This window comes from Pyrococcus sp. (assembly GCF_030153625.1).
GTDB classification, from domain to species: domain Archaea; phylum Methanobacteriota_B; class Thermococci; order Thermococcales; family Thermococcaceae; genus Pyrococcus; species Pyrococcus furiosus.
The window spans coordinates 1-49,945 of the sequence record NZ_JASKLM010000006.1 but is presented as its reverse complement, the minus strand read 5'-3'; the positions used below and the strand labels follow the sequence as shown (position 1 = coordinate 49,945).

Below are 49,945 nucleotides of genomic sequence, written 5' to 3'. Positions count from 1 at the left end.
TTCTCGGTTTGGTTGTCCGCCTGGTGATGTGACTGAGTGGCTTCAAGAGGTGATGCCCCAGTTATCCTGACAGTATCTACCGCTTATCCTAACAGTATCAAAGCACTAAAAGAAAGTTTTTTAAAGGTTTTCTAACACACTTTGAGCGGGCTTTAATGGGTCCTGACATTAAGGTTAAAATAGATGAGAAAGTTGAACCAAAAAGAGCTATTCTCTTTGGGCTTCAGCACGTCCTTGCAATGTTTGGAGCAACAGTTACAGTTCCACTAGTAGTTGGAACCACAGTAGGGCTTTCGACAAGAGAGATAGCAACCATGATCCAGGCCGTTTTGTTGGCAATGGGAATTGCAACGATTCTCCAAACCACAATTGGTTCGAGGTATCCAATAGTCCAAGGTTCAAGCTTTGCATTTATCCCAGGTTTGATAAGCATAGGGAAGAGCCTTGGAATGGCCGCTACCCAGGGAGCCCTAATAGTTGGCGGAATAATAGAGGCTCTAGTTGGTGGGCTGGGAATAGTAGGGAAAATCAAAAAGCTCTTTACGCCCGTAGTTACAGGAGTTACAATAATGCTTATAGGATTCTCTCTGGCTCACGTATCGGTAAAGTATTTCTTTAACTACTTCGCCGACCCATCTGGAGCGAGCATTCCAAGAGCAACAATCGTTGCTCTTATAACCTTTGGAACAACTGTGTACGTTGCTCTAAAAAGCAGAGGTACATTAAGGGCAATGCCCGTTATAGTTGGAGCATTTGTGGGATATTTAGTCAGCATCCCCCTGGGATTAGCAGATTTTCAGCTAGTAAAAGAGCTTCCAGTTGTCAGTGTTCCAAAGATATTCCCGTGGGGAACTCCAGTATTTGATGTGGGGGCAATTATAACTCTGCTCTTTGCATTCATGGTCAGCATTATAGAGAGCGTTGGAGATTATCATGCAATCTCAGCTATTGCAGAGGCTCCCATAACTAATAAGCACATAAATAGGGGAATAATGAGTGAAGGAATTGCATGTTCAATTGCTGGAGTATTGGGAGCATGTGGAACAACAAGCTATTCAGAGAACATAGGACTAGTGGCTCTTACAAAAGTTGCGAGTAGATACGTTGTCCAGGTTGGTGGGATTATACTCATTGTAATCTCTCTGTTCCCAAAATTTGCGGGATTGTTAGCTGCAATGCCTGCCCCAGTGCTTGGAGGTCTTACCCTTGCCCTTTATGGAATGATTAGCGTTACAGGGCTAAGGTTAATTAAGGAGAAAGTAGAACTAAATGACAGGAACACAATAATAATAGCAACGGCCTTAATTGCAGGACTTGGTGCTCCACAGCTTCCACCAGAGTTCTTGGAACACTTCCCACAAATAATTGCAAGCATATTGGAGTCTGGAATGGCCGTTGGAGCTATAACGGCTATTGTGTTAGAGCAGGTGTTGAGGTGATAATATGATTGAGGATAAGAGATGGGGTGGAGTTTATTCCTTTGAGGATTCTCCCTATATTATGGAAATACTAACGGAACTTAGAGACAAAGACACCGACAGTATAAAGTTCAGAAAAGGCCTTGTCAAGCTTGGAAGATACATGGGGTATGAGATCACAAAGACAATGGACGTAGAAAAGGTTAAGGTTGAGACTCCATTGGAAGAAACCGAGGGAATAATAGTCAAAGATAGAAGGAATGTGGTAATAATAACAGTTCTGAGGGCGGCCATACCATTTATGGAAGGACTAATAAAAGTTTTTGAGCATGCAAGAGTTGGAATAGTCTCAGCTGCTAGAGGAAAACCTCCAAAGTTCGAAATCGAGATGAACTACATTAAGATTCCCCAGATAACTCCTGAGGATACCGTTATAGTGGCTGATCCGATGATAGCAACTGGCTCAACTTTACTAAGAGTTCTTGAGGAAGTTAAGAAATACGGAACTCCAAAGAGGACATTAGTTGTTGGAGTATTAGCTGCTCCAGAGGGAATTACAAGAATAAAAGAAAAATTCCCGGAGGTTGAAATTTTCGTCGCCAAGATAGACAGGGAATTAAATGATAAAGGTTATATTCTCCCAGGATTGGGGGATGCTGGAGACAGGGCTTTTGGAGAGCCAGTGAAAATCACTACCCTTCCTCAGGTTCACTATATAGAGTAACATCAACCCATGTTGAGTGGAAAGCTGAGGCCTTTCCATACTCTTCTACTTTTTTGTCTGTTGTTAGGAAGTTAACGTTCCAGCCAAGGAGTGAAGGCCAGAAAGCTTTGTACATGACAACAACTCCTCTTGGAACGTCCTCGGTTATCTTTGCCCTTGTTATTACCCTTCCATATTCATTGAAAACAATGACTTTATCCCCATCTTTTATTTTCCTCTCCTGGGCATCCTTGGGATTCATGTAAATTTTTTCATCTATTATCCCATAGGTATTGTGGTACTGGCTTGTTATTGTCATTCTATATGTGGGGCTTAGTAACCTTAGGGGGTATTTTCCTCTGAACTTCTTGTAAGTGGGGAAAGGAGACAGACCTCTCTTTACAGCTCTTTGGGAGTAAAACTCAATTTTTCCACTGGGAGTGGGCCAAACTCTTTCCTTTTGGGGAACTTTTACGAAGCCTTTCTCTTTTAGCTCTTCAAAACTAATACCATTAATTTCCAGGACTTTTTTAACGACTTCTTCGTCATTTTCGTATATATATGGGTTATTAATACCGAGTTCCTTTGCAAGCAATCTCGTTACTTCACTGTTGCTTTTCCCAGGGCCTTTGGCCACGGGCTCATTTAATAGCACATACCTATGATAATAGGAGTCAACTATGTCAAATCTTTCAAAGAATGTGTTGGCAGGTAAGACTACATCCGAGTATAAAGCGGTGTCTGTCATGAAGATGTCGTGGGTAACAACGAAAATATCTGCATTTTCAAGAGCCCTCCTTAATCTGTTCTGATTTGGATAACTAGCCAAAGGATTTGAATTATAGATGTAGAGGAATTTTATCTCTCCGCTCTCAATTGCTTCCGCGAGCTCCATTTGAGGTAGAGGATTCTCTGGCTCTGTTCTTAAGAACTTTCCTTCAGCATAGCTCTTATCTATTGTGACCATGTCATAAATGAAGCCAAACTTGTGGCCTACAAGAGCTGGAAGAAGGGAGACTGCTCTAACACCCTCTCCTCCAGCCAGTGATCTTTGGAATCCATATCCTATGTGAATTATCCCTCTCTTCTCCCAAAATTCCTGAGCAAATTCAAATATCTTCTCAACCTCAATTCCTGTTTCTTTACTTATGTAATCAAGGGATAATGTTTTTATGTAATTCTTGAATTCTTCAAATCCATACACGTTTTCTTTCACGAATTCTTTGTCGTACCATCCATTCTCTATCATAACTTTTGCGATACCCAGTGCAAATAAAACATCAGTGTCTGGCTTAATTTGGAAGAACTTAGAACTCCTCTTTGCAGTTTCAGTTCTAATAACATCAACCGTCCAAATTTCTACGTTGTTCCTCTTGGCAAGCATAAAGCCATGGAGATTAGTCCAAAATGCATTTATGCCCCAATAAACAATTAACTTATGATTGGGAATTTCTTCGGGATCAAGGCCAACAGCTGTTCCATAGACATCTTTCAATGCCTCTTGACCAGCTCTATCGCAAATTCCGCTTTCAATTGTCCTTGCATTTAAATAGTGAAATAACCTCAGTGGGAAGTTGTAGTTAACAACTCCTCTATCTCCAGCGTATCTGTATACAAGGATGCTCTCACTTCCGAATTTTTCTATTGTCTCTTTCAGCTTTTTGGCCACAAGTTTAATTGCTTCCTCCCAAGAAACTTCTGCAAAGTTGTTCTCTCCTCTTTTCCCTTTTCTAATCAGGGGAGTTTTTAACCTTTCAGGAGAGTGAAACCACTTTGGCAACAAGGCTCCTTTTGGGCATAGAAATCCTCTTGTTATTGGATGCTTCGGATTGCCTTTTACAGTTAGTTTACCGTTCTTAAACTCGCTTATAATTGCACATGTATCATAGCAGTCTCTCATGCAAGCTGAGAACATTTTTCTTCTCCCTCTCTAATCTCTGCCTTGATCTTCTAAAATGTATCGAACTACATATCTACCTTTTTCAAAGTCCTCTTCACTCTCTAACACTTCTACAGGCCTAATTTTAATTCCGAAATCTAGGGCTTCCCATTTAATGTCGTCAAAATAATCATAGAGCCCACACGTTTTACAGAAAGTACCCTTGAATTCAATAATAACTTCTTTTCCCTTTATTTCTTTGATTTCAGCCTGTGCTTCACTTCCATGTAATCTATTGAATTCCTTAATTACATAATTAAGTTTTTCTTTAACGCTCACTTTTAATCACCTCCTAGGTAGTCTAGAGTCTCTTCAACAAACTCCTCAAATGCTTCTTCACTAACCTCTTCAAGTCTTAAAGAGAACTTCTTTCCAAAGTGCCACCTAATAGCTAGGGGTCCTTTGTTGCTCTCAATTATTAACAGTCCAAAAGGCAAATCTCCTGCCCAATGATGCCTATAAAAGCTAACCTCAATTCCAAATTCTTTTAGGTTCTCCATTATTAGAGAGGGTATCTCGTGAATAGTGGCGTTAACTTCGGCAAACCCAATTATGGGCATTTTTAACCACCTTAGTTTCACTTTTATCATTAGATTATTCATATTTCGAACCTTTATAGGCCTTTCTGAAGCGTTAAAATTGAAAAAATTTTCATTAATTATATTCCAATTTCTTTATAAGACATTTCTCGAAATATTTGCTTGGAATAAATTATTTCAAAGAGGTGAGAAACTTGAGGCCACTAGACTTAACGGAAAAGAAGAAGAAAAAAGTTAGGATATATTTCGAAGGGAAGGAACTGGAAGCCTATGAAGGAGAAAAATTGCCCGTTGCACTATTGGCCAATGGAATATACTGGCTAACAACAAGCCTAGAAGGAAGAAAAAGGGGGGCATTTACCTTTGGTCCAGTCCCAATGATCATAAATGGAGTAAAGGGTGTCGATGCTAGGAAAACAAAGGTTAAAGATGGAATGAAAGTGCAAAGACAAACCTACGGTGATTTTCACGAAGAACCACTTCCACAGGATGGAGAAGTAAAACAAGTTGTGGTTGATGTTTTAGTAATTGGCGGTGGCCCCGCAGGGCTGGGAGCTGTTCTTGAGATGCAGGAACACCTAAACGTTGCACTAGTTGAGGAGAAAGGCTGGTTAGGTGGGGATATGTTTTTAAAGACTTCAACAGCGGAGGGCTTTGAAGAAAGCTCAAGAAAAGTCGTTGATAAGCTCGCTAAAGAAGTTAAAGCTAATGTATATCTTGGCACAGTTGCCCTGGGAGTTTTTGATAAAGGGGAATACTTTCTAGTTCCAGCAACTAAAGGAAATAATCTAATAGAATTTCTGGCTAAAAGGGTAGTTTTAGCTACTGGTGCGGTGGATAACATAATGCTCTTTGAAAACAACGACATGCCTGGGGTCTTTAGGCGTGATTTTGCGCTTGAGGTAATGAACGTTTGGGAAGTAGCTCCAGGTTGGAATGTAGCTGTTACTGGAAGTAAGGCGGAGGAAGTAATATATGAACTCGAGAGATGGGGAATTGATTACGTAGAGGTGCCCTCTGTAAAAAGGGTTGAAGGGAAAGAGAAGGTTGAGAAGGTTATTGACTTCAATGGAAATGAGTACAAGGTTGATGCAATAATATTTGCTGATGGTAAAAGGCCTGACATAAATCCCATTACCCAGGCAGGAGGAAAATTACACTTTAGGAGGGGATATTATAGGCCCGTTGTAAATGAATATAACCAGATTAGAGAGGGGGTATATGTAGCAGGCAGTGCAGTGACGATAAAGCCCCACTATACAAATTACCTGGAAGGAAGGCTAGTTGGAGCATATATTCTTAGGGAATTTGGAATAGATTCAGAACCATGCATATACAAAGAAAAGCTTAAGGAATTTGAACCTGAAGCTCTTCCTGTGCCAAAAATCCCAATAAACAAGCTGAACTTGGATGACGTCCAGATATGTGGATGTGATGTCTCCTTAAGAAAGGTATATGATGTAGTCGAAAAGGGCATAACAGATCTTCAAATAATTAAAAGGTTAACCCATCTAGCTATGGGCTTTTGCCAGGGACGTTTCTGCCTCTTCAATGGGGCAGCAGTTGTTTCCCAGGTTACGGGAATTAAGCTAGGTGAAATAGACCTACCTGTGGCAAGGCCCCCAATAAAAACCGTAAAGTTAGGAATTCTATCTAGGAGGTGAGAGGGATGATTCCAGAAAAAAGTGAAATTGTCGTGATTGGTGGGGGTATTGTTGGAGTTACGATAGCTCATGAGCTCGCTAAGAGAGGAGAAGAAGTTACCCTCGTTGAGAAGAGGTTCATTGGTTCTGGCTCAACTTTTAGATGTGGAACGGGAATTAGACAGCAATTTAACGATGAAGCAAACGTTCAAGTTATGAAGCGCTCTGTAGAGCTTTGGAAGAAGTACAGTGAAGAATATGGTTTTAAGTTCGAGCAAACAGGTTACCTCTTCTTATTGTATGATGATGAGGAAGTTGAGATATTTAAGCAAAACATAAAGATCCAGAACAAATTTGGAGTTCCTACTAGGTTGATAACCCCAGAAGAGGCGAAGGAGATAGTTCCACTCTTGGATATAAGCGAAGTAATCGCAGCTTCGTGGAATCCAACGGATGGAAAAGCAGATCCGTTTCACTCTACAACGGCCTTTGCACTTAAGGCAAAGGAGTATGGTGCAAAAATACTTGAATACACGGAGGTAAAGGGATTTATCATCGAAAATAATGAGATTAAGGGAGTAAAAACAAATAGAGGGGTAATAAAGACGGGGATTGTTGTAAACGCAACTAATGCATGGGCAAAGTTGATAAATGCTATGGCTGGTATTAAAACTTCCATTCCAATTGAGCCCTACAAGCATCAAGCAGTGATAACCCAACCGATTAAAAGAGGAACTATAAAGCCGATGGTCATATCTTTCAAGTATGGTCACGCTTATTTAACACAAACTGCGCATGGAGGGATTATAGGAGGAGTTGGTTATGAAGTGGGGCCAACATATGACTTGACTCCAACTTATGAGTTTCTAAGAGAAGTTAGCTACTATTTCTCAAAGATAATACCAGCTCTAAAGAATCTACTAATCCTAAGAACCTGGGCAGGTTATTACGCAAAAACTCCCGACAGTAACCCAGCTATCGGGAAAGTTGAAGGTGTAAGTGATTATTACATCGCTGCAGGATTTTCAGGGCATGGATTTATGATGGCTCCAGCGGTAGCTGAGATGGTTGCTGATTTAATCACAAAAGGTAAGACAGAACTTCCAGTAGAGTGGTACGATCCTCACAGATTTGAAAGGGGAGAATTAAGAACTGTTGCTCTTCAAATGGGTTGAAATCTTCTTTCTTTTAGTTTTTAGCTTCTTTTTTGATAGCAGGCTCATGAAAGATCATTAGTTATATTATCCTAGGAGTGATGCTGTGGAATAATTTCAATGTCAAAAAATTTTTAAGTATGTGTGTAATTTTTTGAGAGTGGGTGATAATGTGTCAGTACTGAATATAGCGATTAAAGAATTCGAGATAAGCATTAGAACAAAAAGATTCTACGTTATTTTAGGAATATTTTTAGTAATTGCAGTGGTATTCATAAGTCAGCTGAACTCAATAATGAACACACTTGGCTTTGAGTTCAAGACTCCATTTCAGCAACTCTTCCTCACGTCATTTTCCACTGCTTACGTTTATGGTGTAACGTTACTTTCCCTTCTCTTGGCTTCAACAGCTATAAATTCTGAGATAAAACAAGGCACAATTAAAGTTCTTGGAGCTAAGCCTATTTATAGGGACACGATAATCTTTGGAAAACTTCTGGGAGGGGCTATAACTATTGCTGTAACCGTGGGACTCTTTTATGTCTTTATGATAGGAATTGCGCTCGTATTTGGTGCTGGAGTAACTGGATATGATATCAGCAGGCTTCTCGCAATTTATCCAATTACAATACTCTATGGAGTGGCACTTTACGCATTAGGTATTCTTCTATCGGTAATAATGAGAAATCCAACTAATAGTCTGCTTGCTGGGATATTTGTTTTCATAATATTTGTCTTTGTAATCCCGATAGTTGCCTCAATAGTGGCCTTTGCTACAGCAGGAACGCCACCAAGCTTAATCGTTGAATACGAGAACAATACGCCTGTTTTTACTCAAAACAGAGAGTTTCAGGAGTGGATAAACAGGTATTATTCAACTTATTCTAAAATCATCATTTTATCTCTCCCCACAGATTTTGGGGAAGTATGTGGCTTTATATATGGTTCAAAAGCTGAAGAGGATATCTTAGGAAGTTTGACATTTTTAGGGGGAAGTGAAGAAAGTGTTAGCATAGTTGAGGATAGAAGCATTATCGAGGGAATAATTCTAGGCCTCCCCGACTTAATTCCGATAATAGTTACATTGTTTATTTCCCTATTCCTAAGCTACCTAAAGTTCATTAAGCTAGATCTGAGGTGATAGAAATGTACGTTATTGAGATTGAAAATTTAACAAAAAGTTATGGAAAGTTTAAGGCAGTAGATAGTCTTACCTTGAACGTGAAAGAGGGAATTGCCTTTGGATTTTTAGGTCCAAATGGAGCTGGCAAAACTACGACAATACTTAGCATGCTTGGGCTGATAGTTCCAAATAGCGGTTCCATAAAAATTTTTGGATATGATATATTTAAAGAACCCATAAAGGCCAAAGAGCGGCTTGGTTTTTTGCCTGAGAATGCAACGCTTTATGAAGAACTAACAGCATGGAGAAACCTCGAATTTTTTGCCAATTTTTACAAGATGTCTAGGCAAGAAAAAGAAAAGAGAATAGAGGAACTCTTAAAACTTGTCGGTCTGTGGGATGTGAGATTTAGAAGGGTTAAGACATTTTCCAAAGGAATGAAGCAGAGGCTCCTCTTAGCTCAGGCATTGATTAATGATCCAGATCTATTGATACTTGATGAACCTACGAGCGGCTTGGATCCTGAAGGAGCATATCTTGTAAAGAGTATAATAAGGGAACAGAAAAAAGCTGGGAAGACTATATTCTTCTCTTCACATGTGTTAAGCGAGGTTGAGGAGCTTGCAGATGAAGTGGGCATAATTGTAAAGGGAAAACTAAGAACTGTTGGAACCCTTGAAGAAATTAAAAAGCAGTTTATGGAGCTTGAAGGATATGAGATTAAGGTGGAAACTAAACAACCTATACCAGAGATCGTTCACCCAGAAATTATTAGGATTGAAAAATTGTCCGAAAACAAGGCAATAATATTTGCAAAATCCGACATTAGAGAAGATATTAGTGAGGAACTACAGAAGAGAAATATCACAATTTTAAGCCTTGAAGTAGAGGAGCCAAGTTTGGAGGACGTGTTCTTAAGAACAATTTATAAGAGGGGGGACGAAGAATGAAAAGGTTTTTTGCTTTTGCCATGGTGTTGCTTTTCCTACTCTCTGCACTTCCAGTATTTGGGGCACAAGAATACGTCAAGAAGGTTAGTGTTTTCTCTGGACATCTTAAAGAAGATCAGAAACTGCAGATTAATGAGTACCTAATTAGAATCGAGTTTGGGATTGACGGCAGTCCTTATGTAATTATTGAAGCCAACAACTCAATAAAAGAGATATTGAAAGCTGACTTTGGTGCAGAAGTTGAAACAGGAAATCTAATTGTCTCTTGTGGGAGTTATGATGCAGAAAAAGGATTATTTATTGTAGTTCTATGGAAAGCCATAGGAGAAGAATACAAGGTGGAAAAAGGTAGCTTTGTTAAAAACTTTGAGGTACTGGAAGTAAACTCTACAGAAATTACAATTGAGCGCGGTACATCAGTATTTTACATAAAAGCTAACGAGTCAGTTAAGGTAGACAAGTATATATTAGAGTTCACTGGAAAAAGCCTAGTGATTTATGAACTACCTCAAGTTACTGTTAAAGGGGAAAAAACATTCGAAATTAGTGTTTCTTTTCCCTACAAGGAAGTTGTCGCTAAACCAGGAGACGTTCTAAGTTTTCCAATAGTTATTGAAAATAGAGGAGATAACTCCACCGTAATCTCCTTAGAATTCTTAAGAATTCCCAAAGATTGGAGTGCAGAATTTCTTTATCAGGGAATTGCAGTAAGGAGCATTGAAATTCCAAAAAAGTCTGCTGTAACCTTAACACTGAATGTTCAAATTCCAGAGGAGTACAGTGGAAGAGAAATAATTGAGTTCAAGGTTAATTCAGAAGTTCACAGAGTAGTTATCGATGTAAAAGGAGAAACTAGAAAAGGAAAAGTCGAGGTTATTACTTCAATAATTTCCCAGGATGCAGAGGCTGGAGAGGAGATTAAATTCCCCCTTGTAATACAAAGTACGATCGAAGCCAATGTGAGTGTAGAGATAGGGGTCCCTGAAGGGTGGGATGCCCATAGCCTATATATGGGAAGCAGAGTTAGCATGATTCACCTAAGTGAAGAAGACTCGAAGACCCTTGAAATAAGTTTGGATGTTCCAAGAGGAGCCGATCTTGGGAGGTATGAAATTCCTGTAACGTTATCAATTAGCGGAAATGAATACTCAGAAACAAAAGTTGTAACGTTCTTTGTCAACATCTATAAGACATACAAGGGGGAAAATGCCACACTTAACATCCTAATCATAGATGAAGAAGGTAATCCAGTTCCCAAAGCAAAAGTCATTGTTGGGGATAAGGAGATGGGAACGGATTCAAGTGGAAAGGCAGAAATCTCGATTAAACCTGGGGAATATGAAATTTATGTGGAAAAAGAGGGGTATGAAAAAGCTTCGAAAAAAGTAGAAGTTGAAGATGGAGAAGTTAAGGACGTTAAGATAATCCTTTCGAGGAAACCTTACTATTTTGCAGTAGACACAGAATCTGACGTATATTCGATTCTTCTGGGAACTCCAAATCCTCCATTCCTGATAACAATTGAGAATCTTGGTAAAAATAGCGATGAGTACAGACTCTCAGTAAGGGGCCTTCCAGAAAATTGGAATGCAATGTTTACTCTAAGTCCAGATAGTAATCTTGAGGTGAACAAAGTTGAAGTAGACCCAGGACAATCAAAGAATGTCTACTTAAGCGTCTATCCTTCTTTGAATGCACTTCCAGGAGACTATAACTTGACTATTATAGTGGAGAGCATTAGCAGTGGAACAAAAGAGGAAATACCAATTACTGTTCACTTAATTGGCACTTATGAAATGTACGTCAACTTAATGAATTATCGCCTTAGCATAACTGCTGGAGAAGAGAAAACCACCGAAATAGAGGTCGTTAATTATGGAAACGCACCTGTAACCAATGTTAAGATAGAAGTTTCAGCGCCTCAAGGATGGAAAGTTGAAGTTGATCCAGATTCAGCGCCGATGGTGGCTCCAAAGGATCGCTTTACTTCAACTTTAAAAGTAAAGGTTCCAGAAGGAACACCTGCTGGAGAATACAGGGTTACCATTAAGGTCACCTCCGACCAACAGGAATGGCAAGACACTCTTAGAGTCGTTGTAAGGCAAAGATCAACCTCAGCTTACATTGGCCTAGCACTCTTGATAGTCGCATTCCTTGTAGTAATTATCATGATAAGAAGGGTTGGGAGGAGATAATCTATGGAGGCTGAACTTAACATAGCATTAAAGGAACTTTATACAGCAGTTAAAACGAAGAGATTCATAATCTTGCTCTCCGTTTATTTAATTTTTCTTGGCCTTGCAATTTATTTTTCAAAAGAATGGGTTGGGGAAGAGGTTGGTGTAGTTCATCAGAGCATTATGGGGGCTAGCGGATGGGTCTACATGACACCAATTTCCCAAATATTTATGACAAACTCCAATCTTTGGGTATTTTTTGGTGGCCTCCTGGGAATACTCTTGGGTGCAGATTCAATAAACAGAGAGATTAAGGAGGGAACAATTAAGGTTCTCCTTGGTCATCCAGTTTATAGGGATCAGGTAATAAATGGCAAGTTTTTGGGAAACGCCATAGCTCTCCTGATTGTAATATTTGTCGGGTTTATATTTACCCTAGCACTATCTCTAATCTTTGGAATTCCCGTAGAAGGATTTTCAGTTGCAAGGCTTTTCGTGCTTTCGGTGTTTATACTAACTTATACACTTGTCTTTTTGAGCTTTGGAATTATGATCTCAACACTAATAAAGAGTCCAGAGACTGCCCTTCTGATTTCAGTTGGTCTCGTGATATTCTTTGTTATAATATATCCAATAGTAGCAGGTAATATCGCAGAGTCCATAGTGGGAGATCCTCCCGAGTGTCATCCTATAATGGTAACGAGGACTGTGGAAATTAATGGGCAACAAGTTGTAACAACAGAAACAACAACTGAGCACTGCTATGATTTGTATAGGGAGTGGCAAGAAAAAAAGGATGCATGGGAAAGGAGAATTAGCTATCTGAATCCCGTGATGCATTTTGCTCAGCTAATGTTGTATACATTTGCTGGTGAGGAGGGCTACTATGAGTACCTTCCTTTGGTCGACAGCCTTAGCTATGGGATAAACAACTTGGCAATACTAATAATTGAACTTCTGTTTCCTTTTTCGATAGCGTACGTTAGATTTCTTACTCGGGATCTCAGATGAGCTTTTTCTCCTTTAGAACTTTTTCCATTCTATTCATTGCTTCTTCTAACTTTTCATATGCCGTTGCATAGCTTATTCTTATGTATCCTTCCCCAGCTCTTCCAAAGGCGCTTCCTGGGACAACAGCCACCTTTGCCTCCATCAGCATTAGTTCGCTGAACTCCTTGCTACTCAATCCAGTGTCCTTGATTCTTGGAAAGATGTAAAATGCTCCTTTAGGTTTAACTGTGGGCAGTCCCATTTCATTAAGTCTTTTCCACACTAGATTCCTTCTCCTCTCATATTCCTTTCTCATTTCCTCAACTGCCTTCCAGCTTCTCTCGTCTCTTAGTGCTTTGGCTGCTGCGTATTGTATAAAGGTTACTGGACACGTTGCGTTGTACATTTGGAACTTTACCATCTTTTCAATTACCCAGGAAGGCGCTACTACAAAGCCAAGTCTCCATCCGGTCATTGCAAACGTTTTTGAGAAGCCATTAACTGTTATTGTTCTCCCAAACATTCCATCCAAGGCTGCTATACTGTAATGCTTAGCTCCGTCATATATGAAGTGTTCATAAACTTCATCGCTTATTATCATTAGATCATGCTCATTTGCAAAGTCAGCTATTTCTTCGAGGTCTTTCTTTGTTAGAACGGCCCCTGTTGGATTGTTTGGAGTATTTATGATAATAGCTCTTGTTTTATTGGTAACATACTTTTTCAGATCATCGACATTTATCCTAAACTCGTTCTCCTCATACGTGGGAACTTCCACTGGCTTTCCACCTGCTAAGATTACTGCTGGGGCATAACTGACGAACATTGGACTTGGGATCAATACCTCTTCTCCATCCTTTAGGAAGGTTGCTAAGCTCATTAGAAAGGCTTGATTTGCCCCAACTAGTACCATTATTTCACTGTTTGGATCTGCTTCAATCCCATTCTGCTTCTTTAACTTCTCTGCTATAGCCTCTCTAAGTTCGGGCAATCCAACGTTGGGGCCATAATGCGTCAAACCCTTGTCAAGGCCTTCCTTTGCATACTCCTTTATATGAGTTGGAGTGTCAAAGTCTGGCTCTCCAATTCCTAATGAGATTACATCCTTCATACCTGCAGCCAAATCAAAGAGTTTCCTAATCTCAGAAAGATTGACTAAGTCAAGTTTATCACTAAGTGCCATGACATTTCACCGGGATAAAATATAATCCTGGGGGTTATAAACCTATATTTTATGATTTACAAGATTGTAAAACCACAATTTTGTCATTTTTCGACAATTGCGCTGGGGAAAGTTTATATATTGGTGAAAATAGGAGATATATTTGTAAACTCCCGGAGGTGGGCATGAATGGAGCAAAGAGATAAGTGGGCAACAAAAATTGGACTTATTTTAGCGATGGCAGGAAGTGCCATTGGTCTAGGAAATTTCGTTAGATTCCCGACCCAGGTTGCTGGGAACGGTGGAGGAGCATTCATGGTTCCTTACTTCTTGGCACTGTTCTTCCTTGGAATTCCAGTGATGTGGGTAGAGTGGGTGCAGGGAAGATATGGAGGTAAATATGGTCATGGAACATTGGGTCCAACCTTCTATCTAATGGCGAGAGAAACACTAAAACCAAAAGGTGCACTATTCTTCGGTCTCATTGGTGGAGCTCTAGCATTTGCAACAACAACTCTACTTAACAGCTATTACCTTCACCTAATTGGATGGTCGGCAGCTTACTCATGGTTTAGCATTAGTGGAGCTTATTTCAATGTGGAGAATACGGCAGAGTTCTTTGCTAGCTACCTCAGTAACCATGGACTGGTGTTCTTATTCTGGGGCATTACTGTGGTCTTACTAGCAATAGCAGTTGGCCAAGGTGTAAGCAAGGGAATTGAGAGATGGATCAAGGTAATGATGCCACTATTGTACATATTCGCAATCATTTTAGTTATCTATGTCTTTGCATTAGGATCACCCCTGGGAGATCCCAACTGGTCCACAATTAAGGGATTTGAGTTTATCTGGTCACCAAATTGGGGTTATCTAAAGGATCACCTATGGGAAGTCATGCTTGCAGCAAGTGGGCAGATATTCTTCACTCTCTCTCTTGGAGGAGGTATTATCCAGAACTATGCTTCATATCTCGGTCCGAAGGATGACGTTGCTCTCTCTGGATTGGCCACGGTTTCACTTAACGAGTTTGCAGAGGTTGTTCTCGGTGGTTCAATTGCCGTCCCCCTAGCAGTAGCTTATGCTCCAAAGATTGTACCAGAAGAAGTTCTTGCCCAAGGTAGCAGTGCAGCTTTGGCATGGATTTCAGAAAACTTTGGACTTGGATTCTCATACACAAGCCTTCCAAACATATTCGTCCAAATGGGAACTGCAGGTAGATTCTTCGGAGCTTTATGGTTCCTACTACTCTGGTTCGCAGGATTTACTTCGGCGATAGCCATGTACAACTATCTAACAGCTTTACTAGAGGAAGATCTAGGAGTATCAAGAAAGGTAGGAACTTGGATAGTGTTTGTCATATACTTCCTCCTTGGACTCCCTGTGGTATACATTGATGGTTATCTTGACCAGGTAGATGCATGGATAAGCTTCCAGTTAGCACTACTTGCACTGTTTGACATAATAGTTGGAGTATGGCTATTCAAACCTGACAACTTCTGGAGAGAGCTCCATGAGGGAGCGTACATCAACGTTCCAACAATCTATAAGTGGATTACCGTGATAATAGCTCCAATATTCATAGCTCTTCCACTGTTTGGAACATTTACGGATTTAGTCTCAAAAACTTTAGAAGCCCCAGCAAAGATCGCAATAGTGGCAATGCTACTTATTGGTGCAATCGAAACCTACTATGCAATTAAGAAGAAGTACGGAGAAGAACTAGCAAAGAATGAAGTTATCATCAAAGTGTGAGGTGAAGAAAATGTGGGCTGTTTACATGATCCTTGCATGGCTAATAATCTTCATTATGATGGGCTGGAGCATAAGTAAACTTATGAAGGCTGAACAGGCAAAAGCCTAAAGGCTTTTTAGTTTTCTCCTCCTTTTTTATTTGGGGGTGCATTTGTGAAGAGTCCAGAGATTCTTAAAGAAATCTCTGAAAATCTACTTAAAACTGCAGAAAAACTTGAAAAGGTCAAAGTTTTTGAAGAGAAAAGAAAGAGAAAGCTGATTTCTCTGCTAAAAGAAGCCTCAGAGAACTTTTTCAAGTTGAGTAGAGAAGTAGAGAATGACAACGTTCAAATGGCAGAATTTTTGAGAAAGAGATCTGTAGAGATAAAAAACAATACCAACGATAAGGCAATAGAGAAAATGGGGGAGAGAGAATACATTAAAGCTGTAGAGAAAATGAATTTATATTCTAAAACGGCATTTTATGACTTTAAACCAACGATGTTAAGAAAGCTCAAAAGAGCTTACAGATTTTTTATATTTGGAATGGCACTTTATTTTGTACTAGCCGGACTCTCTACAAGGCCCGAACTGGCAGTAACTGCATTAATCTTGGCAATTCCTGCAATTCTCTCAATGCTAAGCTTGCAAAGGAGAGGATATACAGGTTTAATGCTGGCTTATGCAGTTGCTCCAATACCGATAATTCAGAGTCCAATGCTAATTAGGATGTTTTATGGAGTTTTGAGCGATCCAGAAGCTATAAGAACAGCCGCTGAATATTTGGGCAAAAGTGAAACATTTATAATTGTTTATGCATATATTGTGATAATTCTCTCCATAATAGACTTCATTTTGTTGGCTTATGGCTTGTATGGGCTCACAAAGCATAGACATGCATTTCTCTAGCTTCTCTTTCTAATTTTAGCTATGAAAAATCCACTTGTTTTGTGAGTATCAGGATAAAACCTTCTCGCCTTTTTTATTTCTGGGCTGAGTTCAATTCCAAAGGGATTCACCAAAGCAGGTTCTCCATACTTCAAGGGGAGGAGTTCTATATCAAAGTTATCCAAGGCCCATTGAATTACGAATTCATTTTCTTCTGGCTCTAATGAACATGTAGAATATACTAAAATTCCCCCGGGTTTCAGAACTTCAAGAGCTTTTTCTATCATCTTCATTTGAAGGCCTTGGCAGAATTTTATATCTTCTAACGTTCTATTGTACTTTCTTTCGGGATTTTTGTGGATTGTTCCAGAACCGGTACAGGGGGCATCGAGAAGAATTTTGTCAAAGACCATGTTAAGCTCATCTATATACAGGGAAGACTTATGAATAAGGATTGTGTTTAAAACCCCTAACCTGGAGAGGTTAAGCCTTGTTTCTTTTAGCCTATCCTCATCCACATCAAAGGCAAAGATTAATCCCTTATTTTCCATTAGCTGGGCCATATAACTAGTTTTTCCTCCTGGAGCTGCGGCCATGTCTGCAACTATTTCTCCTGGTTTTGGATCCAGAGCAACTGGGGGATACATTGAGCTTGCTTCTTGAATGTAAATGAGGCCAGTTAGATATTCGGGGGTGGATGTTATTGAGAAGGGTTCACGAGTTAGGCAAAATCCCTCTCTTGCCCAGGGGACTCTTGTGAACTGAAATCCCTTCTTCATTAACCTCTTAGTTATCTCTGAAATAGTCCCCTTAAGTGTGTTGACTCTAAAACACCTGGGCAAAGGTTTCTCCATAGCTTCAGCTATTCTTATAGCTCTTTCACCCCAAAGTTGATAGTATCTTTCTGCAAAAGTTTTAGAATAACCTAAAGAAAAAAGTTTTTCTAACATTTTACCTTTCTAGCCTTTTTACACCTTCTTTTGTCCCTACAAGAACTATGTCCGCTATATCAGCAAAAATTCCATTTTCAACTACTCCTGGAATAGTGTTAAGTTCGATTTCCATGTCAAGAGGATCATCTATTCTTGGAAATTTTGCATCTATGATAAAGTTCCCATTTTCAGTAACAACTGGGCCATCCTTTTTAACCCCCATTCTGAGCTCAGCCTTTGCATTGAATATGCTTAGTTCTTCTAGGATTGCCTTCCATGCGACTGGGATAACTTCAATTGGAACTGGCATTTTCTGGCAAAGATAATCAACAAGCTTTGACTCATCAACTAGCACGATGAATGTTCCGGCTCTATACTCGATTATTTTCTCCATTGTGAGGGCAGCTCCTCTCCCTTTAATTAGGTTAAGGTTTGGATCTACTTCATCAGCTCCATCTACTGCGATATCTATTGCATCCACTTGATCCAATGAAAGAACTGGCACTCCACTTTCCATAGCAAGAATTTTTGCTTGATAGGAGGTAGGTACTCCATAAATATCTTCAAATTTTCCTTTTTCTATCATCTCTCCCAAATATCTTATAAAGTATGCCGTGGTGGATCCTGTTCCCAATCCAACAACCATGTCATCTTCTATAAACTCGAGTGCTGCTCTTGCCACGGCCTTTTTCATTTCTTCTACATTCATAATTCATCCCTTCGTTATGTTGTAGTAAAGAGCTTTGTCATAATAAGCTACTGGTTTATAATCAGTTATAAGGGTGTATGTAAGCCCTGTAAAGTATAGCCAGAAGAAGAAAAAGCTCCAGAATGTTTTTCTAAGTAGCACTCTTTCGTTTTTAAGTTCTTCAGGCAAGTCTGGAACTAGGGTAAGTAAAAGTTTTGGAGTAAGAATGTATATTATCCAGCCAATTATCCATCCCAGAGGAGCGTAAGCTCCCATAATTCCACTAATTATCCCCGCAATTGCAAATATTCCATATGCTATTAGCATCATCTTGTTTTCTGGATTCACTTTTCATCCCCCATTAGCGTTTTTTGTTGTGTCATTTCTCTTAAAAATTTTTATCCTTCCGATAATAGCTTCTTCTCTATGTCCTTTATCTTTTCCAAAGCTTCTTTGCTTAAGCTTCTTTCCAGCTCTTCTCTAGCTTTACTTGCAAGCTCAAACTTTGATTTAAATTTTCCTACCTCTATCCACTCTATCTTTCTATTCTCTACTATTACGTCTATATCACACAATCTTCTATACCCTACGTACTCCAATCCTTTGAGAAGGAATTTTATTCTCTTCGGATTTTCCCAGGTGAATAGCTTTAACTTATATACAGGAACTTTAAGGAGGGGTCGGGGATAATCCCAGTCCCATCCCTCCCCTACTATAAATCCTAGGTCTAAGTCTTCAACTGCAATTATTAGCCTTTCTATATTTTCTTGGTACTTTCTCGCTGTGTCATAAATCTTTATTATGACTTCATTCCATTCTGAGAGGGTCTCCATTAGAATTAATGGAATCTCAAGGATTATATTTTTGTAGACGTGGTGGAAATTGTATGGAATTAATACGGTAGCCTCCACGTCTTCTATTCTTATAGGCCTTGTAATGGGTTTTCTCGTTAGCATCAATATAGTTTCGTTGTAGGAGGAATTTATTATTGCCTCGATTGGATCTAAGAGTTTTCCATTAAATCTTTTCTCAATTATCTTACTTGCTCTAGAGGGATTTGGAGTTCTTATTAGAATAATTATCCCCTTACTCTCGGTATTTTCTGTGTAGTGAATTATATCCTGGAGAGCAACCCAAGGATATGTCTTAACTAATATTGCTTTTTGAGTGTTCAGAACAATGACGGTATCTAGCTCGTCACTTTTGGCAAGGGCCTCTGAAAGGGATAAGAAGGTTGCCTTTGTTTTTTCCAGTATTTTGCTTTCATCTCCTTTTACAAAAATAATCCCTGGACCAAATCTAAAGCCTCTCATTTTATAACCCCTTAAGAATTCTGTATCCTCTATCAAAATTTGTCCCAGGAGGATAATCTATTCTAACAACTTTTTTCTCTGGAATTATTATGAAATTCACAGAATGAATGCCATTTAGCCATTTGAGCCATTTGGGATTATGTCCATACAGCTTAAAATCTGCCTGTATTTCCTTAATATCTTCGGGATCATGTGAGAGTGCAAAAGTTAAGCCATACAATTTTATTACTGAGCCTGGTTTTACAAGAATAGAATTTGGAATAATTCTCTTTATTAACTCAACATCATCTTCGTTTCCTGGGACTATATACACTAAGGCTCCAGACTTTCTAAAGATGAAAGCTAGTTTTTTGAGAGCTTCCGCGTACTTCTCCTTAAGCAATGGTTTTCTTTCAAGCTTTATGTCGTCGACTAGATCTCCAGTATGGATTATCACATCAGGCTGAGTTTCTGCTATTAACTCTCCAAGAAACTTGTAAACACTTCTTGGGGTGTCACTTATGTGCATTATCTTTCTATTTCCTTTCTTTATCTCCTCAATTTTTCTGTTTTTCTTTTTTAATATGGAAAGCATCAATAAATTTTTTTGCTCATTCTTTTTATTTATTTTGGGTGAAAACATGAAGAAGAGGCTTCATTTGATAATAGCGGACTCTGAACTTGAACTGGTTCCTGAGAGTATAATTGATCATCCGGCCATTGTGAATTACGCTAAGAGAAGAAAAAAGAAGCCAGAGAAAATAATTCTTGATTCTACTTATCATCACGCAGCACTGAGACAGTTGGAGGATGGAGAAAGGAGGGGAAGGCCCGATATTGTTCATATATGCCTATTGAATGCTTTGGAGAGTATACTTAATAAGGAAGATAGGCTGAGAGTTTATGTCCACACAAGAAATGATGAAGTCATTTATGTAGATCCCTCTACTAGACTTCCAAGGAATTATAATAGGTTTATTGGCCTTATGGAGAGTTTGTTTGAGAAGAAAGCTGTCCCGGAAGATTTACAACTCCTAAAGTTGGAAAAGAAAACCTTGGTCGAGTTAATAAATGAGATCTCCCCTGACGCTGTGTTTATAATGCATGAAAATGGAGAGTTTATGATATCAAAACACTTTGGAAAACTGTTGGCTAGCTTTAGGAAACCTGTTGTTATAATTGGAGGTTTCCCTCATGGAGACTTCAGAAGCAAAGTGGATGGAGTAAAGATAAGCCTTTATAGAGAACCATTAATGGCTTGGACAATAGTAAATGAAGTTATAGTTTCATATGAATGGGAGGTTATAAAGTAGAAAAAAATTTATACTCTTTGCTAGAATGTATAAGTAAAAGATAAAGTGGGGGGGAAAGCCTGTGAATAGGAGTTTGTACTTAGTCTTTATAATTATAGGGTATACTTTAGGGATATGGACATTTACAGTGATTCCAAAAATATACATGACCATTGGCCTAAAGGGACTACTACTAATGCTAGCTTTTTCAGTAGTTATAGTTGCTGGAGTACTTGGGCAAATAAATTCAATCAAAGAAAAAACGTATAGAGTACATGAATTTATGATAAAGAGTGCTAGACTTCCAGCGGTTTCGGTAGTTTTAGCAGGTTTCCTGTTCTTTGTTTCTGCTGTAATAGCACATTATACAGGATTGGCAGTTGAAAAACTATTTGGCATTGGGGTTCCAGGATTTGGACTACTCATAGCTCTAATTGCAATGATTATATTAATTGGAGCAAGAGGGAGATCTCTTGATGCAATAGCTGTGTTCTCTATCCTTTTCATAATCTTGATTATAGTTTCTGTATTCCTCCTACGCTTAAAGGTTGACGAGGTTGTGGTAAAGGAGACTTCCAAAGAATTCGTAAGAACAACTTTGAATACAGTATTTTCATTTAGTGGAGAACTTAGCTTAAGGACAGTTGTTCTAACATTCCTAGCAACACTCATGATGTTTGGTCTAGGAGTTGGATTCTACTATATTATCGGAATGACAATTTCTGGATGGAAATTTGACATAAAAAAGGTGCTCGCAGTTGTAGTAATTTTGCAGGTAATTTTGTCTCTTTCCGCAGTATTGATACTTACATATTCAATTGGAGCTGCCCATCAAGCTTATTGGTCTGCATTTGAAAAAGGAAAAGCAATGGAAGCACTTGATGTATATGACAAATACTTCCTTCCCTTGTGGAGAGAATATACTTCTCCTGAAAGAATGAACTTCCTCAAACTTGTAGACACTGTATATGGAATACCTGCTATCCTGAGACAGCTTGGAATGGAAGGAGGAAGGTATATAATTGCATTCTTAATGCTCTCGTTATTCTTTGGTGGCTTCACAACTTTGTTAGTTCTAATGGAGATTGGCGGCCAAATAGTTTCGGATATGTTCCAAGTGACAAGGAAAAATGCTATTATAATAGTTTCTATCGTTACAGGGATATTGAGTATTCTGTTGTCTCTCTCCACTATAAAGGAAGTTCTAGTAACTCTAACAACTCTAATGCTTCCACTGTTTGCATTAATTGAGTCATTACCAGCCTTAAAAGCAACTAAAGGTTCTGGAAGAGTTGCAGAAGTTATATTTGAAATCTTAGTAGCAGTATTCTTTATTGCTGCTTTAGTGTCGGCTTTACAATCTGGAGGAGATGCAATATTGATGGGAGTAGTTCTGGGGCTCCTCCTACTGTCTCCTTTAGTGTTCAACAATTTCCTATTAAAGTCCACTAGATAATCAAAAAACTAATAAATGCCACTTTTCCATTTTTTTCGACAAAAGTAGAGGTGATGAAGATGGGAGATAAGACAAAAGTTCAAGTGAGTAAGCTCAAACCTGGAAGGTATATAATTATTGATGATGAGCCATGCAGAATAGTTAACATAACAGTATCTTCCCCCGGAAAACACGGATCAGCAAAGGCAAGAATTGAGGCTGTTGGAATATTTGATGGAAAAGTTAGAAGCATTGTCAAGCCAACAAGTGCCGAAGTTGAAGTTCCAATAATTGACAAGAAAACTGCTCAAGTTATTGCAGTTACCCCTGACACAGTACAAATTATGGACATGGAGACTTATGAAATGTTTGAAGTTCCATTAGATACGGGAGTTGACGAGGAGATAAAGGATAAAATAAAGGAAGGAATCAACGTCGAATACTGGGAAACTCTTGGTAGGATTAAGATTATGAGAATTAAAGGAGAAGAAGAGTGAATTTTTCTCCTTTCTCTTTTTCAAGGTTTTCTTAGCTTTGCTATGAAAAAGCTGTTGCAGTCATGTCTATGAGTCCAAGTTCTAAACGTTTTATCCCCGATTTCTAAAAATCCTTTATCTCCCCAGGAAAAGGGATAATCTACTATTTCAAACCCTCTTTCTAAGCCAAATATTACATTCTCCTCGTTTTCATCTATCCTAACCGAACATGTAGAATAAGTCATTTCTCCACCTTCTCTAAGATTTCTAAAAGCGTTTATTAGCATGTTCCTCTGAACACTAATTACCCTTTTTATTTTTTCTTCATTGAACCTCCATTTTACTTCTGGAAACTGTCTATAGGTTCCGGAAGAGGAACATGGAGCATCGAGAATTATCTTATCGAACTTCTCTTTGTCAATATAACTTTGTCCGTCCGCATGAACAAGCTTAACATTTTTAACTCCAAGCCTCTTCATTCTTTCCTTCATTCTAATTAGTCTTTCGTAGGAATAGTCCACTGCAACAATCTCTCCTTTGTTTTCCATTAAAGCAGCAACATGAAATGTTTTACTCCCAGGAGCAGCAGCCAAATCTAGCACCCTTTCTCCAGGCTCAGGACTCAACACATGGGCTACATATGCAGATGCCAAGTCTTGAATTACAAAATATCCCTTCTTGTACCATTCTAGCTTTGTTACAGGTTTTTCGTATTCTAGAACTTTGAGAACATCCTCAACGGGAGTGTATGCCACTCTTACTCCGTTATTTTCCAAATATTCCTTTACTTTTTCGATGTCGGTTTTTAAGGTATTGGCCCTTACATAATACCTTTGGGGTTTTAAATTGCTTAAGAGGAGTCTAACTGCCTCATCATAGCCGAGCAGATCTATCACATACTCTACATACCATCGGGGATGAGAGAACCTAACAGCCAACCACTCTATTCTATCTTTCTCTTTTAGTTTCTTTAAAGCACCCTCTACATTAAACTTCTCAACTTCTCTGAGAATAGCGTTTGCAAATTTGGCTCGAGTTAGGTCAAACTTTTCCTTAACAACTCGAACTGTAGAATCTGTTGCAATTGCTGGATTTACCTTTTTAAATTTCATCTCAAAAACTCCAATTCGAAGAAGATTTGCTAGATAAGGATCCAAGTCTTCAATTTTTGATCCCCTAAGGACAGAGTTTATAATAAAATCTATTTTGGCTCTCCACTTTTCAATCTCAAATACATAGGCATGAGCTATTCCTCTCGCTTTTTCTTTATCCTTACCTTCAACTTTTTTGAAAATTTTTTCCAGAGCATGCTTAGATGAGAACTCTTTTTCCTCTACTAACATTAGAGCATCTGCAACTATCTCATGTAGCGTAACTCGATAAAATAGCTCCATGTTCACTACGTCTTAAGAGTTATTTATAAAGTCTTTCCCGGTTACTTTTACGAGTTTAATTCTTGTTGGTTATATTTATATGCCATTTTTATGTCGAAAAATATATAAAATGTGTTCAGAATTTTTTGTGGAGGTGAGAGAATGAAGCCTCTCCATAACCCTATTTATTTGACTGCAGTATTTGAACAGATAGGTGATGCCTATCTTACCGAGAGGGGAACTGAGTTAAAATATTCAAGGGAGGAAAATCCAACAGTAAGGTATTTAGAGAACAAACTCGCTAAGTTAGAAAACGCTGACAATGCCTTGGCATTTAACAACGGAATGGGAGCAATCTCAACATTATTTCTTTCCCTACTCAAGGCTGGAGACGAAATTGTTATGTCAATGGAGGGATATGGGACTACAATTGAAGTAGCAAAGCTTTTAGAAAAGTTTGGGGTTAGAGTAAAGCTTGCTTATCCTTCGGCAGAAAAAATTTGTGAGTTAATAACACCAAATACAACTCTTGTTTTCATTGAAACAATTACTAATCCAACTTTGAAGGTAATTGACGTTAGAGAAGTTGCTAAAAAATGTAGAGAGGAAGATATCACTCTAATAGTTGATAACACGTTCGCTACTCCTGTCCTCTACAGACCTCTAGAAGATGGAGCTACTTTTGTCGTTCATAGCTTGACAAAGTACATTGCAGGACATAATGACGTTACTGGTGGTGTAATTCTTTGGAATGGTGAATTCTTGCAGGACCTGTGGGACTGGAGGAGAAGATTGGGAACAATAATTCAACCATTTGACGCCTGGATGGTCGAAAGAGGAATGAGAACCCTAAATGTTAGGTTTGAGAAACAGAGTAAAAATGCCTTGGCAATAGCAGAATTCCTGCAAGATCATCCAAAGGTTAAGAAGGTTCACTATCCAGGACTACCCAGTGACCCCTATCATAGAATAGCTAGGAAACTATTTAGAAAGGACCTTTATGGAGGAGTAGTTTCTTTTGACCTGGGAAGTGAAAAAAGTGCGCTTGCATTCCTTAGAGGTCTAAAGAAAATATTTCCTTCCCCTTCTCTTGGAGGCGTGGAAAGTCTTGCAACTTACCCCGTAAAAAGTGCTGTAAAGAATATGGAAAAAGAGACCAGATACCTTCTTGGGATAACTGAGGGTCTAATCAGACTTTCTGTGGGAACAGAGGAAGTTGATGAGCTAATAGAGGATTTAGACAGGGCCCTCAGGGGGTGTTAGATGTGAGGGTGTTTAACTGTCCAAAAGATCTTCTAAATGGTCCTTGTGGAGGAGCACTTGAAGGGAAGTGCGAGGTAAATTCAAATTCTTGTCCATGGTACTATTTAATGGAAAGATTTGAGCTTCTTGATGGGGCTCCTCTATTGGTAGAGCACCCAGTGGTTCTGGAGATGGAAAGAATCTTTGAAGGGGGAGAAGTTAATATCAAGAAAAGTTCTTTCATAAAAAATTTAGAGCGAGGAAAAGCTATCTCAGTAGAATTTCCCATTAAGTTGTTTGAAAAGGGAGTAAGAGAGTTTAGAAAAGTTGGAGACATCTACACAATCCCAGACAATCCATTGGGTTATCCTCACATCTCTTCTACGGCTCTGGGAGTTTGGTTAAAATCGAAAGGCTATTCAGTAATGCCTCACCTAACAGCTAAGGACAGAAACGTGATAGCAATAACCTCAGAATTCAGAACAGTTCTAGAATTTGACTTTGAAGGGGTGCTAATAACCACGGGAGATTGGTCGGGATTTATGATCCAAGGAAAACCTGTGTTTGACTTAGATTCATCGAACATGATCAGGCTGGCAAAGTTAATGTTTTCTGGAATTCTGCCTACAGGTGAAAGATTTGAAGTTAAAGAGCGTCCATTTATTGCAGGAACTATAAACCCTAACTATCCAGCAAAGTTAGAGGGAAAAAGGTTAGCAAGAAAGATTCTCGCAGGTGTCGATCTTGTTATAAGCCAAGTTGTAGCCAACAGAAAAGTCGTAAGAGAAATCCCAAGAATACTTCAGGAAGCCCTTAAGTATTCTCCTCATGAAGTTCCAGTAGTTATTTCACTTCTCTATCCCTTAAAGAGGGAATTAGAGTCTGTACTAAGAAAAATGGGTATAAAAACAGGCGATGATATTAGGAGAATAGTAGAGGAGGTTTCTTCCCTAGAATTGGGAGGAATTAACATAATTGTTTTTGAAGAAACTAAATGGGACGAGAAATTAAACGAAATACTGGATTTGCTGAAAGAAGTGTTTTAGGAGGTGGTAAAAGATGATTGTTCCAGCTCTTATAGGAAGTTTACCAAGACCGATAGGACTGGCTAAAAAACTCGAGCAATATTACATAGGAAGATTAGACGAGAAGAAGTTGGAAGAAGCATATAGAGAATATACAAAGAGAGCCTTTGAGAAGCTTAGGGATGTAAAAATTAAAATTATAACAGATGGGCTGTACAGATGGGATGATATTTTCAATCCATTTATAAGATTCATTGAGGGTGTCGAAGTAAACGGTCTTTTCAAATTCTACGAAAACAACTTCTTCTATAGGTCTCCCGTTGTCAAAGGCGAGTTATCTTTGAAAGAAAATCCAATTCCCGAATGGATATCAATAGCCCAGGAGATAAAGGAAGAAGTTTATCCCGAGGCTAAATTGAAGGCTGTGTTACCTGGTCCCGTAACCCTTGCGTACCACTCAATCAACGAATATTATAAGACTCTGACTGAACTCGCTGAGGCTTATGCTTGGGTAATAGGGGAGTTAATAAAAGAGCTGGATGTCAAGATTGTGGAACTTCAGGAGCCTTCCCTAGCAACTGAGATAAGCGAAGCTACTAGGAATATAGAGGAGAATGTAGACAAAGAAGTTGCAAAGAACATCATTGAAGATCTAGGGAAGAAAAAGAAGTTGTGGGTAGTAACCTATTTTGGAACTCCTCAGGTTTTGCCCGAGGGGGTTATACTAAATGTTGACTTAATAGACGGTTCTGTCCCCGAGAAATACAACGGAGAGATAGGGCTTGGAATAGTAGACGCAAGAACAACAAAAATGGAGAGAGCAGACCGGCTTAGGGATAAGATTCGGAAGCACTTAGCAAAGTTTGAAACTATATACGTTACACCTAATACTCTCCTAGATTTCCTTCCTGAAAGTGTTGCCTGGAAAAAGCTAAGGCTTTTAGGCAAGCTTGGAGGTGAGTAAAATGGAACTTCCAATTCTTCCTACAAGTGTCATAGGGAGTTATCCAAAGCCTAGATGGTTACTTAGGATGTACAAGTTAAGGGATCTTGGAAAAGTACCTGAAGAAGACTTTAGGGAAGCTGTCAGAGATGCTAGCGTTTCAGTGTTGAGAGAGCATGAAAGAGCTGGCATTGACATTCCCTGGGATGGTGAGATGGGAAGAAGTGAGATGACAGAGTATTTTACTGCAAAAATTAAGGGATTTAAGTTTTATGGGCCAGTAAGAGTCTGGGGGAATGCTTATTTTAATAAGGCAGCTGCTGTGGATAAGTTGGAATACAAGGAGCCTCTAGTGCTTGATGAGTTTCTCTGGGTAAGGGAAAACACTACTAGAGAGATCGTGAAAATCCCAATAACTGGACCATATACAATAGCAGAGTGGAGCTTTAATGAGTATTATCCAGACAAAGAGAGTTTCGTTATGGATTTAGCTGAAATAATAAACAAAGAGTTAAAGGTTCTTGAAAAGCATGGGGCAAAGTTTGTCCAACTGGATGAACCTGCAATGCTTAATCACCCCTCTGAAGTTCCATTGGCTGTAGAGGCCATAAACAGAGCTGTGAAAGGTATAAAAATGAAAGTGGGCCTGCATGTGTGTTATTCGAACTATAATCTCTTGGCTGATTACTTTGATGATATCAGAGTTACTCAGTTTGCTCTGGAATTTGCAAATAGGAACTTTAGGGACATGGATTTCCTCAAAAAGCTTTCAAATAAAGAGCTTGGCTTTGGAGTAGTTGACGTCCATAATCCCAGGGTGGAGAGTGTGGATGAGATAAGGCAAGCAATAAAGAAGGTCTTTACCTACTTGGAACCAGAGTGGGTTTACGTAAACCCTGACTGTGGTTTAAAGCTCTTGGATAGGAAGATTGCATATCAAAAGCTTGTTAACATGGTTCAAGCAGTCAAAAGTGTGAGAAAAGAACTAGAAAAAGAAGGAAAGACAACAACAGAATTCAGAACTCTGAAAGACATCTAAATAACAGTTGCTTTTTCAAGGAAGTCCTGAGTAGAGGGATAGTACTCAAGCCCAAGTCTCTGCCTATACTCTAGTATTTTGTCTCTAAGCTCAACTAATTCAAATCTTCCTTTCCCTATTATCTTTATGAAGTCATAAAATGCCCAAATGCCGTTTAACAATTCATCAAGTCTTTTGTTCAGCTCTCCTGAAAACAAATTCTCCTTGATCAGCTTTTTTATTTCATTTTTTGGATCTACTAACGGAGCTAAAGTTATAGCTTGAAGAAACATTCAATTAATTATAGAAGCATCGAGAAATTGAGCACCTGCTCTAAGAATCTTCATTCTGATCTCATTGTATACTGCTTCTTGTTCATCATATCTAAGAGCATCTATTGATGAAGAGAGCACATCTACGCTTTCCAAATCTTCTTTTATTACGGAGATTTTAGCTTCAAGGGTAGCTGCTATAGTCTTTATATCGTCCACTGAGAGTAAAGTTGTTGTCGTAAGTAGAGAAGCCAAAATTGCTATGTCGTTTCTGTTAGTTAAGCTTCTTACTTCTTCAAAATTTTTATATAGGAGATATGAAACCTTTGAAACTAGCATTTCCCAGGCAAGCAATTTGAGTTTTTCAAGATCGGGATTATCCATAGCATCTTCTAAATCTCGCCTAAGAAAATACAGATTTCCGTCTTCTGTCAACTCACTGTAAGGGAGAACAATTATTCTGTCCCCTTTAACTTTTTCCCAGGTATTAATGACTGTAATCTTAATTGGGTAATAGTTGAGTTTCAAAATTTCTCTTAAGTCAAACAAAAACTCATTGAGTGTAGAAAGAACTAGCTCAGAAACTTCTTCTGGGGTATCTCCCATAATGAAGTCCCTCATAAATCTATGGAGATAGGGCTTCATAATATAATATTGGAGATAAAAGCTTATAAACCTATGCTTATGTTATTACATTGGACTTGCGGGGGTTGCCGAGCCTGGTCAAAGGCGCGGGATTTAGGGTCCCGTCCCGTAGGGGTTCCGGGGTTCAAATCCCCGCCCCCGCACCAAATGAAATTCTTAGAAGTGTTTTCAGCTGACCACAACGATTACTTCAGAACGGGAGGAGTTTTTGGGAAATACATTAATTAAGTCTTGGTATAGTATATTTAGGGGAGACCATATGAAAGTCGATTTAAATTCAGACCTTGGAGAAAGTTTTGGAAGATATAAACTCGGCTTGGATGAGGAGGTTATGAAATACATAACTTCAGCAAATGTTGCCTGCGGATGGCATGCTGGAGATCCATTAGTTATGAGAAAAACAGTGAGATTAGCTAAGAAAAATAATGTTCAAGTTGGAGCCCATCCTGGGTATCCTGATTTAATGGGTTTTGGAAGAAGATATATGAAATTAACTCCAGAAGAAGCCAGAAACTACATCCTTTATCAGATAGGTGCATTATATGCTTTTGTAAAAGCAGAAGGCTTAGAATTGCAGCATGTTAAGCCTCATGGAGCATTATATAACGCAATGGTAAAAGAAGAAGATTTAGCTAGAGCAGTTATAGAGGGCATTCTTGACTTTGACAAGAGGTTGATAGTTGTGACTTTAGCAGGTTCCAAGGTTGTGGAAATAGCAAAAGAGATTGGTGCTCGAGTTGCCCAGGAGGGATTTGCTGATAGAGCTTATAATCCAGATGGAACTCTAGTTCCAAGATCAAGGCCAGGGGCAGTCATAGAAGATAAGGAAGAGATAGCGGAGAGAGTAATTTCAATGGTCAAAGATGGGGGAATTAGAGCTATTAATGGAGAATGGGTTGATCTAAATGTCGATACTATTTGTGTTCATGGAGATAACCCAAAAGCGGTGGAGATAACCGCGTATATCAGAAGAAGACTAGAGGAGGAGGGGATAAAAATAGTCCCGATGGGGGATTTCATAAAATGAAAGTTAGAGTGGTTGGGGAGTCCTGTATTGCAATAATACTAGGCGAAAACATCAGCGAAGAGATTAACAAAAAAGTTCATGCTTTAGCGGAGTATTTGTTAGACTATAGCCCAGAATGGCTTCTAGATGTTGTTCCCTCTTACTCAGCTCTCTATGTTTACTTTGATCCATTAAAGGTAGATTACCGAAAAGTCATAAACATTATAAGCAAAATTAAGATTAGTGAAGCTGAAAGAAAGGAAAAGAGGGTTATCGAAATTCCTGTAGCTTACGGAGGCGAATTTGGACCAGACATAGAGTTTGTAGCTAAATACAACGGATTAAGTGTGGATGACGTTATTGAGATTCACTCAAAACCGCTTTATAGGGTCTACTTCCTTGGCTTTCTCCCAGGCTTTGCTTACTTGGGTGGCATGGATGAGAGAATTGCAACACCAAGGCTCGAAAAGCCCCGCTTAAAAGTTCCTGCAGGGAGTGTAGGAATTGCAGGAAAACAGACAGGATGGTATGCTATAGAAAGCCCAGGGGGTTGGAGAATCGTTGGAAGAACACCATTGAGAACTTTTAATCCAGAAAAGGTTCCTCCCAGCATTGTTTCTCCTGGGGATTATGTGAAGTTCATCCCAATAGACGATAAGGAATTCTGGGAAATTTACTTGGAGGAGTGGGGAAATGATTGAAGTGTTATCTGTTTTAACCCCTGCTACAATTCAAGATCTGGGAAGGTGGGGATATCAGAGGTACGGTGTGCCTGTAAGTGGAGTTATGGACGAAGTTTCCGCGAGAATTGCAAATTATTTGGTGGGAAATCCTGATAATACTCCGCTAATTGAGTTTACAGCAGGAGGAATATCCATAAAATTTCACACTTCAGCTGTTTTTGCAGTTACTGGAGATGCAGTACTTTATCTGAATGACACCAAGTTGAATCCCTGGGAAAGTTATTGGGCTAAGAGGGGGGATGTCCTTACGGTAAAATTAAGCAAAGGAATGTATGGCTACATTGCGTTTTCGGGAGGGATTGAATGCAGGAAGATTTTGGGAAGTTGTTCCACTTACTTAAGAGCAAAATTTGGAGATTTGCTTAAACCTGGGGATAAACTAAAGCTCGGCTACTCACTCCTAACGAGAAAAGCGGGAAAAAGGTTGCCTGAAGAATTAAGACCGAAATTTGATAATACAATTAGAGTAATTCTAGGGCCGAACATAGACCACTTTACCCCAGGAGGAATAAGGACTTTTCTTACCTCTAAATATACTGTAACTCCTGAATCTGATAGAATGGGATATAGGCTGGAGGGACCTAGAATAGAACATTCTGAAAAGGGGGCGGATATAATAACTGAACCTGTTCCCAGGGGAGCTATACAAGTCCCTGCAAACGGGAAGCCAATAATAATGTTGGCAGATGCCCAGACAACTGGAGGATATCCAAAAATAGCGACTGTTATAAGAGTTGATATTCCAAAGGTAGTTCAGACTAGGCCGGGAGAAAAACTTAGATTCAAGGCTGTTAGCGTAAATGAAGCAGTTCAGGAGTTAAAGAAGCGTGAAAGAGTTATGAATGCAATAAGAAAAGCTCTCCGAGATGATTGGAATCTCTACAAGATTAGGATAGGAGAAAAGGAATTCCTAACCTTCGCTGGTGTAGAGGAAGATTAATAACTTTTCTTTGTTTCTATAAACCTGGGATAAGAAATGGGTGGAAGGATGTACGTGAAGGTCTATAGGATTCAGGGTGAAGTCTTGGTGGCTGCTTGTGATGAAGAATTACTTGGAAAAACGTTTAGAGAAGGGGAACTTAAGCTTGAGGTTAAAGAGAGGTTTTACAAAGGAGAGCTTATGGATGTAGAAGAGCTTGGAAGGCTTCTTGAGGAAGCCACCATAGCAAATTTAACGGGAGAAAAGGTTGTTAAGAAAGCAATTGAGTTGGGTTACATAGATGAGAATAGGGTTTTGAGAATACAGGGTGTTCCTCATGCTCAAATGGCGAAAATGCTGTATTAATCTTCCGGAGTTTTTATTGAGTGAAAGTTCATCGTTAACAGCAAATCTATAAACCCATTTTCAATGTTTTCCTTAATCTTTGGAAGATATTTCTTTAACTCCTCTTTGTTGAGCTCTTGCTTACTACGTAGCTTTTTTATCTTGCCGTCGTTTTTATCAAACACAATAATTTCCTCATTGATGTATAGGGGAACGTAGTTCATACTAAAGCCATAGAACATCTCTGCAAATTCCATCCTTGCTCTAAGTAGTTCTAAATATTCAAATAATTCCTCCATTTAAAGCACCCCTAAGTATTTGTGAACTTGAAAGCTTAAACCAACGTTCTTCTTTCCCATGATTTTTGCAGCAACATTATAGAACCCCATAATCTCATTTATAGGCGTATTCATGGGTTCTTTTGGTTGGATTACCATTGGAGCTATTCCCTTCAGCATCTCTGCATACCAACGCACATTTTCAATCCTGGTTTCTCTTGTTACGACAAGCTTAACGTACACCTTTGCTCCCGCTTCCTTAAGAATCTTTGCACTAGTTATTTCGTTAATCACTAATTTTCTCCAGTCTTTAGTTGCATTCGCACTTTCATCTTTAATATCAACGCTTGCGTAATCTGTTAGAGGAGCTATCCTTTTAATTAGATTTGGATAACCCCCATGAGTTTCCAGAAAGTTGTCATAACCAAGTTCTTTTGCTTTTTCCATTAGTGAGGCAAGACCCAATATTTGGAGAGTTGGCTCTCCTCCGGTATAACTAATGGAGTGAATGTCTCCAGTATCTAGCTTTGTAATCCACTTCACGATTTCTTCCACATCTGCAGGATTGTCAAAGTATTCAAACTTTCCAGAAAATGGCTCCACTTCAACTCTATACTTTTTCACACTCCTGGGATCTATATACTCTCGAGAGTCACAATATACACACCTTAGGTCACACCCAGCAAACCTGACAAATATCTGCCTCCTTCCAAAGGCTGAGCCTTCAACACTCCCTCCTTCTCCTTGCCAACTATTGAAGATTTCCCCCAAGATTACTTTTACCATTCTAGTTCCACCCCAAATTCATTTCCTTCCCAAAGAGAGAGTTTCTTAAGCTTTACACCACCTGGAAGATTCTTTTTGATCTTCTCAGAGATCCAAAGGGCTAAGTTCTCTGCAGTTGGATTATCTATAATCTTGTTGAGATTTCTATGGTCTAGCTCATTTACAACTCCATCAACTATTTTCTTAAGTTTAAGAAAGTCAATAACATATCCTTTCTTTATCTCTCCCTCAACAATAACTTCAAGAAAAAATGTATGACCGTGAAGTTCTTCCCATTCTTCAATCTTAACTGCATGAGCTGCGTCAAAAGATGTCCTATAAATAACTCTAGCTCTCATCTAATCACCAAATTAAAATAAGGGAAGAAAGGTAATAAAGTTATAGGCCTTGGGAGAGAATCTTTGTTGTTACGTCGTTTCCTTCCTTGTCATATATTCTGTAGTAGCACTTGCATGGGAACTTCATTGCAGCTCTTCTTACACCTTCTATGGCGAACTTGAGGTGTTGTCTGTTAACCCTTATTGAGAGAATTTTTTGATCTCTCTTTAGTCTAGCGGCAAGTCCTATTGGCTTACCAAATGGCCTCCTCATTCCGTTTCCATAACGATCAGCTTTTCTTCCTGTAGCCATTGGATTTTCTCTGAGCACTTGGAATGGATAAACTCTAATCTTAAAGTGGTAGTTGCTTCTACCAACGTTCTTCTGTAAATATCTGTTAACTTGCTGTCTTGCAGCCTCGAGAGCGTTTTGCCTTATCTGAACGGGTTCAGCAGTATGAAGTGAAACTTCAAACTCAAAATCTCCAGCAGGATTTCCCATGTCGAAAATGGTTATCTTTGGACCAGGAGCTCCTCTAATGTATTCCCTTCTTGTATATGCGGGCTTGTCAACATATCTGTCAATCTTAGCTGGCCTTAGGGCCATATTCTCACCTCCTAGTGATAGTGAAGCCTATTCCCTAACAAGCTTGTAGACTTATAAAAGTTTTGGCAAGAGAAAAAGAAGAGTGCATTAGAGTATGCTCAAAAATTGTCGGATCTTTTGTTACGTGAACAAGTAAAACTTGAAAACATAAAGGGAAAAATTAAACTAAAGTGGTTACTCTAATGTAACTTCGTTCTCCCAAAGGCCGTGGATGTTACAGTAGCTAAGAGCGTAGAGCTTGCCCTTCTTCTTGGTCTTAAGGACAAAGTAAGCTATGGGCTCAGTGTATACATCGCTTGTATTTGGCCCATTTACAGACTCTCCATGTGCTGTAAATTCAGCCCTTCCAACGTGGTAAACAAAGTTCTCGCCCTCTGGCAAGAAGTAAAGCTCTATGTATTTAATGTGGTGCTCGGTGGTGTTTGGATGTGGAATCTCTTTGCCCACCTGAACCTTAACCTTGACAAGGTCTCCTTCCCTTTCGTACTCTATAACTGGCACGTGCTTTTCCCCTTTCCAATCTCCACTTCTTATAGTTTCGCTAATCATTTCTACCACCTCACTCCTCTAACATCTCAAATTCGCTTTTTGGTGCCCCACAAATGGGGCAAACCCAATCATCTGGTAGCTCTTCAAACTTAGTCCCAGGAGAAATGCCATTGTCGGGGTCTCCTTCCTCTTCATCATAGATGTATCCACATATCTTACAAACCCACTTTGCCATTACTACCACCATTTAGATGTTATAATCTGGAGCTTATAAGGTTTATGGTTCGAACTAATTTTGTAAAATAATGAAAATGTCATTCAAAGACAATGAACTTCTCTTTTGGAGCCCCACATACTGGGCAATGGTCGGGAGCTTCATCAACAGCGGTGTATCCACATACTGGGCATATGTAGACCTTCTTTATTTCAATGTCTTCTCCTTTCTCAGCCTTCTCTTTTGCCTTTCTATAGAGCTCAGCGTGAATCTTTTCTGCCTCTAGAGCATAGTGAGTTGTTCTTACTGCTTCCTTTTCTCCTTGGAATTCTGCTGTTTTGTTGTATACTGGGTACATTTCCTCAACTTCGAATGTTTCTCCTTCTATTCCCATCTGTAAGTTTTCTGGAGTTTTACCTAATTTTCCTAGTGCTACAAAGTGGTTTTTAGCATGAACAAATTCTGCATAAGCTATTGCTCTAAACAGCTTAGCTATGTTTGGAAATCCTTCTTGTTCAGCTTTTTCAGCAAAGATCAAGTACCTCATATGGGCCATGCTTTCGCCTGCAAAAGCCTCTTCCAAAAATCTTCTTGTCATTTCTCTTTTCACGACCATGTAGATCACCAATTTTTATATTTTGGTCAACAAATATTTAAATTTTTCAAAAATACTTGCTAAGAATAGTGTACCCAACCAAAATTAAAGATAATTCAGCAAAAAAGAATAAGAAAGAACGTCAGACGTGTCTTGCATATAGCGTCTTTTTACCTTCAGCTTGAGCTCTCTTAACGGCCTTCTCGATAAGGGCCTTGACTTCAGCTTCGAGAGCTTCATAGAATTCTGGGCTTACTCTCATATCCTTGTCGATGCTTGAAACAAACTCCTTAACTTTTGACTTAACTAGTAGCTCAACCATATCAATCACCTCCATCCATTCATTGATTAGGCAATTTTATTTTTCTAGACTTCTCCTTATAAACCTTTTTCAATGGTGTGGAGAGATCAAGCTTCTTTTCAATTATTGCCGATAGAGTGACCACTTTGACTAAATAAGAGCTTGTATTATGTCAATTATTGTACCTCTAGCTCTTCCTTTCAAGAAAGACAAATTGCTAGTTAAGGTCTCCCCAATTCCGTATATCAATAATCTAAGGGCTTCCTCTCTATTTAGGCCTCGTGATCTTAGGTAAAATAGCGCCTCTTCGTCTATTTGTGTAACGCTTGATGAGTGCGATGCATTTTCAATATCCCCAGTGTCCACTTCTAGCATGGGGACACTAACCCCTAGAGAACCTCTATCTAAAATCATAACATGGGAAGAGACTTCACTGCTAGATCCTTTTGCTTCTTTGGAAATCTTTGACACTCCCCTATGGACTACCCATCCGTTTTTATAGGAGAATCCATGTACGTTTATCTTACTTTTGCTTGATTTTCCATAGTGAACAATATTCGTAATATAATCTATCGCGGAGCCTATACCAACAGGCAATCCTGCAAGAACAAGCTCACTTGCTTCCCCCTCTAGAGAATAGTCTTCTCTATGATGACTCATGATCCCCCCTTTTATTATGGTGAATGCTTTAAGCACTGAATTGCCGTCCAATATTGCTCTCAATAGATAGTGGGAGAGTGAGGAATGGTTTCCAAGTGTTAATATTTCTGACCTTCCTTCTTTTATTGCCAATTCTACGACTAAAGATTTTGTTCCCTTTTCAGATATGTCGTATATTATTATTGGGGCGAATGCATTCTCGATTTCAATACTTAAATGATGGCTGACAAATGCTTTTTCCGATAGATGAGAAACTATAATTAGTGGTTCTCTTATGTCCTCTTCTATTCTTATTTTGTATGCTTTTTTTAGGGCATAGAAGTGAAACCCTAGAATTCTAGATTCCTGAGGATGAGATAAATTTATACTTCCCTCTTCAACTTTAATGCCGTCGGGCAAATTAAACTCTACATCACTACCAGAAAAAATTATATGCCCCCTCATTCCTAACTTTTTCCCAGGAGCCTGGGTAGGAAGGATAAGGGGAGAATTTTCCTCAAATAAACGCCACTTAGTATAGCTTTTAATTGTGGGGCTATCGCCATACTTCTGGTAGGTTAAACCTTCTAGATTTACTTTCATCATCCGACACCTCCAATCTCGCTGAATTCTAACTCTATTACCTTCTTCAAAACTTCTACATACTCGAAGGGCAGGCCCTCGAGAACTTCAGAAATGAAACCTAGAACAATTAGACTCTTCGCTTCCTCCTCTCTAATTCCTCTGGTGTTTAAATAGAAGAGCTTATCTTCGCTTAATTTTCCTGTAGTTGCTTCATGTATTATGCTTGCAGTTGGCTCTTCATTCTGATTGTGAGGATATGTATAAGCCCTGCTCTCTTTATCCAATATTAGTGAATCACATGAGACAGTTGCCGTTGAGTTTGTTGCACCTTTCATGATCCTCACAAGGCCTCTATATATGTTGATACCTCCGTTAGCACTTATACTCTTAGAAACTATTTTTGAGCTAGTATTTGGAGCCAAATGCCAGGTTTTTGCTCCTGTATCTTTCAAATAGGGGCCATTACTAAGGGAAACTACGTATTGGGTGGTTTTTGCTCCGGGGCCTTTAAGTGCACTTGATGGGTATGTGTAAGTTATCTTACTCCCTATGCTCCCCTCAATCCACTCCACGTATGCATTATCTTCGAGTATTGCACGCTTATTGTTAAAATTGATCACATTCCTACTCCAATTTTGTATTGTGGTAAACTTAACAGTAGCGCCTTTATGGGCATAAATTTCAACCATTCCATCATGGAAGGAAAATCCTTTGTACATTGGGGCACTACATCCTTCAATGAAATGGAGATAACTTCCTTCGTCTGCAACGATTAGTGTGTGCTCGAATTGTCCTTCTAATGCAGAACCTATCACGAAGAATGCCTCAATTGGAAATGGTATCTTTACTCCCTTTGGAACGTACACAAAGACCCCACCGCTCCAAAGAGCGTGATGAAGGGCTGCAAACTTATGATCGCCTGGAGGAAAAACCCTTCCAAAGTATCTCTTGACGAACTCGGGATATTTTCTTACAGCTTCTTCTATTGGTAGCATAATTATACCTTTTTTCTCAAACTCAGCCTTCAATTTTGAGTATATACTCTCACTATCAAATACCGCAGTTAACCCGGAGAGAAATCTTTTCTCTATCTCTGGAATGTTCAGCCTTTCAAATGTCCTTCTAATGTTTTCAGGAAGATCATCCCAATCTCTTACTTCATTTTGTATTTCGGGCTTTGTATATAATATTAAATTATCCAGGTCAAGTTCTTCAATTCCGACTACCCATTTTGGCATTGGTAGTTTTTCAAAGAGCTCTAAAGCTTTTAATCTATGTCTTAACATCCAGGAAGGCTCATTTTTAACCCTAGAGAGTTCTTCAATGGTACTCCTATTAATTTTTCCCTTTATCTCGATCTCCTTGGGATAAGGAACGGCAGTACCTAAGATTTCTTCTAGGGATCCTGCTTTTAGAATTTCTTCTAAGTGACTTTTACTCTTCATTATTTCCCACCACCGAAAATCCTCTCTCTTCTATAGTCTTGGCAAGTTCAATGCCTCCTGAGGCAACTATTTTACCATTTTTTATTACGTGAACCTTTGTTGGATTTAGATACTCTAGTATTCTTCCGTAGTGAGTAATTAAAAGCACTGATGCTCCTTTTTCGTAAAGTTTTCGTATGATCTTTGCTATAATTTTCAAAGAATCAACATCAACTCCGCTATCAGGCTCATCAAGTATCAAAAGTTTGGGTTCTATTAGGTACGCTTGAAGCATCTCTAGTTTCTTCCTTTCGCCTCCTGAAAATCCTACGTTTAAAAACCTTGTCAGTATTGATTCATCTAGGCCAAGTTCCTTGATAGCTGTATAAATCACTTCATATGCTTTTATTTCGTCTAATCCTTTTAGATTTTTGAGAACTCTCTGTAGGAAATGAATTATCTTTACGCCGTCCACTTCTACAGGATGCTGGAAGCTCAAAAATATTCCCTTTCTTACACGTTCTTCTGGAGGAAGCGATGTTATTTCCTCACCTTCAAATATTATACTTCCTCTTATAACTTTATATTTGGGATGGCCAGCGATCGTTAGTGCTAATGTCGATTTTCCACTTCCATTGGGTCCCATTACTACGTGAAGTTCATTCTTTCCAATACCCAAGTTAATGCCCTTAAGTATTTCTTTGTCTTCAACTTTAACCCATAGATCCTCTACTTTTAGCATGGTGATCACCATTTCTTGTTTATCTATTTTTGAGTAAGAATACACGCTTTTAAGTCTTTCTTACTCAAATCTGGGTAATATAAAAAAAGTTACAAGAGCCCCTCTTTTCTAAGCTCATCCCTAATAAGATAAAATTCTGTAATCTTGCCTTGTGTGATAACTCTGTCGGGCCTAAAGGGACATTCACAGTAAGGATATTCTAAAAATGCATCGTAGGTGCCTATTCTTTTTGCTATTGACACAATCTCTTCTTTGTCAAGCCCGATCAATGGTCTGTATATGGGGTAGTTCACACTGATAGTTTCTATGAAAAGGTTGCTAAGGGTTTGAGAAGCAACTTGACCCAGGGAGTCTCCTGTAACTATTCCAAGTGCCCCCTCTTCTTTTGCAATTTCAACAGCTCTCCTCAACATCGCAACTTTACAGAGTACACATGTCCATTCTCTTTTTTGAATTTTAGTTAGTACTGAAACGTAAGGTTTCAAAATTTCGAAATGATTCTCCACTATTAGCTCTATTGGATCAGGAGAATAATCGCTAAGTATCTCAACAACTCTCTCTACGACTTTCTTAGCATTGGTTCCTTGGTCAAAATGGAGTGCTATTACTTCCGCTCCTCTTTTCAGCATTAAAAATGCTGCCACTGGGGAATCAATTCCCCCACTTATTAGAGCAACAACTTTTCCTTGAGTTCCAACAGGGAGACCTCCTACTCCCTTAATCTTCTCAAAAAACACGTAGGCCTTCCCATCAATGATTTCTATTCCTATAACTAATTCAGGATTTTCTAAATCAACTTTCCATCCAAACTCTTTCACTACAAACTCTCCAATTTCTTTGTTAATCTCAAGGGACGTCTTTAGAAATGTTTTATCTAACCTTTGCGTCTCTACTTTAAAGCTTCTGGGATTAAAGCTCTTAAGAACCTTTTTAAGATAGTTTGGGATCTCTTCATATTCCATAACTTCTGCTGGAGAGATGGAAACCACTCCGGGAGTCTTTGCAATTATGCTTGCAGCTTCATTGGGAGCATCGACTAATATCCTGCCTCTTAAAATTTTTGTTTTTCCTGGAATTCCTTTTCTTTTCAGAATTTTTTCTATATTTTCAGCTAGCTTTTTTTCAAATTCCTTTCTTTTTCCTCCTTTTATTGCAATTTCGCCGTATCTAACAATAATCATAGTTATCCACCCAGGTACCTAGCGAAAATATTTTTGGCTGTTTTTTCATCTTCTGCTCCTCTTATAATCATTCTTCCTCCTCTGAATATAAGAACTTCGTAGTCTTCATCCTCAAACTGAATAAACTGTGATGTCAAAATGTACTTAATCCCTGTTTCTTCTAATCTTTTAGCAAGATCCTCAAGGTCTACTTCAAGCCTCTCAGGAGGTGTTACCTGTATTGATCCGTCACACATCCTTTCAATTTTCATTTGCTTCTCGAGAAATGTTAGCTCTTTTCTTACACATGCAGGACAATCCTTTCTCCTGGGAATTTCAATCTTTTCAAATTCCAATGTTTTTGTATCAAAGAATATTAGTTCACTCTTGACTTCCTCTCCTAGTAGAATTTTTGTCGCAAGGCTTACTGCAATTGATGCAGCAAGAGGTGGTACATAGCTCATAATTCCTGCCGTAGCACATGTTGGTAGAGGACGGGATGGTAATTTGGGCATTATACACCTAAAACACGCAGTTTTTTCTGGGATAATCGGCATTATATTGCCGTAAGTAGCTAAAACACCCACATATATCCATGGTTTTCCAGTCTTTATTGCATAGTCATTTACTACCTGTCTGGTATATATATTGTCTGTCCCATCAAGTATGAGATCAGCCTCATCTAAGAGATAAAGGGTCCCTGGGTTTAAATCTTCAAAATATCCTTTAACTCCAAACCTCTCTTTGAGCACTTCAACTTTTGGCTTCCCTATGTCTTTTTCCGTATAGATTGTTCTGGGAATATCACTTGCCTCTACAAAGTCCCTATCTACTACTATTATTTCACCGACTCCCAGTTTTTTCAGAAAGTAAACTTCCCAACTTCCTAAGGCTCCGGCTCCTATGACAGCAACCTTTTTCTCTTGAAGTTTTCTCTGTCCCTCAATTCCTATTATAGGAAAATGCCTTGAAAAGTCGATCCTCATGCTCTCACCTATTCGAACTAAATATTTAGGAATTAATAAAAGTTGTTTATGGCAACGTTTATAGAGGTCAAGAACTAAATAAATAAATATGAAAATTTTAGTAATAGCACCTTGCCTCTTGACTCCTTTTTACGTCTACAGAGGCCCTAAAGATAAAGAATATAAAACATCAAGTGAACTAAGAAAGTTTCTAGCTGAGCTTAGCGATGATTGGTTTGTTTTTCTTTATCCCTGTCCAGAATTCTTAGCTGTAGGATGGCCAAGACCTCCAATGAGTAGAGAAGTCCTAGAAAGGCTAGGAACAAGGGAAAGGGCGAAGATAATTGCTGACTTTATAGGGAGAGTGTTGATAGAAGAAAAGCCAGAAAAAGTTGTATTTGTTGGGGTTAAGGGATCTCCTACTTGTGGGGTTTTTACAACAACATCTAGCAATCCTGATGAATTTCCTTATGTAGCTGTTCAGGAGTTCTTCTACCTCTCAAAAGAAGAGAGACTAAAGAGGTACAAAGAGTTAACAAAAAACTTCAGAATTATTAATGCTCCCGGACTCTTATTTGAAATACTAATGGCCAGATTTCCAGAAGCAATATTTGTTGAATTTGATAAGGATAATGTAGAGGAGAGTATTAGGAGAATAAGAGAAGTTATTAAAGAAGATAGAAACATTTAAAAACCACAGAATTTTAGTTAATTTTGGTAAGAAAAATGATGGAGGTGAGGAAAAATGACGTATGTTGCAGTACTTGCTAATATAGCGGGAAACTTACCCGCATTAACAGCAGCTTTATCTAGAATAGAGGAGCTGATAGCGGAAGGATATGAAGTTGAGAAATATTACATTTTAGGAAACATAGTCGGCTTATTCCCATATCCAAAAGAAGTTGTTGAGATTATACAAGATTTGGCCAAGAAGGAAAATGTAAAGATAATTAGAGGAAAATATGACCAGCTGATTGCAATGAGTGATCCTCACGCAACAGATATGGGGTATATAGATAAGCTTGAGCTCCCTAACCATGTAAAGAAGGCCTTAAAGTTCACATGGGAAAAGCTTGGACATGAAGGAAGAGAGTACCTTAGGGATCTTCCAATATACCTAGTTGATAAGATTGGAGGTAATGAGATATTTGGGGTCTATGGTAGTCCTATAAATCCCTTCGATGGAGAAGTCCTGGCTGAGCAACCGACCAGCTACTACGAGGCAATTATGAGGCCTGTAAGGGAGTATGAAATGCTCATAGTCGCAAGTCCGATGTACCCAATGGATGCCATGACAAGATACGGAAGAGTTCTCTGCCCAGGGAGCATTGGCTTTCCACCTGGAAAGGAGCACAAGGCAACATTTGCCTTAGTTGATGTAGACACCCTAAAGCCAAGGTTCATAGAAGTTGAGTACGATAAGAAGATAATTGAGGAGAGGATTAGGGCAGAAGGTTTACCTGAGGAAATCATTAAGATCTTATATCACGGAGGAAGGCCATAACCCTCTTCACATCTTTTATTTCTGCAATAAAGTAAATCAAGATTGCATATGGAAATTTCATGGATAGCAACTGCAGAGGAATGGCTAAAATTGTCGGTTTTACTATTTTTATGTCTATATTGAATTTCTTTTTACTTTCCCATAGAACCAGTAAAAAAATCGTTGCATAACCAAGAATGAGGCCTAAAACAGCCCCCATAGCACCTAACCTGGGAATTAAAAGAAGCCAAGATATTCCTGACAGTACTGCACCAATTAAAGAGAATACAGCTGATCTTTTCACAAACCTTGTTGCCGTTAGAAGATTAATCAGTGGGTTATAGGCAACATACAACTCAACTCCTATTAGGGCTAAAAGGAGTTCTGCTCCTATCTTAATGTTAAACAACACTTCAACAATTGGCTTTGCAAAGATCAAGCCGAAGACAAGTAGAGAAGAAAAAAGAGATAAAAGTAGAGTTGATTTCTCGGCAAGCTCTTTTATTGCTTTAACATCTCCTTTGGCATAATCATAGGCATAGAGGGGAACTATCGCAGATTGGAGTATCTGGGGGAGATATGAAAGTAGGAATGCCGTTGAGAGTGCCACAGAAACTATTCCTGCCTCAATATTACCTGCAAGCTTTTCCGTAAGGAAATAGGGTGCTTGTAATAGGAATATTCCAGCAATAGTGCCTAAAAATGCCCACGTTGAAAAGTCCATGAGTATTTTAATCTCTTTCCTCCCTGGGAGACCAATTAGGCCTCTCAATACAAGATAAGAAATTGAAAAAATTCCAATTGTTCCCAGGAGGAGATAATAAGGAAGAAGGGCTCCGTCTAGAAATCCAAGAAGGAAAAATAAAAAGGCCAGTATAATAGAATAAGCATATAATTCACCTTTGTGAAGTCCATAAATAAAGCTTCTAAAAGTTAGTTGAATTGCCCTTAGGATTGAGAGCAGGGCGACATGAAAATTTAGGGGAATTAAAATCAAACCCAAAAGAGGAAATGTAAAGGAAATCCCAGTGAGATTTTTTATCCTCTCATGTTCTCCTTTTCCCAGAAATTCGGAAGTAAATTTCCCTAAACCAACTGAGAAAAATGCTAAAAATCCAGCTACAAAAAATGCCTGTGAAATTATAGAATTAGTATATCCAAGAGTCTCGACCCCATACTTTCTCGCTATAATGACACTATATAGAAATCTGCTCCCTCCAAATACTCCTAAGGCCACTAAACTTGCAATTGAGTGCCTTACTATAACCTTCTTCCTGTACATGGGTATCGAGCAAATTTAATCCAAAACTTATTTAAAAATAACCTCCCGCTTTACCTTAGGTGGGTTGGATGGTAGAGAGAAAAAAGTGGAGTGAAAACTTCAGCGAGTGGTTTAATGAAGTAATAGAAGAGGCTGGAATCCTAGACAAAAGATATCCTGTAAAAGGAATGAACGTTTGGCTTCCATATGGGCTTAAAATAATGAAGAACATTGAAAAATTCATTCATGAGGAAATGGAAAGAACAGGCCATCAGGAAGTTCTATTCCCAGCTTTAATCCCGGAAACCGAATTCCAAAAGGAGGCCGAGCACATTGCTGGCTTTGAGGGAGAAGTTTTCTGGGTAACCCATGCTGGTCATGAGCCATTGGATGTTAGATTGGTTTTGAGGCCAACTAGCGAAACTGCAATGTACTCAATGTTTGCCCTCTGGATAAGGTCTCACGCTGATTTACCATTTAAGGTTTACCAAATAGTCAATGTGTATAGATATGAGACAAAGCACACTAGGCCTCTAATTAGGGTTAGGGAAATTAGTAGGTTCTTTGAGGCTCACACAGCTCATGTAGACTTTGAAGATGCAGAGAGACAAATAAGAGAGGACCTTGATATCTTCGATAATTTAATGAAAAAGCTGGCAATAGCCTATGTCATATCTAAGAGGCCAGAATGGGACAAGTTCCCAGGGGCTTACTACTCCCTGGGAGCTGAAGTTGTAATGCCTGATGGGAGGACTTTGCAGATAGGAACTATGCACAACTACAAGCAGAACTTTGCCAAGGCATACAACATCCTCTACGAGAAGGAAGATGGTACTCACGACTACGTTCACCAGACCACGTTTGGCATGAGTGAAAGGTTACTGGCAGCAGTTATAGCAATTCATGGAGATGATAGAGGAATGGTTCTTCCTCCGACTATAGCCCCAATCCAAGTTGTTATAGTCCCAATTCCGAAAAAAGGAAGTGAAGAAGAGGTCTACTCATATGCAAAGGAGATTGAAGAGGAACTGAAGCTTGCTGGAATAAGGGTACACTTAGACTTGAGAGACAAGAGACCAGGATGGAAATTCTATGATTGGGAACTGAAGGGGGTTCCAGTGAGAATCGAGGTTGGGCCGAGAGATGCCACTGAAAAGACAGTGGTTCTTGCAAGAAGGGATAAGCTCGAAAAGATAACAGTTTCAAGGGAGGAGTTAGTTGATAAAATTAGAGAGCTGTTTGATGACATAATGAAATATCTCTACGAAAGAGCTAAAGAGTGGTTGGAGAGTCACATCAAACGAGTTGACACAATTGAAGAGGCCAAGGAACTTTTCAACGACAGGAGAGGGATAGTGGAGATTCCTTGGTGTGGAGAAGAAGAATGTGGACTTAGGATGGAAGAGGAGCTAGAAGCTAAGATGCTTGGAATTCCATATCCCGATGAGAGTGCAAAGGTGGAAGGGAAAAAGTGTCCCGTATGTGGTAGAGAAGCTAAATTCATAGCTAGGTTTGCAAGAACGTACTGAGGGGGCTCTTCCCCCATGATAATTCTTTTGGTAGGAATGCCTGGTTCGGGAAAAAGTGTAGTGGCAAAGGAATTTGAAAAGAGGGGGATACCAGTTGTTTCGATGGGTGATGCAATTAGGGAGGAGGCAGAAAAAAGGGGGATTCCAAAGACACCTGAAGGATTAAAAGAAGTGAGCTTAAAAGTTAGAGAAGAGTTAGGGCCAGGAGCTGTCGCCATCCTTACAGTCCCCAAGGTTAGAGGGTTATTAGAATTAAATCCAATTGTTGTGGTGGAGGGAGTCAGAAGTCCTTACGAAGTAGAAGAATTTAGAAAAGAATTCAAAAACGAAGAGATAAAGGTTGTAGCAATTCATTCTTCTCCAAAATCTAGATTCCAAAGACTATTAAGAAGGCAGAGGAGCGATGATCCAAAGACTTGGGAAGAATTTGTAGATAGGGACAGAAAAGAGTTAAGTTTTGGCATTGGAGAGGTTATAGCCCTGGCGGATTACATAATAGTTAATGAGTGTGGCTTTGATGAGTTTAAAGCAAACATAGAAAAGCTTATCTCCATGATTTTTAATGGGAAGATTTAAAAGTTTAACCTAGGTATTTATAAAAGTCTTTTTAAAGGGGGTGTTGGGATGGTGGACATGAGCAAGGTTAAGCTCAGGATAGAGAACATAGTCGCTTCCGTCGATCTCTTCGCTAAGCTCGATCTTGAAAAAGTCCTTAATTTGTGTCCAAATTCTAAGTACAATCCGGAAGAATTCCCTGGTATTATTTGTCATTTTGATGAACCAAAGGTTGCTCTCCTTATTTTCAGCTCCGGAAAACTCGTTGTTACTGGCGCTAAAAGCGTTCAGGACATTGAGAGGGCTGTAGCTAAGCTCGCTGAAAAGCTGAAGGGCATTGGGGTTAAGTTCAAGAGGGCCCCACAAATAGATGTACAAAATATGGTGTTTAGTGGTGACATCGGTAGGGAGTTCAACTTAGACGTCGTGGCCTTGACTTTGCCAAACTGTGAATACGAGCCGGAACAGTTCCCAGGCGTGATATATAGAGTTAAGGAGCCAAAGTCGGTAATACTTTTATTCTCCTCTGGAAAAATCGTTTGTTCCGGTGCAAAGAGTGAGGCTGACGCTTGGGAGGCAGTTAGAAAGCTTTTGAGAGAGCTGGACAAGTATGGGTTGCTGGAAGAGGAAGAGGAGGAACTCTGATCCTACGAAGTTCGCCGGAGTTTCGTTGGATACTCCTAAAATAATGAAACCCTAGATGCAATAAAAGTCGCAGACTTCATTCGGAGGTTCACTCTATAGGAACTCCGTCCTTGGTCCTTGGGGCCAACCATTTCATGAGCTTTTGTGGCTCCTTTGTTCTTATTATTATCGTTATTGGCCCGAGGGGAGATTCTCCGTTGAAGTTCACCTTTCCCACATAGGCTACTTGCTTGTGAACCTTGATTATTATCTCCTCCCCAAATTGTCCTTCTTCGAGCATCATCCTGGCAGTGTCAAGTATCTGTTGCCCTCTGAAGAGTTCGTAAAGCCTTTGTAAAGCTCTCTTATCCTTAGTCTTTCCAACAAGAATCATGTACTCTCCTTTGTCAAAAGCTTCAAACTTTAGCCCTGGGACTAAGTTGAGCATTGCCTTCTTTACCTTCTCAATATCTTCTGTTGGATAAACATAGGCTTCCACTTCAACTTCCTCGAACATGCTCATCGATAGCATGGAGTAAAGTTCCAATTAAAAACTTAACTACAGCTCCATAACCCATACCGCTTTTCTCTCGCTATTTCTTCTTTCTCCAAATATTCCTTTATTTTTTCAAACTTTTTCTCATAGAATACTCTAGCAAGCCCTTTCTCTACCATAAGCTCATTTACGTCAGTTGCATCTAGATAGAGGTAAGCTAGTAATCTCCCATATTTATCCTGCTTACCCTGATATTTGTCTATTACGAGAACAACTTCCTTGCCCAGGGTTAGGTTTTTGAGGTAATCCTTTGCAATCTTTGCATATTTAAGAAGGCATGAAGTGTTCGTTATGTTCCCATACTCTCCGGGCCTCATTAGTTCCTCCTCTAATTCGGGAGCATCTATGCCCACAAGTCTAACCTTAACTTTTTCTCCACTCTCGAGCTTTACGTACACAGTATCCCCATCTATCACCTCAACAACTTTTCCTTGAATATTATTCTCTCTATTTATGCATCCACTAAGAAAGAGAAGTAAAATTAGGATTACTGCTACTTTAACCCTCATAATAACTCCTCGAGCGCAACCTCTATGGCAACTTTAACAGCTTCACGCTCCATCTCATAGCACATGCTTGGGGGCACTTGACCTTTGGCTATCTTATCTATGATCTGCTCTGGAATGTAAGGAACGTGTATAAATCCGCTGATCTTTGGATATCCTTTAGTCATTGAGTAATGGAGGCTTAGGTACATAACATAGTTACACAGGTAAAGTCCAGCAGAGTTTGAGATGTAAGCAGGAATTCCTCTTTCATGTAACCTCTTCATGATTTTCTTTATTGGAAGAGTAGAGAAATAAGCTGCTGGGCCTCCTGGGACTATTGGCTCGTCCTCAATTTTCTTTCCTTCATTATCTGGAATTCTGGCGTCAATTGCATTGACGGCTATTCTTTCTATGCTTATTGCACTCCTCCCTGGAGCCAATCCTAGGTGAATTGCTATGTCTGGCTTTATCTCTTTAAGTATGCTTTCCAATACTTCCTTGGCTTTCCCAAAGACTACTGGGAGAACTCTTCCAAATATTTGGGCATCTCCAACCTTAGTTCCATCTAAGTCTTTTGCTATTCTCTCGGTGGGGTTAATCTTTTCCCCTCCAAAAGGCTCAAACCCAGTAACTAATACCCTCATTTTAACTCCCTCTTTCTGCTTTCCCAAACTACTTTCCCATCTTTTTTAATCACCTTAAGTATTCTGTGGTATGGAATTTGCGTTTCACCAACAAAAAAATAGCCATGACCTAGCTCAATCAAAGAGACCGGAATTTTTCTAATGTTACCGTAACTCCCTCTGTGTTCAATTATTATGAAGTAATCTTCCTCCTTTTCCCTGGGATCATATTTTATTTTCGCTAAAACTTCCTTTACACTTCCTTTTCTCATTAAAGCCCCTCCAGATGGTCGAGTATTCTATAAATGTTAGACGTCCACCTATCTATCAACTTTCCATGCCCAGGGAGGCCGAGTCTAACTTCATACCTTGCAAGTCTCTCTAGAGATTTTATCAGCTCTTCTTCATCTCCAGTTGGCAAATCAGTTCTTCCATATGCATTGAAGAAAACAGTGTCCCCTGAAAACATTATTTTTTCGTCCTCATAGTATAGGCATGCACTCCCTTGGGTATGCCCTGGAGTGTGAATTACCCTTAGATCTACGTCTCCTATTGACAGAAGATCTCCATCCTCCAGCTTGAACTTTACTGGGTGTGGCTCGTACTTTCTGCCATAATGGTATGATAGTATTATGGAGTCATCACCTCCTTCGAGCGTTCTTGCAGTATCTCTATGAGAGGCAAATTCAACTTCCATTTCTTTTTCTTTAAAGAATTTCATGAAAACATGATTTCCACCAACATGGTCGAAGTGTTCGTGAGTGTTGAAAATTACAACCCTAGATACGTTCTCAAGCCACCCCTCTTGCTGAGCTATGCTTAGGTATCTATTCCAGAAAACCCCCGTTCCAGTATCAACTATCAGCAGTTCTCTCCCGCTTTTTAGAAAGTATATGTTGGAATCAAGGTGCACTCCCTTTAACATTAGGATGTTTGGCTTTATTATGATCGGAATCATACTTTTCACCTCAAAGAAGGGCTCCAGGGGGGACCGCTTCCTCATCCGGGGGAGCATAACCGTCAGGAGGGGTTAAACTCTTCATCGCCCTTTTCATCTTCTAGGAATTTCGCCTTAAAATTTTTGTCCCAAGTGTTGAGAGTAGTGAACTCTCCTTCTTTCGTCATAATATTTATAATTTAGTTTGGAGAAGTTAAGAATGCCCCTCCCCACTCACACCCCCGTGAGCCATGAGCGGGGGGCGGTCGGGGAGGGGACATTACTCTATCTCCATTACTTTAACTTCTTTAATCTCCTCAATTTCTTTCAATCTACTCTCCAATTCCTCTAAGGATATCTTTGCTCCGCTGACATCAACAACAGCAACTATTGCTGATAATCCTAATGATTCAAGCTCTTCAGCTTCGTTAAACAAGATGTTTATTCCATTTTTTCCTAAAAGACCCGCAATTTTTGCAAGGACTCCAGGCTTATCCTCCACTACAAGCTCAACCTCTACCAGCTTTTTCCCTGGGAGGGCAACTCTCTCAACGTGCAGTTCCTTGATGTCTGTGTCAATTTCAACTAAAAAATAGGCCCCCTTGATAAGTCCTACCTCATAGGCAAGACACTGTCAGGATAAGCAGTGGGACGTTAGGTTTAAGTTTCTGATACCTCTTCAGAAAAGGGGAGAGAAATGAGGACTGAAACCATTATTTACTTA

Annotated in this window: 57 protein-coding genes, 1 tRNA gene and 1 pseudogene; 27 read left to right on the top strand and 32 right to left on the bottom strand. The window is 39.2% G+C overall.

The genetic code is table 11. From position 1 onward, the window contains the following. Positions 1-155: 155 nt before the first annotated feature. Positions 156-1,439, top strand: a complete 1,284-nt coding sequence (locus tag PWP39_RS01985) for a uracil-xanthine permease family protein (RefSeq protein WP_011012383.1) — start codon at positions 156-158, stop codon at positions 1,437-1,439. A gap of 4 nt (positions 1,440-1,443) precedes the next feature. Next, a complete protein-coding gene (upp, locus tag PWP39_RS01980; RefSeq protein WP_011012384.1) occupies positions 1,444-2,142 on the top strand; it encodes a uracil phosphoribosyltransferase in 699 nt (232 codons plus the stop codon). On the opposite strand, the gene PWP39_RS01975 is transcribed toward upp, so the two are convergent. Genes PWP39_RS01975 through PWP39_RS01965 form a run of 3 tightly spaced genes read right to left on the bottom strand, consistent with a single transcriptional unit; the run spans position 2,111 to position 4,620 of the window. Then, on the bottom strand, positions 2,111-4,036 hold the full coding sequence (locus PWP39_RS01975; protein ID WP_011012385.1) for a molybdopterin-dependent oxidoreductase: 1,926 nt from the start codon (positions 4,034-4,036) through the stop codon (positions 2,111-2,113). The two genes, upp and PWP39_RS01975, sit on opposite strands and share 32 nt — an antisense overlap. Positions 4,037-4,051: 15 nt before the next feature. Next, positions 4,052-4,339: a hypothetical protein gene (locus PWP39_RS01970; protein WP_011012386.1), complete on the bottom strand. Its 288-nt coding sequence runs from the start codon at positions 4,337-4,339 to the stop codon at positions 4,052-4,054. Positions 4,340-4,341: 2 nt separating this feature from the next. Further along, on the bottom strand, positions 4,342-4,620 hold the full coding sequence (locus tag PWP39_RS01965; protein WP_014835363.1) for a hypothetical protein: 279 nt from the start codon (positions 4,618-4,620) through the stop codon (positions 4,342-4,344). Between the two features lie 173 nt (positions 4,621-4,793). Between PWP39_RS01965 and PWP39_RS01960 the strand changes: the two genes are divergently transcribed. The 6 genes from PWP39_RS01960 (at position 4,794) to PWP39_RS01935 (ending at position 12,657) form a co-directional block, all read left to right on the top strand. Continuing rightward, the gene (locus tag PWP39_RS01960) at positions 4,794-6,263 is read left to right on the top strand and encodes an FAD-dependent oxidoreductase (RefSeq protein WP_014835364.1); all 1,470 of its coding nucleotides are present in this window, start codon (positions 4,794-4,796) and stop codon (positions 6,261-6,263) included. Between the two features lie 5 nt (positions 6,264-6,268). Continuing rightward, positions 6,269-7,417, top strand: coding sequence for an NAD(P)/FAD-dependent oxidoreductase (locus PWP39_RS01955; protein WP_011012389.1), 1,149 nt, complete (start codon positions 6,269-6,271; stop codon positions 7,415-7,417). A 151-nt stretch (positions 7,418-7,568) separates the two neighbouring features. After that, on the top strand, positions 7,569-8,537 hold the full coding sequence (locus tag PWP39_RS01950) for an ABC transporter permease (RefSeq protein ID WP_288072240.1): 969 nt from the start codon (positions 7,569-7,571) through the stop codon (positions 8,535-8,537). Positions 8,538-8,542: 5 nt separating this feature from the next. Continuing rightward, positions 8,543-9,469: an ABC transporter ATP-binding protein gene (locus PWP39_RS01945; RefSeq protein WP_011012393.1), complete on the top strand. Its 927-nt coding sequence runs from the start codon at positions 8,543-8,545 to the stop codon at positions 9,467-9,469. After that, entirely contained in the window at positions 9,466-11,664 is a 2,199-nt protein-coding gene (locus PWP39_RS01940) for an NEW3 domain-containing protein (protein WP_149586329.1), read from the top strand. The genes PWP39_RS01945 and PWP39_RS01940 overlap by 4 nt, the downstream gene beginning before the upstream one ends. Before the next feature lie 3 nt (positions 11,665-11,667). Continuing rightward, positions 11,668-12,657 carry an ABC transporter permease gene (locus PWP39_RS01935; RefSeq protein ID WP_011012396.1) on the top strand — a complete coding sequence of 330 codons (990 nt, stop codon included), beginning with the start codon at positions 11,668-11,670 and terminating at the stop codon, positions 12,655-12,657. Here PWP39_RS01935 and PWP39_RS01930 read toward each other — a convergent pair. Then, positions 12,650-13,819, bottom strand: a complete 1,170-nt coding sequence (locus PWP39_RS01930; RefSeq protein ID WP_288072239.1) for a pyridoxal phosphate-dependent aminotransferase — start codon at positions 13,817-13,819, stop codon at positions 12,650-12,652. The genes PWP39_RS01935 and PWP39_RS01930 overlap by 8 nt on opposite strands. Before the next feature lie 168 nt (positions 13,820-13,987). Between PWP39_RS01930 and PWP39_RS01925 the strand changes: the two genes are divergently transcribed. Both PWP39_RS01925 and PWP39_RS01920 read left to right on the top strand, forming a co-directional pair. Then, positions 13,988-15,550 (top strand): sodium:neurotransmitter symporter family protein, encoded by a 1,563-nt coding sequence (locus PWP39_RS01925; protein ID WP_288072237.1) that lies wholly within the window; start codon positions 13,988-13,990, stop codon positions 15,548-15,550. Positions 15,551-15,703: 153 nt separating this feature from the next. After that, positions 15,704-16,438 (top strand): alkaline-shock protein, encoded by a 735-nt coding sequence (locus PWP39_RS01920; protein WP_288072235.1) that lies wholly within the window; start codon positions 15,704-15,706, stop codon positions 16,436-16,438. Here the strand turns inward: PWP39_RS01920 and PWP39_RS01915 are convergent. The 5 genes from PWP39_RS01915 to PWP39_RS01895 are packed head-to-tail and all read right to left on the bottom strand — an operon-like array spanning position 16,435 to position 19,924. Next, positions 16,435-17,367, bottom strand: a complete 933-nt coding sequence (locus PWP39_RS01915) for an RsmB/NOP family class I SAM-dependent RNA methyltransferase (RefSeq protein WP_288072234.1) — start codon at positions 17,365-17,367, stop codon at positions 16,435-16,437. The genes PWP39_RS01920 and PWP39_RS01915 overlap by 4 nt on opposite strands. 1 nt (position 17,368) lies before the next feature. After that, positions 17,369-18,058: a ribose-5-phosphate isomerase RpiA gene (rpiA, locus tag PWP39_RS01910; RefSeq protein ID WP_288072232.1), complete on the bottom strand. Its 690-nt coding sequence runs from the start codon at positions 18,056-18,058 to the stop codon at positions 17,369-17,371. 3 nt (positions 18,059-18,061) lie between these two features. Further along, positions 18,062-18,385, bottom strand: coding sequence for a hypothetical protein (locus PWP39_RS01905; protein ID WP_288072230.1), 324 nt, complete (start codon positions 18,383-18,385; stop codon positions 18,062-18,064). Between the two features lie 50 nt (positions 18,386-18,435). After that, positions 18,436-19,350, bottom strand: a complete 915-nt coding sequence (locus PWP39_RS01900) for a hypothetical protein (RefSeq protein WP_288072228.1) — start codon at positions 19,348-19,350, stop codon at positions 18,436-18,438. 1 nt (position 19,351) lies between these two features. Next, positions 19,352-19,924, bottom strand: coding sequence for a metallophosphoesterase family protein (locus PWP39_RS01895; protein WP_288072226.1), 573 nt, complete (start codon positions 19,922-19,924; stop codon positions 19,352-19,354). A 46-nt stretch (positions 19,925-19,970) separates the two neighbouring features. Here PWP39_RS01895 and PWP39_RS01890 point away from each other — a divergent pair, with 46 nt between their 5' ends. The 3 genes from PWP39_RS01890 (at position 19,971) to PWP39_RS01880 (ending at position 22,553) form a co-directional block, all read left to right on the top strand. Continuing rightward, positions 19,971-20,642: a 16S rRNA methyltransferase gene (locus tag PWP39_RS01890; RefSeq protein WP_288072223.1), complete on the top strand. Its 672-nt coding sequence runs from the start codon at positions 19,971-19,973 to the stop codon at positions 20,640-20,642. 61 nt (positions 20,643-20,703) lie between these two features. After that, entirely contained in the window at positions 20,704-22,077 is a 1,374-nt protein-coding gene (locus PWP39_RS01885; protein WP_288072220.1) for a sodium-dependent transporter, read from the top strand. Positions 22,078-22,136: 59 nt separating this feature from the next. Then, on the top strand, positions 22,137-22,553 hold the full coding sequence (locus tag PWP39_RS01880) for a translation initiation factor IF-5A (RefSeq protein WP_288072217.1): 417 nt from the start codon (positions 22,137-22,139) through the stop codon (positions 22,551-22,553). Between the two features lie 20 nt (positions 22,554-22,573). Here the strand turns inward: PWP39_RS01880 and PWP39_RS01875 are convergent, their stop codons facing one another. Further along, the gene (locus tag PWP39_RS01875) at positions 22,574-23,926 is read right to left on the bottom strand and encodes an RsmB/NOP family class I SAM-dependent RNA methyltransferase (RefSeq protein ID WP_288072215.1); all 1,353 of its coding nucleotides are present in this window, start codon (positions 23,924-23,926) and stop codon (positions 22,574-22,576) included. Positions 23,927-24,067: 141 nt separating this feature from the next. Here PWP39_RS01875 and PWP39_RS01870 point away from each other — a divergent pair, with 141 nt between their 5' ends. Genes PWP39_RS01870 through PWP39_RS01855 form a run of 4 tightly spaced genes read left to right on the top strand, consistent with a single transcriptional unit; the run spans position 24,068 to position 28,154 of the window. Next, entirely contained in the window at positions 24,068-25,168 is a 1,101-nt protein-coding gene (locus tag PWP39_RS01870) for a cystathionine gamma-synthase family protein (RefSeq protein WP_288072213.1), read from the top strand. Positions 25,169-25,170: 2 nt separating this feature from the next. Beyond that, a complete protein-coding gene (locus PWP39_RS01865; RefSeq protein ID WP_288072211.1) occupies positions 25,171-26,193 on the top strand; it encodes a methylenetetrahydrofolate reductase C-terminal domain-containing protein in 1,023 nt (340 codons plus the stop codon). Positions 26,194-26,206: 13 nt separating this feature from the next. Continuing rightward, a complete protein-coding gene (locus PWP39_RS01860; RefSeq protein WP_288072209.1) occupies positions 26,207-27,136 on the top strand; it encodes a uroporphyrinogen decarboxylase/cobalamine-independent methonine synthase family protein in 930 nt (309 codons plus the stop codon). A gap of 1 nt (position 27,137) precedes the next feature. Further along, complete coding sequence (locus PWP39_RS01855; protein WP_288072208.1) at positions 27,138-28,154, top strand: methionine synthase; 1,017 nt, start codon at positions 27,138-27,140, stop codon at positions 28,152-28,154. On the opposite strand, the gene PWP39_RS01850 is transcribed toward PWP39_RS01855, so the two are convergent. Both PWP39_RS01850 and PWP39_RS01845 read right to left on the bottom strand, forming a co-directional pair. Further along, positions 28,151-28,426 (bottom strand): hypothetical protein, encoded by a 276-nt coding sequence (locus tag PWP39_RS01850; RefSeq protein ID WP_288072206.1) that lies wholly within the window; start codon positions 28,424-28,426, stop codon positions 28,151-28,153. The genes PWP39_RS01855 and PWP39_RS01850 overlap by 4 nt on opposite strands. Beyond that, positions 28,427-29,050 carry a hypothetical protein gene (locus tag PWP39_RS01845; protein ID WP_288072204.1) on the bottom strand — a complete coding sequence of 208 codons (624 nt, stop codon included), beginning with the start codon at positions 29,048-29,050 and terminating at the stop codon, positions 28,427-28,429. It lies immediately after the preceding gene. A gap of 58 nt (positions 29,051-29,108) precedes the next feature. Here PWP39_RS01845 and PWP39_RS01840 point away from each other — a divergent pair. The 5 genes from PWP39_RS01840 to PWP39_RS01820 all read left to right on the top strand — a co-directional run bounded on the left by PWP39_RS01840 (position 29,109) and on the right by PWP39_RS01820 (position 32,084). Beyond that, positions 29,109-29,196, top strand: a tRNA-Leu gene (locus PWP39_RS01840). A 113-nt stretch (positions 29,197-29,309) separates the two neighbouring features. Further along, complete coding sequence (locus tag PWP39_RS01835) at positions 29,310-30,077, top strand: LamB/YcsF family protein (RefSeq protein WP_288072202.1); 768 nt, start codon at positions 29,310-29,312, stop codon at positions 30,075-30,077. Continuing rightward, complete coding sequence (gene pxpB / locus PWP39_RS01830; protein WP_288072199.1) at positions 30,074-30,757, top strand: 5-oxoprolinase subunit PxpB; 684 nt, start codon at positions 30,074-30,076, stop codon at positions 30,755-30,757. The genes PWP39_RS01835 and pxpB overlap by 4 nt, the downstream gene beginning before the upstream one ends. Then, positions 30,750-31,739, top strand: coding sequence for a 5-oxoprolinase subunit C family protein (locus PWP39_RS01825; RefSeq protein WP_288072197.1), 990 nt, complete (start codon positions 30,750-30,752; stop codon positions 31,737-31,739). The genes pxpB and PWP39_RS01825 overlap by 8 nt, the downstream gene beginning before the upstream one ends. 36 nt (positions 31,740-31,775) lie before the next feature. After that, positions 31,776-32,084, top strand: coding sequence for a DUF424 domain-containing protein (locus PWP39_RS01820; protein ID WP_288072195.1), 309 nt, complete (start codon positions 31,776-31,778; stop codon positions 32,082-32,084). Here PWP39_RS01820 and PWP39_RS01815 read toward each other — a convergent pair. The 13 genes from PWP39_RS01815 to PWP39_RS01755 form a co-directional block, all read right to left on the bottom strand. Then, on the bottom strand, positions 32,081-32,362 hold the full coding sequence (locus PWP39_RS01815) for a hypothetical protein (protein ID WP_288072193.1): 282 nt from the start codon (positions 32,360-32,362) through the stop codon (positions 32,081-32,083). The genes PWP39_RS01820 and PWP39_RS01815 overlap by 4 nt on opposite strands. Next, on the bottom strand, positions 32,363-33,127 hold the full coding sequence (locus PWP39_RS01810) for a 7-carboxy-7-deazaguanine synthase QueE (RefSeq protein ID WP_288072190.1): 765 nt from the start codon (positions 33,125-33,127) through the stop codon (positions 32,363-32,365). Next, positions 33,121-33,465 (bottom strand): 6-pyruvoyl trahydropterin synthase family protein, encoded by a 345-nt coding sequence (locus PWP39_RS01805; protein WP_288072187.1) that lies wholly within the window; start codon positions 33,463-33,465, stop codon positions 33,121-33,123. The genes PWP39_RS01810 and PWP39_RS01805 overlap by 7 nt, the downstream gene beginning before the upstream one ends. Positions 33,466-33,505: 40 nt before the next feature. Beyond that, a complete protein-coding gene (locus PWP39_RS01800) occupies positions 33,506-34,051 on the bottom strand; it encodes a 50S ribosomal protein L16 (RefSeq protein WP_288072185.1) in 546 nt (181 codons plus the stop codon). Between the two features lie 174 nt (positions 34,052-34,225). Next, positions 34,226-34,600, bottom strand: coding sequence for a superoxide reductase SorA (gene sorA, locus PWP39_RS01795; protein WP_288072182.1), 375 nt, complete (start codon positions 34,598-34,600; stop codon positions 34,226-34,228). A 10-nt stretch (positions 34,601-34,610) separates the two neighbouring features. Further along, positions 34,611-34,775, bottom strand: a complete 165-nt coding sequence (gene rd / locus PWP39_RS01790; RefSeq protein ID WP_288072248.1) for a rubredoxin — start codon at positions 34,773-34,775, stop codon at positions 34,611-34,613. Positions 34,776-34,854: 79 nt separating this feature from the next. Next, positions 34,855-35,370, bottom strand: a complete 516-nt coding sequence (locus PWP39_RS01785) for a rubrerythrin family protein (RefSeq protein ID WP_288072246.1) — start codon at positions 35,368-35,370, stop codon at positions 34,855-34,857. A 121-nt stretch (positions 35,371-35,491) separates the two neighbouring features. Continuing rightward, a complete protein-coding gene (locus PWP39_RS01780; RefSeq protein WP_288072180.1) occupies positions 35,492-35,671 on the bottom strand; it encodes a hypothetical protein in 180 nt (59 codons plus the stop codon). Positions 35,672-35,800: 129 nt separating this feature from the next. Further along, positions 35,801-36,892 (bottom strand): SufD family Fe-S cluster assembly protein, encoded by a 1,092-nt coding sequence (locus PWP39_RS01775; RefSeq protein ID WP_288072178.1) that lies wholly within the window; start codon positions 36,890-36,892, stop codon positions 35,801-35,803. Further along, positions 36,892-38,319 carry a Fe-S cluster assembly protein SufB gene (sufB, locus tag PWP39_RS01770; protein WP_288072176.1) on the bottom strand — a complete coding sequence of 476 codons (1,428 nt, stop codon included), beginning with the start codon at positions 38,317-38,319 and terminating at the stop codon, positions 36,892-36,894. The genes PWP39_RS01775 and sufB overlap by 1 nt, the downstream gene beginning before the upstream one ends. Next, positions 38,309-39,040 (bottom strand): Fe-S cluster assembly ATPase SufC, encoded by a 732-nt coding sequence (gene sufC / locus PWP39_RS01765; RefSeq protein ID WP_288072174.1) that lies wholly within the window; start codon positions 39,038-39,040, stop codon positions 38,309-38,311. Before sufC ends, sufB begins: the two co-directional genes overlap by 11 nt. A gap of 89 nt (positions 39,041-39,129) precedes the next feature. After that, positions 39,130-40,221, bottom strand: coding sequence for a tRNA uracil 4-sulfurtransferase ThiI (gene thiI / locus PWP39_RS01760; RefSeq protein WP_288072171.1), 1,092 nt, complete (start codon positions 40,219-40,221; stop codon positions 39,130-39,132). A gap of 2 nt (positions 40,222-40,223) precedes the next feature. Further along, on the bottom strand, positions 40,224-41,186 hold the full coding sequence (locus PWP39_RS01755) for a ThiF family adenylyltransferase (RefSeq protein WP_288072170.1): 963 nt from the start codon (positions 41,184-41,186) through the stop codon (positions 40,224-40,226). Positions 41,187-41,274: 88 nt separating this feature from the next. Between PWP39_RS01755 and PWP39_RS01750 the strand changes: the two genes are divergently transcribed. Then, the gene (locus PWP39_RS01750; protein ID WP_288072168.1) at positions 41,275-41,856 is read left to right on the top strand and encodes a hypothetical protein; all 582 of its coding nucleotides are present in this window, start codon (positions 41,275-41,277) and stop codon (positions 41,854-41,856) included. A 54-nt stretch (positions 41,857-41,910) separates the two neighbouring features. Beyond that, positions 41,911-42,669 carry a metallophosphoesterase family protein gene (locus PWP39_RS01745; protein WP_288072166.1) on the top strand — a complete coding sequence of 253 codons (759 nt, stop codon included), beginning with the start codon at positions 41,911-41,913 and terminating at the stop codon, positions 42,667-42,669. Here PWP39_RS01745 and PWP39_RS01740 read toward each other — a convergent pair. Beyond that, positions 42,638-43,930: a lipopolysaccharide biosynthesis protein gene (locus PWP39_RS01740; RefSeq protein WP_288072164.1), complete on the bottom strand. Its 1,293-nt coding sequence runs from the start codon at positions 43,928-43,930 to the stop codon at positions 42,638-42,640. The genes PWP39_RS01745 and PWP39_RS01740 overlap by 32 nt on opposite strands. Before the next feature lie 68 nt (positions 43,931-43,998). On the opposite strand from PWP39_RS01740, the gene proS reads away from it, so the two are divergent. From proS to PWP39_RS01725, 3 genes are read left to right on the top strand one after another with little or no spacing between them, the layout of a single operon-like run. Continuing rightward, positions 43,999-45,438, top strand: a complete 1,440-nt coding sequence (proS, locus tag PWP39_RS01735; protein ID WP_288072162.1) for a proline--tRNA ligase — start codon at positions 43,999-44,001, stop codon at positions 45,436-45,438. A 15-nt stretch (positions 45,439-45,453) separates the two neighbouring features. Beyond that, the gene (locus tag PWP39_RS01730; RefSeq protein WP_288072161.1) at positions 45,454-46,014 is read left to right on the top strand and encodes an AAA family ATPase; all 561 of its coding nucleotides are present in this window, start codon (positions 45,454-45,456) and stop codon (positions 46,012-46,014) included. A 48-nt stretch (positions 46,015-46,062) separates the two neighbouring features. Further along, the gene (locus PWP39_RS01725; RefSeq protein WP_288072159.1) at positions 46,063-46,638 is read left to right on the top strand and encodes a TATA-box-binding protein; all 576 of its coding nucleotides are present in this window, start codon (positions 46,063-46,065) and stop codon (positions 46,636-46,638) included. An 88-nt stretch (positions 46,639-46,726) separates the two neighbouring features. Here PWP39_RS01725 and PWP39_RS01720 read toward each other — a convergent pair whose 3' ends face one another. The 6 genes and pseudogenes from PWP39_RS01720 to PWP39_RS01695 all read right to left on the bottom strand — a co-directional run. Continuing rightward, positions 46,727-47,134 carry an RNA-binding domain-containing protein gene (locus PWP39_RS01720; protein WP_288072244.1) on the bottom strand — a complete coding sequence of 136 codons (408 nt, stop codon included), beginning with the start codon at positions 47,132-47,134 and terminating at the stop codon, positions 46,727-46,729. 38 nt (positions 47,135-47,172) lie between these two features. Continuing rightward, complete coding sequence (locus tag PWP39_RS01715) at positions 47,173-47,682, bottom strand: thermonuclease family protein (RefSeq protein ID WP_288072157.1); 510 nt, start codon at positions 47,680-47,682, stop codon at positions 47,173-47,175. After that, positions 47,679-48,305, bottom strand: a complete 627-nt coding sequence (locus PWP39_RS01710; protein WP_288072156.1) for a pyroglutamyl-peptidase I — start codon at positions 48,303-48,305, stop codon at positions 47,679-47,681. Before PWP39_RS01710 ends, PWP39_RS01715 begins: the two co-directional genes overlap by 4 nt. Then, positions 48,302-48,556 (bottom strand): DUF504 domain-containing protein, encoded by a 255-nt coding sequence (locus tag PWP39_RS01705; RefSeq protein WP_288072154.1) that lies wholly within the window; start codon positions 48,554-48,556, stop codon positions 48,302-48,304. The genes PWP39_RS01710 and PWP39_RS01705 overlap by 4 nt, the downstream gene beginning before the upstream one ends. Beyond that, the gene (locus tag PWP39_RS01700; protein WP_288072153.1) at positions 48,556-49,242 is read right to left on the bottom strand and encodes an MBL fold metallo-hydrolase; all 687 of its coding nucleotides are present in this window, start codon (positions 49,240-49,242) and stop codon (positions 48,556-48,558) included. Before PWP39_RS01700 ends, PWP39_RS01705 begins: the two co-directional genes overlap by 1 nt. A 259-nt stretch (positions 49,243-49,501) precedes the next feature. Beyond that, positions 49,502-49,849: pseudogene (locus PWP39_RS01695) on the bottom strand (ACT domain-containing protein); the annotation flags it as partial. Positions 49,850-49,945 lie beyond the last annotated feature (96 nt).

Excerpts from the sequence above, each read along its gene's own strand:
- PWP39_RS01985 (WP_011012383.1), top strand. The coding sequence starts at position 156 with ATGGGTCCTGACATTAAGGTTAAAATAGATGAGAAAGTTGAACCAAAA.
- upp (WP_011012384.1), top strand. The coding sequence starts at position 1,444 with ATGATTGAGGATAAGAGATGGGGTGGAGTTTATTCCTTTGAGGATTCT.
- PWP39_RS01975 (WP_011012385.1), bottom strand. The coding sequence starts at position 4,036 with ATGTTCTCAGCTTGCATGAGAGACTGCTATGATACATGTGCAATTATA.
- PWP39_RS01965 (WP_014835363.1), bottom strand. The coding sequence starts at position 4,620 with ATGCCCATAATTGGGTTTGCCGAAGTTAACGCCACTATTCACGAGATA.
- PWP39_RS01955 (WP_011012389.1), top strand. The coding sequence starts at position 6,269 with ATGATTCCAGAAAAAAGTGAAATTGTCGTGATTGGTGGGGGTATTGTT.
- PWP39_RS01945 (WP_011012393.1), top strand. The coding sequence starts at position 8,543 with ATGTACGTTATTGAGATTGAAAATTTAACAAAAAGTTATGGAAAGTTT.
- PWP39_RS01940 (WP_149586329.1), top strand. The coding sequence starts at position 9,466 with ATGAAAAGGTTTTTTGCTTTTGCCATGGTGTTGCTTTTCCTACTCTCT.
- PWP39_RS01935 (WP_011012396.1), top strand. The coding sequence starts at position 11,668 with ATGGAGGCTGAACTTAACATAGCATTAAAGGAACTTTATACAGCAGTT.
- PWP39_RS01930 (WP_288072239.1), bottom strand. The coding sequence starts at position 13,819 with ATGGCACTTAGTGATAAACTTGACTTAGTCAATCTTTCTGAGATTAGG.
- PWP39_RS01925 (WP_288072237.1), top strand. The coding sequence starts at position 13,988 with ATGGAGCAAAGAGATAAGTGGGCAACAAAAATTGGACTTATTTTAGCG.
- PWP39_RS01915 (WP_288072234.1), bottom strand. The coding sequence starts at position 17,367 with ATGTTAGAAAAACTTTTTTCTTTAGGTTATTCTAAAACTTTTGCAGAA.
- rpiA (WP_288072232.1), bottom strand. The coding sequence starts at position 18,058 with ATGAATGTAGAAGAAATGAAAAAGGCCGTGGCAAGAGCAGCACTCGAG.
- PWP39_RS01900 (WP_288072228.1), bottom strand. The coding sequence starts at position 19,350 with ATGAGAGGCTTTAGATTTGGTCCAGGGATTATTTTTGTAAAAGGAGAT.
- PWP39_RS01895 (WP_288072226.1), bottom strand. The coding sequence starts at position 19,924 with ATGCTTTCCATATTAAAAAAGAAAAACAGAAAAATTGAGGAGATAAAG.
- PWP39_RS01890 (WP_288072223.1), top strand. The coding sequence starts at position 19,971 with ATGAAGAAGAGGCTTCATTTGATAATAGCGGACTCTGAACTTGAACTG.
- PWP39_RS01880 (WP_288072217.1), top strand. The coding sequence starts at position 22,137 with ATGGGAGATAAGACAAAAGTTCAAGTGAGTAAGCTCAAACCTGGAAGG.
- PWP39_RS01875 (WP_288072215.1), bottom strand. The coding sequence starts at position 23,926 with ATGGAGCTATTTTATCGAGTTACGCTACATGAGATAGTTGCAGATGCT.
- PWP39_RS01870 (WP_288072213.1), top strand. The coding sequence starts at position 24,068 with ATGAAGCCTCTCCATAACCCTATTTATTTGACTGCAGTATTTGAACAG.
- PWP39_RS01860 (WP_288072209.1), top strand. The coding sequence starts at position 26,207 with ATGATTGTTCCAGCTCTTATAGGAAGTTTACCAAGACCGATAGGACTG.
- PWP39_RS01855 (WP_288072208.1), top strand. The coding sequence starts at position 27,138 with ATGGAACTTCCAATTCTTCCTACAAGTGTCATAGGGAGTTATCCAAAG.
- PWP39_RS01850 (WP_288072206.1), bottom strand. The coding sequence starts at position 28,426 with ATGTTTCTTCAAGCTATAACTTTAGCTCCGTTAGTAGATCCAAAAAAT.
- PWP39_RS01845 (WP_288072204.1), bottom strand. The coding sequence starts at position 29,050 with ATGAAGCCCTATCTCCATAGATTTATGAGGGACTTCATTATGGGAGAT.
- PWP39_RS01835 (WP_288072202.1), top strand. The coding sequence starts at position 29,310 with ATGAAAGTCGATTTAAATTCAGACCTTGGAGAAAGTTTTGGAAGATAT.
- pxpB (WP_288072199.1), top strand. The coding sequence starts at position 30,074 with ATGAAAGTTAGAGTGGTTGGGGAGTCCTGTATTGCAATAATACTAGGC.
- PWP39_RS01825 (WP_288072197.1), top strand. The coding sequence starts at position 30,750 with ATGATTGAAGTGTTATCTGTTTTAACCCCTGCTACAATTCAAGATCTG.
- PWP39_RS01820 (WP_288072195.1), top strand. The coding sequence starts at position 31,776 with ATGGGTGGAAGGATGTACGTGAAGGTCTATAGGATTCAGGGTGAAGTC.
- PWP39_RS01815 (WP_288072193.1), bottom strand. The coding sequence starts at position 32,362 with ATGGAGGAATTATTTGAATATTTAGAACTACTTAGAGCAAGGATGGAA.
- PWP39_RS01810 (WP_288072190.1), bottom strand. The coding sequence starts at position 33,127 with ATGGTAAAAGTAATCTTGGGGGAAATCTTCAATAGTTGGCAAGGAGAA.
- PWP39_RS01805 (WP_288072187.1), bottom strand. The coding sequence starts at position 33,465 with ATGAGAGCTAGAGTTATTTATAGGACATCTTTTGACGCAGCTCATGCA.
- PWP39_RS01800 (WP_288072185.1), bottom strand. The coding sequence starts at position 34,051 with ATGGCCCTAAGGCCAGCTAAGATTGACAGATATGTTGACAAGCCCGCA.
- sorA (WP_288072182.1), bottom strand. The coding sequence starts at position 34,600 with ATGATTAGCGAAACTATAAGAAGTGGAGATTGGAAAGGGGAAAAGCAC.
- rd (WP_288072248.1), bottom strand. The coding sequence starts at position 34,775 with ATGGCAAAGTGGGTTTGTAAGATATGTGGATACATCTATGATGAAGAG.
- PWP39_RS01785 (WP_288072246.1), bottom strand. The coding sequence starts at position 35,370 with ATGGTCGTGAAAAGAGAAATGACAAGAAGATTTTTGGAAGAGGCTTTT.
- PWP39_RS01780 (WP_288072180.1), bottom strand. The coding sequence starts at position 35,671 with ATGGTTGAGCTACTAGTTAAGTCAAAAGTTAAGGAGTTTGTTTCAAGC.
- PWP39_RS01775 (WP_288072178.1), bottom strand. The coding sequence starts at position 36,892 with ATGAAAGTAAATCTAGAAGGTTTAACCTACCAGAAGTATGGCGATAGC.
- sufB (WP_288072176.1), bottom strand. The coding sequence starts at position 38,319 with ATGAAGAGTAAAAGTCACTTAGAAGAAATTCTAAAAGCAGGATCCCTA.
- sufC (WP_288072174.1), bottom strand. The coding sequence starts at position 39,040 with ATGCTAAAAGTAGAGGATCTATGGGTTAAAGTTGAAGACAAAGAAATA.
- thiI (WP_288072171.1), bottom strand. The coding sequence starts at position 40,221 with ATGATTATTGTTAGATACGGCGAAATTGCAATAAAAGGAGGAAAAAGA.
- PWP39_RS01755 (WP_288072170.1), bottom strand. The coding sequence starts at position 41,186 with ATGAGGATCGACTTTTCAAGGCATTTTCCTATAATAGGAATTGAGGGA.
- PWP39_RS01750 (WP_288072168.1), top strand. The coding sequence starts at position 41,275 with ATGAAAATTTTAGTAATAGCACCTTGCCTCTTGACTCCTTTTTACGTC.
- PWP39_RS01745 (WP_288072166.1), top strand. The coding sequence starts at position 41,911 with ATGACGTATGTTGCAGTACTTGCTAATATAGCGGGAAACTTACCCGCA.
- PWP39_RS01740 (WP_288072164.1), bottom strand. The coding sequence starts at position 43,930 with ATGTACAGGAAGAAGGTTATAGTAAGGCACTCAATTGCAAGTTTAGTG.
- proS (WP_288072162.1), top strand. The coding sequence starts at position 43,999 with ATGGTAGAGAGAAAAAAGTGGAGTGAAAACTTCAGCGAGTGGTTTAAT.
- PWP39_RS01730 (WP_288072161.1), top strand. The coding sequence starts at position 45,454 with ATGATAATTCTTTTGGTAGGAATGCCTGGTTCGGGAAAAAGTGTAGTG.
- PWP39_RS01725 (WP_288072159.1), top strand. The coding sequence starts at position 46,063 with ATGGTGGACATGAGCAAGGTTAAGCTCAGGATAGAGAACATAGTCGCT.
- PWP39_RS01720 (WP_288072244.1), bottom strand. The coding sequence starts at position 47,134 with ATGTTCGAGGAAGTTGAAGTGGAAGCCTATGTTTATCCAACAGAAGAT.
- PWP39_RS01715 (WP_288072157.1), bottom strand. The coding sequence starts at position 47,682 with ATGAGGGTTAAAGTAGCAGTAATCCTAATTTTACTTCTCTTTCTTAGT.
- PWP39_RS01710 (WP_288072156.1), bottom strand. The coding sequence starts at position 48,305 with ATGAGGGTATTAGTTACTGGGTTTGAGCCTTTTGGAGGGGAAAAGATT.
- PWP39_RS01705 (WP_288072154.1), bottom strand. The coding sequence starts at position 48,556 with ATGAGAAAAGGAAGTGTAAAGGAAGTTTTAGCGAAAATAAAATATGAT.
- PWP39_RS01700 (WP_288072153.1), bottom strand. The coding sequence starts at position 49,242 with ATGATTCCGATCATAATAAAGCCAAACATCCTAATGTTAAAGGGAGTG.